45 protein-coding genes (1 of these 45 running past the window's edge) are annotated in these 57,203 nt (G+C 61.0%); 22 read left to right on the top strand and 23 right to left on the bottom strand.

Annotation, left to right across the window (positions count from 1 at the left end; all coding sequences use genetic code 11):
• Both ACP7E3_RS09685 and ACP7E3_RS09690 read left to right on the top strand, forming a co-directional pair.
• Positions 1-149: the end of a glycosyltransferase family 2 protein gene (locus ACP7E3_RS09685; RefSeq protein WP_046384564.1), read on the top strand. The gene continues 826 nt to the left of window position 1, outside the view; the window shows 149 of its 975 coding nt (coding positions 827-975); the start codon falls outside the window, past its left edge; it ends in the stop codon at positions 147-149.
• Complete coding sequence (locus tag ACP7E3_RS09690) at positions 146-1,717, top strand: glycosyltransferase family 39 protein (protein ID WP_426122968.1); 1,572 nt, start codon at positions 146-148, stop codon at positions 1,715-1,717. Before ACP7E3_RS09685 ends, ACP7E3_RS09690 begins: the two co-directional genes overlap by 4 nt.
• Before the next feature lie 78 nt (positions 1,718-1,795).
• Here ACP7E3_RS09690 and ACP7E3_RS09695 read toward each other — a convergent pair whose 3' ends face one another.
• On the bottom strand, positions 1,796-3,415 hold the full coding sequence (locus tag ACP7E3_RS09695; RefSeq protein ID WP_046384562.1) for an FMN-binding glutamate synthase family protein: 1,620 nt from the start codon (positions 3,413-3,415) through the stop codon (positions 1,796-1,798).
• Between the two features lie 303 nt (positions 3,416-3,718).
• Between ACP7E3_RS09695 and ACP7E3_RS09700 the strand changes: the two genes are divergently transcribed.
• Together ACP7E3_RS09700 and ACP7E3_RS09705 are read left to right on the top strand one after the other, a co-directional pair.
• Positions 3,719-3,997 carry a type II toxin-antitoxin system RelE/ParE family toxin gene (locus ACP7E3_RS09700; RefSeq protein ID WP_082107797.1) on the top strand — a complete coding sequence of 93 codons (279 nt, stop codon included), beginning with the start codon at positions 3,719-3,721 and terminating at the stop codon, positions 3,995-3,997.
• Between the two features lie 8 nt (positions 3,998-4,005).
• Positions 4,006-4,311: a HigA family addiction module antitoxin gene (locus ACP7E3_RS09705; protein ID WP_017844583.1), complete on the top strand. Its 306-nt coding sequence runs from the start codon at positions 4,006-4,008 to the stop codon at positions 4,309-4,311.
• An 80-nt stretch (positions 4,312-4,391) separates the two neighbouring features.
• On the opposite strand, the gene ACP7E3_RS09710 is transcribed toward ACP7E3_RS09705, so the two are convergent.
• The 4 genes from ACP7E3_RS09710 to ACP7E3_RS09725 are packed head-to-tail and all read right to left on the bottom strand — an operon-like array spanning position 4,392 to position 10,489.
• Positions 4,392-5,783, bottom strand: a complete 1,392-nt coding sequence (locus tag ACP7E3_RS09710) for an ATP-binding protein (RefSeq protein ID WP_046384561.1) — start codon at positions 5,781-5,783, stop codon at positions 4,392-4,394.
• Complete coding sequence (locus ACP7E3_RS09715; protein WP_046384560.1) at positions 5,780-7,594, bottom strand: DAHL domain-containing protein; 1,815 nt, start codon at positions 7,592-7,594, stop codon at positions 5,780-5,782. The genes ACP7E3_RS09710 and ACP7E3_RS09715 overlap by 4 nt, the downstream gene beginning before the upstream one ends.
• A gap of 10 nt (positions 7,595-7,604) precedes the next feature.
• Positions 7,605-8,591, bottom strand: coding sequence for a cytochrome-c peroxidase (locus tag ACP7E3_RS09720; protein WP_108525880.1), 987 nt, complete (start codon positions 8,589-8,591; stop codon positions 7,605-7,607).
• A 23-nt stretch (positions 8,592-8,614) separates the two neighbouring features.
• Complete coding sequence (locus tag ACP7E3_RS09725; RefSeq protein ID WP_079442940.1) at positions 8,615-10,489, bottom strand: putative bifunctional diguanylate cyclase/phosphodiesterase; 1,875 nt, start codon at positions 10,487-10,489, stop codon at positions 8,615-8,617.
• Positions 10,490-10,746: 257 nt separating this feature from the next.
• Between ACP7E3_RS09725 and ACP7E3_RS09730 the strand changes: the two genes are divergently transcribed.
• Together ACP7E3_RS09730 and ACP7E3_RS09735 are read left to right on the top strand one after the other, a co-directional pair.
• On the top strand, positions 10,747-12,093 hold the full coding sequence (locus tag ACP7E3_RS09730; protein WP_079442941.1) for an HD domain-containing phosphohydrolase: 1,347 nt from the start codon (positions 10,747-10,749) through the stop codon (positions 12,091-12,093).
• 48 nt (positions 12,094-12,141) lie between these two features.
• Positions 12,142-12,555, top strand: a complete 414-nt coding sequence (locus ACP7E3_RS09735) for an NUDIX hydrolase (protein WP_057004335.1) — start codon at positions 12,142-12,144, stop codon at positions 12,553-12,555.
• Between the two features lie 31 nt (positions 12,556-12,586).
• On the opposite strand, the gene metR is transcribed toward ACP7E3_RS09735, so the two are convergent.
• Positions 12,587-13,504: a transcriptional regulator MetR gene (gene metR, locus ACP7E3_RS09740; RefSeq protein WP_017844590.1), complete on the bottom strand. Its 918-nt coding sequence runs from the start codon at positions 13,502-13,504 to the stop codon at positions 12,587-12,589.
• Positions 13,505-13,793: 289 nt separating this feature from the next.
• On the opposite strand from metR, the gene ACP7E3_RS09745 reads away from it, so the two are divergent.
• Positions 13,794-18,728, top strand: a complete 4,935-nt coding sequence (locus tag ACP7E3_RS09745) for a dermonecrotic toxin domain-containing protein (protein ID WP_426122973.1) — start codon at positions 13,794-13,796, stop codon at positions 18,726-18,728.
• Between the two features lie 36 nt (positions 18,729-18,764).
• On the opposite strand, the gene ACP7E3_RS09750 is transcribed toward ACP7E3_RS09745, so the two are convergent.
• A complete protein-coding gene (locus ACP7E3_RS09750) occupies positions 18,765-24,416 on the bottom strand; it encodes a dermonecrotic toxin domain-containing protein (RefSeq protein WP_426122975.1) in 5,652 nt (1,883 codons plus the stop codon).
• Between the two features lie 207 nt (positions 24,417-24,623).
• Between ACP7E3_RS09750 and ACP7E3_RS09755 the strand changes: the two genes are divergently transcribed.
• From ACP7E3_RS09755 to ACP7E3_RS09775, 5 genes are all read left to right on the top strand, one after another.
• On the top strand, positions 24,624-25,643 hold the full coding sequence (locus ACP7E3_RS09755; protein WP_079442944.1) for an alpha/beta fold hydrolase: 1,020 nt from the start codon (positions 24,624-24,626) through the stop codon (positions 25,641-25,643).
• 55 nt (positions 25,644-25,698) lie between these two features.
• Entirely contained in the window at positions 25,699-26,352 is a 654-nt protein-coding gene (locus ACP7E3_RS09760) for a DsbA family oxidoreductase (RefSeq protein ID WP_426122978.1), read from the top strand.
• Positions 26,353-26,475: 123 nt separating this feature from the next.
• The gene (locus ACP7E3_RS09765) at positions 26,476-27,396 is read left to right on the top strand and encodes an arginase (protein ID WP_017844595.1); all 921 of its coding nucleotides are present in this window, start codon (positions 26,476-26,478) and stop codon (positions 27,394-27,396) included.
• Complete coding sequence (locus ACP7E3_RS09770; protein ID WP_017844596.1) at positions 27,393-27,773, top strand: transporter; 381 nt, start codon at positions 27,393-27,395, stop codon at positions 27,771-27,773. Before ACP7E3_RS09765 ends, ACP7E3_RS09770 begins: the two co-directional genes overlap by 4 nt.
• The gene (locus ACP7E3_RS09775; RefSeq protein WP_017844597.1) at positions 27,770-28,174 is read left to right on the top strand and encodes an EamA family transporter; all 405 of its coding nucleotides are present in this window, start codon (positions 27,770-27,772) and stop codon (positions 28,172-28,174) included. The genes ACP7E3_RS09770 and ACP7E3_RS09775 overlap by 4 nt, the downstream gene beginning before the upstream one ends.
• Positions 28,175-28,306: 132 nt before the next feature.
• Here ACP7E3_RS09775 and ACP7E3_RS09780 read toward each other — a convergent pair whose 3' ends face one another.
• Positions 28,307-29,077: a MipA/OmpV family protein gene (locus ACP7E3_RS09780; protein WP_128191541.1), complete on the bottom strand. Its 771-nt coding sequence runs from the start codon at positions 29,075-29,077 to the stop codon at positions 28,307-28,309.
• 229 nt (positions 29,078-29,306) lie between these two features.
• Here ACP7E3_RS09780 and ACP7E3_RS09785 point away from each other — a divergent pair, with 229 nt between their 5' ends.
• From ACP7E3_RS09785 to ACP7E3_RS09810, 6 genes are all read left to right on the top strand, one after another.
• The gene (locus ACP7E3_RS09785; protein ID WP_426122981.1) at positions 29,307-30,020 is read left to right on the top strand and encodes an MtnX-like HAD-IB family phosphatase; all 714 of its coding nucleotides are present in this window, start codon (positions 29,307-29,309) and stop codon (positions 30,018-30,020) included.
• Positions 30,013-31,407: an aspartate aminotransferase family protein gene (locus ACP7E3_RS09790; RefSeq protein WP_017844600.1), complete on the top strand. Its 1,395-nt coding sequence runs from the start codon at positions 30,013-30,015 to the stop codon at positions 31,405-31,407. Before ACP7E3_RS09785 ends, ACP7E3_RS09790 begins: the two co-directional genes overlap by 8 nt.
• The gene (locus ACP7E3_RS09795) at positions 31,404-32,315 is read left to right on the top strand and encodes an alpha/beta hydrolase (RefSeq protein WP_126587626.1); all 912 of its coding nucleotides are present in this window, start codon (positions 31,404-31,406) and stop codon (positions 32,313-32,315) included. Before ACP7E3_RS09790 ends, ACP7E3_RS09795 begins: the two co-directional genes overlap by 4 nt.
• Before the next feature lie 78 nt (positions 32,316-32,393).
• Positions 32,394-33,518, top strand: coding sequence for a GNAT family N-acetyltransferase (locus tag ACP7E3_RS09800; protein WP_017844602.1), 1,125 nt, complete (start codon positions 32,394-32,396; stop codon positions 33,516-33,518).
• Positions 33,518-35,287: a HAMP domain-containing sensor histidine kinase gene (locus tag ACP7E3_RS09805; protein WP_057004343.1), complete on the top strand. Its 1,770-nt coding sequence runs from the start codon at positions 33,518-33,520 to the stop codon at positions 35,285-35,287. The genes ACP7E3_RS09800 and ACP7E3_RS09805 overlap by 1 nt, the downstream gene beginning before the upstream one ends.
• On the top strand, positions 35,277-36,674 hold the full coding sequence (locus ACP7E3_RS09810; RefSeq protein WP_057004344.1) for a sigma-54-dependent transcriptional regulator: 1,398 nt from the start codon (positions 35,277-35,279) through the stop codon (positions 36,672-36,674). The genes ACP7E3_RS09805 and ACP7E3_RS09810 overlap by 11 nt, the downstream gene beginning before the upstream one ends.
• 131 nt (positions 36,675-36,805) lie before the next feature.
• On the opposite strand, the gene ACP7E3_RS09815 is transcribed toward ACP7E3_RS09810, so the two are convergent.
• From ACP7E3_RS09815 to ACP7E3_RS09865, 11 genes are all read right to left on the bottom strand, one after another.
• A complete protein-coding gene (locus tag ACP7E3_RS09815; protein ID WP_162231505.1) occupies positions 36,806-37,135 on the bottom strand; it encodes a GlpM family protein in 330 nt (109 codons plus the stop codon).
• A gap of 19 nt (positions 37,136-37,154) precedes the next feature.
• Complete coding sequence (locus tag ACP7E3_RS09820) at positions 37,155-38,495, bottom strand: sigma-54-dependent transcriptional regulator (protein ID WP_017844606.1); 1,341 nt, start codon at positions 38,493-38,495, stop codon at positions 37,155-37,157.
• On the bottom strand, positions 38,492-40,393 hold the full coding sequence (locus tag ACP7E3_RS09825) for a sensor histidine kinase (RefSeq protein ID WP_057004345.1): 1,902 nt from the start codon (positions 40,391-40,393) through the stop codon (positions 38,492-38,494). Before ACP7E3_RS09825 ends, ACP7E3_RS09820 begins: the two co-directional genes overlap by 4 nt.
• Before the next feature lie 159 nt (positions 40,394-40,552).
• Positions 40,553-41,287, bottom strand: a complete 735-nt coding sequence (locus tag ACP7E3_RS09830; RefSeq protein ID WP_017844608.1) for an amino acid ABC transporter ATP-binding protein — start codon at positions 41,285-41,287, stop codon at positions 40,553-40,555.
• A complete protein-coding gene (locus ACP7E3_RS09835) occupies positions 41,284-41,955 on the bottom strand; it encodes an amino acid ABC transporter permease (protein WP_046384547.1) in 672 nt (223 codons plus the stop codon). The genes ACP7E3_RS09830 and ACP7E3_RS09835 overlap by 4 nt, the downstream gene beginning before the upstream one ends.
• Complete coding sequence (locus ACP7E3_RS09840) at positions 41,955-42,701, bottom strand: amino acid ABC transporter permease (protein ID WP_017844610.1); 747 nt, start codon at positions 42,699-42,701, stop codon at positions 41,955-41,957. The genes ACP7E3_RS09835 and ACP7E3_RS09840 overlap by 1 nt, the downstream gene beginning before the upstream one ends.
• A 194-nt stretch (positions 42,702-42,895) precedes the next feature.
• Positions 42,896-43,822, bottom strand: a complete 927-nt coding sequence (locus ACP7E3_RS09845) for a glutamate/aspartate ABC transporter substrate-binding protein (RefSeq protein WP_017844611.1) — start codon at positions 43,820-43,822, stop codon at positions 42,896-42,898.
• 315 nt (positions 43,823-44,137) lie between these two features.
• Positions 44,138-45,676, bottom strand: coding sequence for a glycerol-3-phosphate dehydrogenase (gene glpD / locus ACP7E3_RS09850; protein ID WP_057004346.1), 1,539 nt, complete (start codon positions 45,674-45,676; stop codon positions 44,138-44,140).
• Between the two features lie 275 nt (positions 45,677-45,951).
• Positions 45,952-46,707, bottom strand: a complete 756-nt coding sequence (locus tag ACP7E3_RS09855; protein WP_017844613.1) for a DeoR/GlpR family transcriptional regulator — start codon at positions 46,705-46,707, stop codon at positions 45,952-45,954.
• A gap of 95 nt (positions 46,708-46,802) precedes the next feature.
• Positions 46,803-48,308: a glycerol kinase GlpK gene (glpK, locus tag ACP7E3_RS09860; protein WP_017844614.1), complete on the bottom strand. Its 1,506-nt coding sequence runs from the start codon at positions 48,306-48,308 to the stop codon at positions 46,803-46,805.
• A 79-nt stretch (positions 48,309-48,387) separates the two neighbouring features.
• Positions 48,388-49,242: an MIP/aquaporin family protein gene (locus ACP7E3_RS09865; RefSeq protein ID WP_426122988.1), complete on the bottom strand. Its 855-nt coding sequence runs from the start codon at positions 49,240-49,242 to the stop codon at positions 48,388-48,390.
• A gap of 327 nt (positions 49,243-49,569) precedes the next feature.
• Between ACP7E3_RS09865 and ybaK the strand changes: the two genes are divergently transcribed.
• Positions 49,570-50,040: a Cys-tRNA(Pro) deacylase gene (ybaK, locus tag ACP7E3_RS09870; RefSeq protein ID WP_017844616.1), complete on the top strand. Its 471-nt coding sequence runs from the start codon at positions 49,570-49,572 to the stop codon at positions 50,038-50,040.
• A 24-nt stretch (positions 50,041-50,064) separates the two neighbouring features.
• Here the strand turns inward: ybaK and ACP7E3_RS09875 are convergent, their stop codons facing one another.
• Positions 50,065-51,174 (bottom strand): ABC transporter ATP-binding protein, encoded by a 1,110-nt coding sequence (locus ACP7E3_RS09875; protein WP_046384545.1) that lies wholly within the window; start codon positions 51,172-51,174, stop codon positions 50,065-50,067.
• Positions 51,171-52,091 carry an ornithine carbamoyltransferase gene (argF, locus tag ACP7E3_RS09880; protein ID WP_026139754.1) on the bottom strand — a complete coding sequence of 307 codons (921 nt, stop codon included), beginning with the start codon at positions 52,089-52,091 and terminating at the stop codon, positions 51,171-51,173. The genes ACP7E3_RS09875 and argF overlap by 4 nt, the downstream gene beginning before the upstream one ends.
• A gap of 433 nt (positions 52,092-52,524) precedes the next feature.
• Between argF and ACP7E3_RS09885 the strand changes: the two genes are divergently transcribed.
• Positions 52,525-54,633 carry a molybdopterin oxidoreductase family protein gene (locus ACP7E3_RS09885; protein WP_426122991.1) on the top strand — a complete coding sequence of 703 codons (2,109 nt, stop codon included), beginning with the start codon at positions 52,525-52,527 and terminating at the stop codon, positions 54,631-54,633.
• Between the two features lie 86 nt (positions 54,634-54,719).
• On the top strand, positions 54,720-55,058 hold the full coding sequence (gene grxD, locus ACP7E3_RS09890) for a Grx4 family monothiol glutaredoxin (RefSeq protein ID WP_046384543.1): 339 nt from the start codon (positions 54,720-54,722) through the stop codon (positions 55,056-55,058).
• 171 nt (positions 55,059-55,229) lie between these two features.
• Here the strand turns inward: grxD and bfr are convergent, their stop codons facing one another.
• Together bfr and ACP7E3_RS09900 are read right to left on the bottom strand one after the other, a co-directional pair.
• Complete coding sequence (gene bfr / locus ACP7E3_RS09895) at positions 55,230-55,700, bottom strand: bacterioferritin (RefSeq protein ID WP_017844621.1); 471 nt, start codon at positions 55,698-55,700, stop codon at positions 55,230-55,232.
• A 201-nt stretch (positions 55,701-55,901) separates the two neighbouring features.
• A complete protein-coding gene (locus ACP7E3_RS09900; protein ID WP_026139755.1) occupies positions 55,902-56,120 on the bottom strand; it encodes a bacterioferritin-associated ferredoxin in 219 nt (72 codons plus the stop codon).
• A 245-nt stretch (positions 56,121-56,365) separates the two neighbouring features.
• Between ACP7E3_RS09900 and ACP7E3_RS09905 the strand changes: the two genes are divergently transcribed.
• Positions 56,366-56,968, top strand: a complete 603-nt coding sequence (locus ACP7E3_RS09905) for a peroxiredoxin (protein WP_017844622.1) — start codon at positions 56,366-56,368, stop codon at positions 56,966-56,968.
• Positions 56,969-57,203 lie beyond the last annotated feature (235 nt).

The raw sequence follows: 57,203 nt of genomic DNA on the forward strand, positions 1-57,203 counted from the left end.
TGATCGGGATCGGGATATTGGGCGAGTATGTGGGGCGGATTTATATGGAGGCCAAGCATCGGCCGAGGTATGTGGTGAAGGATGTGTTGAATAGTTCAGGTAAATGTCAATTTCAAAGGCCGGATAATGAATCGGAGATGAGTAAGTGAACCTAAAAAATACGTTGGCTTCAATTGGGTTTACGCGTGATTTGCCTTTTTTTTTAATGATTGTCGGGCTTGCTGTAGCACTCCGATTCTATAACTTAACGGGTGCGTCTATCTGGTCTGATGAGGCATTTAGTCTGTTGTTTGTCACGTATTCGTACTCTGATATATGGGTGTTGAGCACTGTGGATGTTCACCCGCCTCTTTATTATTTTATACTGCGGGCCGTGATGCAGGGGGCGGGCAGCGATAGCTTAATCTGGATGAGGGGGTTCAGTGCAGTCGTAGGCGTCCTGAATGTAATTTTGGGTATGGTATTAGCCAGGCTGATCTCTACGCGCCGGGCATCCTTGATAGCCGGGTTATTTCTTGCCTTGTTGCCTATTGCAGTGCGCTATAGCCAGGATGTACGCATGTATGCGCTGATGGGGTTGTTACTAACGGCTGCCACAATCGCACTGGTGTGTTGGGTCAGGGATTCTGCCAGAACAGGCTACTTGGTGATCTATGTGTTACTGATGGGGGCGGGGTTTTATACTCATTATTTTGCAGTGTTTTGTGCGATTTCACACTGGCTGTACATTGTGTTTCTGCAGTTTCGCAAGCCTGGAGTGAATAGCTATATATCAGCTCCGGCTTGGTGGTTGGCAAATATTGCGATCGCTCTGCTATTTGCCCCCTGGTTACCGAGCTTTATTAATCAGACTCATAACACTTGGGCGATAGGGTGGATTTCAGAGGTAACGTGGTACAGCTTGCCTTCCGCAATATGGCGATTTCTTATATTAGAGGATGCTAAGGATTATCAGAGCGTGGTTTATTGGATGTTGCCCGTGGTGTGTTGGATAAGTGGTTTGGCAGTTCTTTTCAATGACAAAAGCAAATGGTCTTCTCAGGTGTTAATTGCTGTGTGTTTTTTTGTTCCTGTGCTAGGGGGTTTTCTCATCTCTTTGGTAAAACCTTTGTTTGTAGAGCGATATTTGTTTTTTTCGGCAGTAATGCTTGCTGTTGTTATGGCTGTGGCCGTTGATAAAATTAAAAATGCGGTGTTGTTTGTAGTCTCGGCTATGGTATTTTTAAGTGTTGAAATTTTTGGATTGATGAATTTTTATTGGGGTGAAACCACAATGAATAATCCAAGTAGGGTTCAGGTTGATAAAATGAATGAGCTGATGCTTGAGTATGAGCAAGGGCGTAGGCCGGGCGATGCAATAATTGTATATGACCCCTATATATTTTACGCTGCAATTTATTACGATAAAGGCAGAAGCAGGGTTTTATTATATACGCCGCCTACTTTGGATGGGCGATCAGGCCGACCCAATGGCAAAGGTTTTTCTATGCCGATGGATAAATATCCAGAGAGCACTTATGTCGATAGCTTTGAAGGGCTTATCCCGCCAACTCGTCGCGTATGGTGGATCGCAAATTTTGAGCAGGCGCAGCGGTCCGCCATTCGATTTCCCCATAACTGGCGCTCTGTACATCAAGAGCGTAAAGGTGATCAGATTCTTGAACTTTATGTTATATGCGAAGCGAATCCGATAACTGATGTTGAGGTATGCGAGTAAGCCGCTGATGATGAATGTCGGCGGCTGCCCCTGTCTTTTTCCTGTAGGTGTTCGTATGGGGAGGAGGCAGGATTGTGCTCAAGCCACTTTTACTTCACTGGGCTCAAAACTATCCGCCCGCGCCATCTGCCACATGCGCGAATAAAACTCGCCGTTCACTTCCCCGGTCAGCAATTCCCCAGGCTTGAGGAACACATGCAGCTGTGAGAACAGCTTGATCTCGGTCGCCGACATGCGTCGCACCAAATGCTTGGCCGACAATTGCGACGGGTGTTCCAGGCCCGCTGCCGCGAGCATTTCGGCCAGGGCCTTGAGGGTGTTGCGGTGGAAGTTGAACACGCGCTGGGCCTTGTCCGGCACGACCAGGGCGCGTTGGCGCAGTGGGTCCTGGGTGGCGACGCCGGTCGGGCATTTGTTGGTGTGACAGCTTTGCGACTGGATGCAGCCGATGGCGAACATGAAGCCGCGCGCCGAGTTGGCCCAGTCGGCGCCGATGGCCAGGACGCTGGCGATGTCGAAGGCGCTGACGATCTTGCCGCTGGCACCGAGTTTGATCTTGTCGCGTAGGTTCAAGCCCACCAGGGTGTTGTGGACGAACAGCAGGCCGTCGCGCAGCGGCACGCCGATGTGGTCGGTGAACTCCACGGGCGCGGCGCCGGTGCCGCCCTCCTTGCCGTCGACCACGATAAAGTCGGGGAGGATGCCGGTTTCGAGCATGGCCTTGGCGATGCCCATGAATTCCCACGGATGACCGAGGCAGAACTTGAAGCCCACCGGCTTGCCGCCGGACAACTCACGCAATTGGGCGATGAAGTGCATCAACTCGATAGGCGTGGAAAACGCGCTGTGGCGCGACGGCGAGACGCAATCTTCGCCCATCAGGATGCCGCGTGTCTCGGCGATTTCCTGGGTGACTTTGTGCTTGGGCAGAATCCCGCCATGGCCAGGCTTGGCGCCCTGGCTCATCTTGATTTCAATCATGCGTACTTGCGGGTTCTGGGCCTGCACCGCGAAGCGTTCCGGGTCGAAATGGCCGTCGCGGGTACGGCAGCCGAAGTAGCCGCTGCCCAGTTCCCAGGTCAGGTCGCCGCCGTTTTCGCGGTGGTAGGGGCTGATGCTGCCTTCGCCGGTGTCGTGGGCGAAGTTACCCAGCTTGGCGCCCTGGTTGAGCGCGCGGATCGCGTTGGCGCTCAGAGAGCCGAAGCTCATGGCCGAGATATTGAATACCGAGGCCGAGTACGGCCGCTTGCATTGCGGGCCGCCGACCATCACGCGAAACGAGCTCGGGTCAGTCAACGGCGCGGGGCGCATGGAGTGGCTGATGAACTCGAAGCCCGACTGGTACACGTCGATCAAGGTACCGAAGGGTTTGTCGGCGGTTTCGTTCTTGGCGCGCGAGTAGACCAATGAGCGTTGCGCCCGGGAAAAGGGCAGGGCGTCGCTGTCGGACTCCAGCAGGTACTGGCGGATCTCCGGGCGAATGCCCTCGACCAGGTAACGGATATTGCCCAGGATCGGGTAGTTGCGGCGTATCGCGTGGCGGCTTTGCAGCAGGTCGAAGAGGCCGAGCAGGCTGAGGACGCCGGTGACCAGGGTCATGGGCCATAACCATTCATGTTCGACAAAGGGCAGGCTGGCGAGGGTGAACATCACGCATACGGCAAACACCGCGTAGCGGCTTAGCAAGGACAGGCTCATACGGTTACCTTGGGATCGGACTCTTCTGGTCGGTGCGGCATTCTGCGCCAGTAAGGAAACCCTGAACAACCTGTAGGTGCATTCGCTTGGGTCGCATAGACACGGCGGACTGGCCCGATATAGACAGTTGGCGTGAGGCGTTCCGGCCTTACCTCTAAGGCCGTTCCAGTGTCTGGAGCGGCTTTTTTTGACGGCGGCACTGACCGCTCGTCGCCCTCCCTCAGCGCCTATTCAACTGTCGGTTGAATATATCGACAATCCATGTAGAGTTGCTCGTTAACGAATAACGTTAAGCATTAAGCGATGATCAGAAGCTTTAAATGCGCCGAAACCCAAAAACTGTTTGAAACCGGTCGAACCCGACGTTGGTCCGCTGTCGTTTCCGTGGTGGAACGAAAGCTGAGCATGCTGGATGCGGCGGTTGAACTCGCTGACTTGCGCTCACCGCCCGGGAATAGGCTGGAACCGTTATACGGTGACAGAGAGGGGCAACACAGTATCCGAATCAATGGTCAATTCCGGGTCTGTTTCATTTGGGGGCCTCACGGCCCTGAAAATGTTGAAATTGTGGATTACCACTGAGGTGAATGATGTTTAAGAATGGCATGCGACCTGTACATCCTGGGGAAATACTCAAGGAAGAGTACCTGGAACCGCTGGGCCTGACCGCAGCCGCTCTCGCAAGGGCGCTGCATGTTTCCGCCCCTACGGTGAATGACATTGTATTGATGCGTCGGAGCATCAGTGCGGACGTTGCATTACGCCTGGCAGTCGCGTTGGAGACATCTGCACAGTTCTGGCTGAACCTGCAGACCGCCTATGATCTGCGCACTGCGGAAATTGCCAAAGGCGCCCAGATTTACAAAGAAGTCGAGAGAGTTGCGCATTGCGCATGAGCTCGTATCGGGTCCTATTCGAACTCGATGGAAAGTTCGGGCGTTGATCCAACCGTTGCGTGATGCTTTTTCGAACGGGCCTACACCGCTGTTTGGCGAATGGGCAGCACTACCCGGAACGTGGTGCCTTTGCCCAGTTCGCTGCTGACGGAGATTTCGCCATGGTGTTTCTTGACGATGCCGTAGGAAAGTGACAGCCCCAACCCCGTGCCTTCGCCCACCGGCTTGGTGGTGAAGAACGGATCGAAGATTTTCAGCTGGGCGTCCGGGGCAATCCCGCAGCCGTTGTCCGCGATTTCCAGCCAGATGTTCTCGCCGTCCACGCCGTTGCTGATGGTTATGGTGCCGCGCTCCGGCCCGATGGCTTGCGCTGCGTTGATCACCAGGTTCATCACCACTTGGTTGAGCTGCGAGGCCAGGCATTCGATTTCCGGCAAGGGCGCATAGTGCTTGATGACGTCGGCTTTGTACTTGAGCTCGCTGGCGACGATGTTCAGGGTCGAATCGATGCCTTGTTGCAGGTTGGCCCACTGCCAGGTCTGGTCGGTGTCCACTCGGGAAAAGTCTTTCAAGTCCTTGACGATCTGCGCCACACGGCCAATGCCTTCCTTGGATTCGTGAATCAGCGTCGGAATATCTTCCCTGAGAAAGTCCAGGTCCAGGCGTTGGCGCAGGGCTTGGAGCTGATCATCGCCGATCGCGGCTTCGGCCTGGCGGTAGGCATCGAGCATCTGCTGCAGCTGTTTGAAATAGCCTTCGAGGGTGCCGAGGTTGGAGGAAATGAACCCTACCGGGTTGTTGATCTCGTGCGCCACGCCCGCGGCCAGTTGCCCCAGGGACGCCAGTTTTTCCGATTGCACCAACTGGCTTTCGAGCTGTTTGCGTTCGTCGATCTCCTGTTGCAGGGCCTGGCTGGCCTGGGTCAGCGCTTGGGTACGCTGTTCCACCAACAGCTCCAGGTGGCTGGTTTGCAAGGACGCGCGGCGGGCCATGTCCCATTTGGCGGTCAGGGTGTTGGCCATTTGCTGGACTTCGATATTGTCGAACGGCTTTTTCAGGATCAGCAGCCGGTCATGGGCACGCAGGCGAAACAGCAGCTCTTCCCAGGAATAATCCGAGTACGCCGTACACACCACCACCTGCAGGTTCGGGTCGACCTTCCACAGTTCTTCGATGGTTTGCGCGCCGTCCCAGCCCTGGGGCATACGCATGTCGACGAAGGCCAGGGCGTAGGGCAGTTGCGCCGCCATGGCCGCCTCGAGCAGTTGTAAACCTTCCTGCCCACCGTAGGCGGAGTCCAGCTCGAACAGCGGGCTTTGCGGCTGTTTGTCGCTGGTGCCGAACAGCGCGGCTTCCATCGCGTCCAGGGCCTGGTTCTGTTCCAGGGGCGGCTTGAGGATCTTGCGGAAATCTTCGTGAATCGAGGGCGTGTCGTCGATCAGCAGAATGCGCCGGTTCGGTGGTTGGTTCATGCGGGGCCTGCAGCATCGTTGAGGGGGATTTGCAAGGTGAACAGCGCGCCTTTGCCCGGACCATCGCTATAGGCGGTAAGCCGGCCATTCATTTCAATCGCCGCCAGGGCGCAGCTGTGCAGACCGAAGCCATGACCTTCCTTGCGAGTGGTGAAGCCGTGGGTGAAGATCCGCGTCATGTTTTCGGCGGGGATGCCTTCACCTTCGTCTTTGACGCTGATTTGCAGGATGTTGTCCTCTACCGTCTGGATCGACAACGTAATCTGCCGAGGCCGGTCGGTCAGGTTGGACATGGCGTACTTGGCGTTGCTGATCAGGTTGACCATGATCAGCAGCAGCCGGTGTTTGTCGGCCATGATCTGCGGTACGTCGGCGTATTCCTTGACCACCGTCACATGATGGCGATTCAGCGCGCCGGAATTCATGCGCAGCGCGTCGTCCATCAGGGCGCTGACCTGCAAGGGCTCCAGCACGCTGGAAACGCCGGCGTAGGATTGCTGGGTGGAGACGATGTCCTTGATGTGGTCGACGCTTTTGCTCAATTGCGCCAGCTCGTCGGTCAGGCCCTGTTGCTCGACGGCAATGGCTTCCACCAATTGGTTGAGGTAGCCCGGCAGCAGTTTGCCTTTTTCGTCTTCGCGCAGGTAAGTGCCCAGGTCATCGGGGTGTTCGTTGATCAACTGCATGGCCTTGCCCAACCCCAGTGCTTTGCTGGTGCGCAGCTTACGCGCGACCAGGTCGGCGGAGATGTTCACGCTGTTGAGTACGTTGCCCACGTTGTGCAGCACATTGGTTGCGATTTCCGCCATGCCGGCCTGGCGGGCGCTGTCGAGCAGTTCGCTTTGCGCATCCCTGAGCTGGCGCGTGCGTTTTTCCACGCGCTGTTCCAGGCTGGCATTGGCGGTGTGCAGGGCGCGGTTGACGCGGTTGATCACGGTGAAACTGCGCAACAGCCTGATGGCCAGGTACAGCAGCAATGCCACCAGCAGGGTGGAGAACACCAGCAAGTAGTTGTGATACTTCTGGTCGATCAGGTCGGCGGCCTGCTGATCCTGGTTGAGGTGGGTGGTCAGTTCGTCCAGGCGTTCGGCCACGGGAACCGCGGCGATGCGTTCCAACAAGGTGTTGACCAGCGGCTGTTCGCGCAGGATCAGCGCGACGTGGTTGCTGAGAATCTCCACCGGCAGGTGGAAGTCGGCCGGCAAGCGTTCTTTGTTCACCGCCAGCAGGTTCAGGCCCAACAGAATCTCGGCCGCGCGGTCGTCGCTGGCAACCTGGGCGAATTCCATGCTGCTGAGCAGCAGGTCATAGGTGTCGGTGGCCACGCTTTGCAGCGGCAGCCGCTGTTCGTCGTCGAGCCGTGTGAACGCGGCCTGGATATCGTTTTCAGCGGTCGGCAGGAACGCCAGGGAGTTGCGCAGCACGGCGTTATGGGACTTGAACTGGTCGACCAGCCGCGCTTTGTCCTGGATCGCCGCCTGACCGGCATCCAGGCTGGCTTGCCAGCCGGGCAGGTCTTTGGGCGCGTGATACGACTCGTGCTGGCGCAGTTCCTCCCAGATTCTTGTGATCTGCGTCAGCGGCGTCACCAGGGGGTCGTAATTGTGGGTCAGGGCGATTCTGGCCTTGAGCACCTCACTGTCCCACTGGGCGTTGAGCTGCTGCATCTGGCGGATCAGGTCGCGGGATTCGGTGTAACGGCTGGTCTGGTCAGTACTTGATTTGATGTACAGGAACACCAGTATCGATGCCAGCAGCAGGGTCGCGGTGCCCAGTAGTAGTTGGATGACGTAGTGGCGGGAGAGTCTCATGACCGTCTGCTCATAAAGGTTTGCCCGCCCATTGGCCGGTCAGGGTCTTGAGAAACTTGATGATCTGGTCCTTGTCTTCCGCGGAGGGCACGCGCCCCAGTTGGAATCTGAACATCACATCCACGGCTTCTTCGAGGGTCTTGGCCGAGGCGTTGTGAAAATACGGCGCGGTGACGGCGACATTGCGCAGGCTGGGCACCTTGAACACGTTACGGTCTTCTTCGTCGTGGGTCACCAGATAGCGGCCCAGGTCGGTCTCGGCGGGCGTGCGGCCCTTGAAATAATCATCCATCACGCCGAACTTCTGGAACATGTTGCCGCCGATATTCATGCCTTGATGGCAGGCGATGCAGCCATATTCCTTGAAGCGTTGGTAGCCGTATTTTTCTTCGATCGTGAGGATATCGGTATTGCCCAGCAGGTATTGGTCGAAGCGGGAGTTGGGCGTGAGCAGTGTGCGTTCATACGTCGCCAGGGCATTTTGCACGTTGGCCGCCGTCACGCCGTCGGGGTACACCTGACTGAAGGCGGCCTGGTACTGCGGCATGGCGGTGAGGTTGTCGACCACGGTTTTCCAGTCGCTGCCCATTTCCACCGGGCTGATGACCACTTGTTCGATCTGGGCCTCGAGGGTATCCACCCGACCGTCCCAGAACTGCTTGAAATTCAGGCTGGCGTTGAACACCGTGGGTGTGTTGAGTTTGACCGGCTTGCCATCAAAGCCCAAGGAAAACGGCTTGTCATCGCCCCCGCCCGTTGCCAGCTGGTGGCAACTGGCACAGGACAGGCTGTCATTGACCGACAGGCGTTTCTCGTTGAACAACTGGCGGCCCAGCTCAACTGTTGCCACATCCAGCAGCGGCACCGGCGGCAGTGGTTTGAGCGGCTCATCCAGTGGCGCGGCCGCCGCGGGCAGGGCGGCGCCAACCCCGAGGGCGACGGCAAGGCCGAGTGCCCAGGGTGACGGGCGAGGAGAGCGGGTGAGGGGACGGATCAAGCGTTCGTTCCTTGAATAGACAGTCACTGGGGGGGCATCAGGCTGCGTTGCCCGGCTTGCATCAATTGGGCGAATTCAGCGGCCGCCACGGCTTTGCTGAACAGGAAACCCTGGCCCTCCTCACAACGGTGGGCTCTGAGGAACGCCAATTGCTCAAGCGTTTCGACGCCTTCAGCAATGATGTCCAAGTCCAGGCTCTTGCCCAGGCTGATGATGGCACTGATCAGTTGTGCGTCCTGGCTGTTTTCGCCCAGGCCGCGCACGAAGGATTGATCGATCTTCAACACATCGATGGGAAACCGGCGCAAGTAACTGAGGCTGGAATAGCCGGTGCCGAAATCGTCGATCGACAGCCGCACGCCCAAGGCTTTGATGTCTTGCAGGGTGACGAGCGTGTCTTCGACGTTTTGCATCAGTACGCTCTCGGTGATTTCCAGTTCAAGCAAACTGGGCGTCAGGCCGGTGCGTTGCAGAATGGCCGCCAGGTTGGCGACAAAATTGCGCTGGCGAAAATCAATCGCCGAAATATTCACCGAGATACACAGTGCAGGCAGGCCGGCGGCGCGCCAGGCTTGTGCTTGCTCGCAAGCTTGGCGCAACACCCATTGGCTCAAGGGCACGATCAGGCCGCTGTCTTCGGCCACGGGAATGAAGGCTGACGGGTAGATCCAGCCGTGATCGGGCTGGTGCCAGCGAATCAGGGCTTCGGCGCCGACGATCCGCCCGCTGCTCAAATCCAGTTTCGGTTGGTAGTGCAAAATGAACTCATCGCGCTGCAAGCCCTGCCGGATCGCGCTTTCCAGGCTCTGCTGGGCCTGGGCGCGCAGGTTCATCTCGTTGACGAAGAAACTGAAGTCGTTGGGGCCATGGGCTTTGCTGGTGTGCATGGCGGTTTCGGCGTTCTTGATCAGCTCCACCGCGCTGAAACTGTCGTTGGGGTAAATGCTGATGCCCAGGCTTGCGGTGACACTCAAGTCATGCCCAGCCACATAGTGTGTCGTGCTGATGGCGCCGAGCAGTTTTTCGGCAATGTACTGGGTTTGCTGGGGATGCTTGATGTCGTTGAGGATCAGCACGAACTGGTCGGAGCCGTAGCGAAACACCGAATCCGACGCGCGCACCGTGGCCACCAGGCTTTGGCTGACCTGCTTGAGCATTTCATCGCCGACTGGATAGCCCAGGGCATTGTTGATGCGCTTGAAGCGGTCCAGGCCGATAAACATCACGGCCAACTGGGTGTCATGGCGCCTGCAGACGGCAATGGCCTGCGTCAGCCGGTCGCCCAGCAGGGTGCTGTTGGGCAGTTCGGTCAGGGCATCGTATTGCAGCAGGTGTGAGACCTTCAGCAGTTCCTGCACGCGTTCTTCGACCGTGCGCTCCAACCCCATCAGTTTGAGCGCGGCATCCTGGGCCAGCTGCCATTTCCAGGTCAGCGCGCTGGCCATCTGGCGGATTTCCAGGTTGTCGAACGGCTTTTTCAGGATCAGCAACTGGTCGCTGTATTGGATGCGCGCTTCGATGGCTTCGAAGGAATAGTCCGAGTAGGCCGTACACAGGGCGATCTGCAGGTTCGGGTCGACGTTCCACAGTTGTTCGATGGTTTCCAGGCCGTCCCAGCCCGGCGGCATACGCATATCGATGAACACCAGGGCGTAGGGCGCGTTGTCGGCCACGGCCTGGTTGACCAGGGCGAGGGCTTCCTGGCCCTGATAGGCAGAGTCCAGCACAAAAGTCTGGCGCACGGTGGGGGCGGTGCCGAACAGGGTTTCTTCGATGCTGTCCAGGGACTGGCCGCCTGTGGTATCGGCGCACAGGATCTTGCGGAAATCCTCGTGGATGGAGGCCGCGTCATCGACGATCAGCACCCGTCGATTGGCCCTTCCTGAGCACGGATTCATGGCTGACACCGGGACGCAGGCAACTGAAGATTCTTACGCATCGGGCTTCCTTACCTTGAATGCTTCAATAAACAGGGAACAGTCATGGCTTCATGCTACTAGCATAGCCGGGTCCCTTGAATAAGTACGCCAGTTGGCGTCAAATCACCCTCAGTTACCCCAGCGTGCATCTAGCGCTCATTGCTTATGCAAGTACAGCGATCGATCACGCCAGGGCGCAATGAAGCAACCGAGTACCATCGCCAGGAGGTGTCGCCATGGATGAACAAACTGCTACGACGTCCCCTTACAGACCTACTATTTTGCTGGTCGACGATGAAGAATCGATCCTCAACAGCCTGCGCCGCCTGCTGCGGGGCCAGCCTTATGATGTGCTGCTGGCCAGCAGTGGTGCCCAGGCCCTGGAAATCATGGCTGCCGAGCCCGTCGACCTGCTCATGACCGACGCGCGCATGCCCGCGATGGACGGGGCGATGCTGCTGGCCGAGACCCACCGCCTGTACCCGGCCACCACGCGCATCCTGCTGACCGGCTATGCCGACATGACCATGATGATCAAGGCGATCAACGAAGGTCAGATCCACCGCTATATCAGCAAGCCCTGGAACGACGAGGAAATGCTCCTGACGTTGCGCCAGTCCCTCGAACACCAGCATTCCGAACGCGAGCGCGTGCGTCTTGAGCAGTTGACCCGCGATCAGAACGAGCAGTTGAAGGCCCTCAACGCCACCCTGGAAAAGCGCGTCGAAGCGCGCACCAGCGAGCTGCAGCAAACCGCCGACATGCTCGACCTGGCCTACGACGAGCTCAAGCGCAGCTATGTGACCGGCACCGAAGTGTTTTCGCTGCTGGCCAACCTGCGCCTGCCCAAGCAGAAGCAGACCAACCGCCAGTTGATCGAGCTGATCCGCGTGTACTGCAAAGCCCAGGCGCTGGACGAAGCCAGCGCCCGTGACCTGACCATGGCCGCCGCGCTCTACAACATCGGCAAATTGAGCTGGAGCGACGGCATGATGGCCGTCCCGTCGGAACTGCTGCACAGCAACGACCGCGAACGCTATCGCGCATACCCGGCGCAGAGCGAGTCGTTGCTGATGACGCTCGAGCCGATGAAGGACGCCGCACGGCTGATCCGCCACCACCAGGAACGGTGGGACGGCACCGGGTTTCCCGATCACCTCAAGGGTGAAACGATTCCCTTAGGCGCGCGCTTGCTCAAACTGGCGGTGGACTTCATCGAACTGCAGAAGGGCCTGATCCTGGAACGGCAGATGAACAGCGATGAAGCGCTGTTGTACATCCGCAAGTACGCGGGGCGGCTCTATGATCCGGACATGGTCGAAGACTTCGTCCTGGCCTGTGCCACATTCCTCAACGACGTGACCCTGGGCGACCCGAGTGTCAAAGTGCTGAGCACCCGCGAACTGGCCGACGGCATGATCCTGGCGCGCAACCTCAACGCCGATAACGGCATGTTGCTGCTCAATGCCGGCAAAGTGCTCAACTTGCCGCTGGTGGACAAGCTGATCGCGTTTGAAGCCATGGAGGGCGCCAAGTACAGCGTGTTTATCCGCGAACCGGAAGAGCCGCATCTTTTGAGCTGAGGCGCTTCATGGGATCATTGTGTCTTTGCATTCAAGGTGATTTTGTCCATGCCAACCACTATCCGTATCGCCGCCGCGCTCCTGATCGGCGGCGACGGCCAGACGTTGCTGGTGCGCAAGCGCGGCACCCAGGCATTCATGCAACCGGGCGGCAAGATCGATGCCGGCGAACAACCGGTCGAAGCGCTGGCCCGTGAGCTGCACGAAGAGCTGAACTTGCACATCGAGCCGAGCCAGGCGGTCTACCTCGGCCGTTTCTCGGCCCCGGCCGCCAACGAGCCAGGTTTTACGGTGCAAGCCGAACTGTTCCAGGTACGGATCGACGTGCCGGTGACCCCGGCCGCCGAGATCGAAGAAGTGCGCTGGATCGACCCGGCCGGAGACGGCGGCCTGCACCTGGCGCCCTTGACGCGTGAGCTGATCCTGCCGTTTTATCGCAAATCGCTGACCACCACCGCCTGATTGGCGGGTTCCAAGGACTGAGCCGTGCCCCTCAACGCACGGCGCTGACCCCATCCAGTGTGGAAAACGACGTGTCCTTGGCCGTCAGCAGGAAGTCGCGCATGTACGGCGCGTCCAGCATGTCTGCACGAATCCCCGCATACAGCGTTGCAAACAGGCCTTTCTCACCCAGGCGCTTGGCCTTGACGTAACCGCGCGAGCTGTATTCATGCAGCGCCCAATGCGGCATGCCGCAAACGCCACGACCGCTGGCGACCAGTTGCATCATCATCACCGTCAGCTCCGAGGTGCGTACCTGGGCCGGTTCGACATCGGCGGGTTCGAGGAAACGGGTGAAAATATCCAGGCGGTCGCGCTCCACCGGGTAGGTGATCAGGGTTTCGCTGAGCAGGTCTTGCGGCACGATGTACGACTTGTTCGCCAGGGGGTGCTGGTTGGCCACGGCCAGCATGGCTTCGTAGGTGAACAGCGGCACATACGTGATGCCCGGCAGCTCCAGCGGGTCGGAAGTGACCACCAGATCCAGGTCGCCACGGGCCAGGGCCGGCAGCGGGGCGAAGGCGAAACCGGACGCCAGGTCCAGCTCGACCTCGGGCCAGGCATCGCGGAACTGGTCGATGGTCGGCATCAGCCACTGGAAGCAGCTGTGGCATTCGATAGCCATGTGCAGGCGCCCGGCGGTGCCACCGGCCAGGCGCGCAATGTCACGCTCGGCGCCGCGCAGCAGGGGCAGGGTGGCGTCTGCCAGTTGCAGCAGGCGCAGGCCGGCGCTGGTGAAACGCACCGGTTTGGTCTTGCGCACGAACAACGGCATGCCCAACCGCTCCTCCAGTTCTTTGAACTGGTGGGACAGGGCGGATTGGGTCAAGTGCAGGCGTTCGGCGGCTTCGACCAGGCTGTCGGCCTCGCGCAAGGCGTGCAGGGTTTTCAGGTGGCGGATTTCCAGCACCGTGGCCTCCATGAGCAATATTGATGAGCAATTCGAATAGGGTGAGTTTGTCTCATGTTGCGCGGGCTGTCGACCTGCCAGCCGGCGCACGAGGTTCATATCCCGCCATACATTGCGAAACGGCGCTGGCCCGGAGCCCCGGCGGGCCCCGCGTGTGTGGACATAGTCAATTACGCATTTCTTGTTTCACCGTAGGGATGAGTGGGTATTTTTGCCGCGACATTCGTCCCGAAGAGCGCTCCATGCGTCGTTGGGACGACACCGTATTGCCCCGCCAAGGATGTGCCCCATGACCGCTAGCACCGCTGCAATGCCCTTCATCCCTCGTCTGTACCCCGCTGTACCGCCGGCCAATCCAACCCCTTCGCCCCCTGCACCCGCGTCCACCTCCCTGAGCCGTGCCGGCGCCATCGCCGAGGTGCAACCCCGGCCCCGCGCCAGCCACCTCGCCGCCCACGCCGTCAGCAGCCAGTTCGCGACGCGGCCCGACGTGCGCTCGGTTGTCAGGGACATGCTCGGCGAGGCGATCAACAGCCTGTATCCAGCGCTGGAATTCGACGTGGCGCGGACCTCGGTGGCAGAACCGATCGCGGAAAACCCGGTTCAATACCGCTTGACCCCGCTGCTGGATGTCGCGCTCAACCACCTGGCCGCCGGGGCCGATATCGATTTCACCGACAAACATTCATGGCCGCAGAAACTGGTCAAACAGGGAACCGGCACCACCCTCAGAGTCCCCGACGCTTCAGGCAACCGGCGCGAAGACATCGACATGTCGGCCATCGAACTGGCGATCCGCAGCCTTCGGCCCAGCCTCAAAGACGCGTTTGCGCGAGCCTTGACCCGTTACTGGGGACAAAATGCTGTCGGGGCGGACAACCGCTGGTTGTGGCTCAGCGGCACGCTCAGCGACAACCTGCGCAGTGCGGCGCTGAAACAGCCCGGCCTTACCAATGCGCAACGCGCCACCCTTGACCAGGTGGTCACCTGGCCCGAGCGTGCGCAACGCGTGAGTGCCAACGGCGACGACGCGGCGCGGGTCTTCGTGCTCGACACCAGCGTCCGCTACGGTGGCGGTGCCTCCACCCAGCTCAGCCCGGATCTTTTGATCACCCGTCAGATCGGCGCCAGCACCCAGGTTCTGCATGCCGCGGCCAACGGCCAGATTACCCCTTACGACTCGCTGGAAGCCTTCGGCAAGGCCTGGGGCGAGACGCTGGAAAACGACTTCGTCTTCGACCACTTGACCTGGAAACGCCAGGAGCCGGACGCGAATATCTTCGATGCGCAAGCGGGCATCATTCTGAACAACCAGTTGCAGGCGATAGACAGCATCGAACTCCCGCCAGCCGGCAGCCTTCAGGCTCTGGAGCAGCGCTTCAGCGTGCTCAGCGATCCGAGCCCGTGGTTTGTCGGCGCCTATGCCGCAGATTCCGCGGAACTGGCACGGCTGCAGGAAAAACTGCCGCAGTGGATGCGCAACGCCGACCCGGCCGATCGCCTTGCCTACCATCGCCACGCCCTCGAACTGGCCAGCGATGTCCAACGCAACCAGGGGCGTAATTTTTTTTCGGACATCCCCGATATTCGCACCTATACCCAGCAACAGCTGCAAGCGCAGTTGCAGAACACCGGGCTGCTCGCGGACCACCTCGACGTCACCTTCAAGGTACCGGTCGGCACGTTGGGCAGCGGCTACATCGAGCGCGTCACGATGAGCCTGACCGACATGGCCTTGCGCAATCTGGCCGGGCTGCCCAAGGGCGAAATCGAAGTGCGCCACTTCGGTCAACCGATCAGCGACCCGGCAATGCCGCAGCGCTTGAAAGACATCGTCAGTCAGGTGGACATCGGCAAACACTATCCTGCGTTGCTGCAAACCCACCTGCTGGGTGACAGCGATGAGTCACGTCGGCGCAGCGCCTTGTTCGCCCAACAAGTCCCGCGCCAACTGGCGATGCAGGCGCTGGAACTCAAGCTCAAGGGCGAAGCGGGCATCACCGCGCACGGTTACCGGTATGTGGAGGCGCTGCTGACGCCCGGCGCTGGAGCGAAACAGGTCGACGGGCAAGACATCGTCATGCGGCCCCTGGCGTTTATCCGCAAGCCCGGCGCGACACCCGATGTGGTCCAGAACATGTTCGTCATCGAGCCAGCGAATGCGGCTGTCGGCCCGCACCTTCTCTACCGGCCGCTGTTGTCCCCGGTATTGCAGGAATTTGCCACGCGCCAAGCGCTGCTGGAGGCGGTGCAACAGCCCGGCCCCTTGCAGCAAAGCGTGCTGGCCTGGTTGCCCGACGACAGGACGCGCGCGGTGTACGGCAACGGCGGCTTCAAGATTCCCAACATTGCCCGCTACAGCGTCTTCAACGAGTTCGACGCGCCCGCCCAACCGGCACCGACGACACTCGCCGTGGACGGCTATGACGCCGCCAGCACATTACGCCAGGACCTGGAGCAAGGGCGCCTGATGCAGCACCTGTACCAGAGCAACACCCACAGCCTGGTGAACCTGGCCCAGGGGCAATCTGTATCGGACGCGCAGAGCCGCTGGGCTTCCTTCAAGGAACTGGGCGGGTTGTTGTTCAACACCCTGTTACCCGTGTTGCGTGGGCCTGGGGCGATGGCGGGGTGGTTGTTGCAGTTGGCCGGCAGCGAGGACGATATCCGCAGACTGTCCAACCCCGCCGCCCAGGGCGACAGCACGGCCAGCGTGGTGGACCTGTTGCTCAATATGGGCATGGTCTTGACCCATTCCGCGCCCGCCGACGCCGCGCAGCCGCCGCTGACGCTCGACGCTCTCAAAGCCATCGCGCCAAACGATGGCCCGCTGCGCCGCGCCCCGGGCCAGACGCCGGGCGTCCATCGCGCGAGCATCCGCCAAGGCAGTGTGGAGCCTTCTGCCAGCGTCGTCGGCGGTCATGCGAGCATGCTGGATTTTGCGTTCTCCAGCCCGCGCCGCCTGAGCCCCGGCCAGCTCGCGCAGATCGAGTCATTCCGGGTAGCCGCGCCGGTCGATGTCGGTGCGGCGATTGCCGAGGGGCCAAAACAGGGCCTGTACCTGAGCCAGGGCGGGCTGTACGCCAACATCGACAAGCAGTGGTTCCGGGTGGCCAACGACCTCGACGGGGTGTTCATCATCGACGCGAACAACCGCGCGCGTACCGGCCCGCCGATCAGGCGTGACGCACAGGGGCGCTGGAGTTTCGACAGTCGCCCCCGGCTGCGCGGTGGCATGCCGCGCAAGAGCGGCGTCGCCGAGCGGGTCAAACAAAACAGGCAGGCACAACAGGCGCGAGGGGAAGCGTTCAGTCAGGCCGTCGAGGCTGCACTTGTATTGGATGGACCGAGGGCAGACTCGCGTAATCAAGTGATTGCGAGCATTACCGACTACTACAACGGCCGTAAAAAACTGCGCACGCTGTGGGGGCTGTCCACCACCGGGGAGCATCAACAGCGCTTTATCGCACCTTACCTGGCGCAGTTGGAACTCACGAAGAACCTCAGGCAGACCATCGACCAGCAACTCGTGCAACTCAAGCAACGCACTGAGGTACACAGTGCGGCGGCTCAGACCGCCATTGACCATCTGGTGCCGAAAAAACTCGGCGCAGTGGATGATCTTTCCGAAGAAAAACAGGCGCGCTCCAATCTCTATGAGACGGTGCTCGACAACTACCGTGAAATCGAACAGTTCTACACCACGCTGGCCGAAGACAGCAATCAACACGTCCCCAGCGGACGCTCGATGGCGGAGGTGGTGAGCGAGGCAAGGACCGGCTCCAAAAGCACGTATATCGAGCTGATGGACAACTTCGCCAGGGTTTACCGCGACTTGGAAAGCGTGCGGGAAGCCGCCCTGGCCTCCGCCGCCGAGCTGGAGAAATGGACGGACGATTCGTCGTTCGGCAAAACCAAGGCCGCGCACTTCCTCAAGCAGCAAGAGCGACAGCCACCTGCGATTACGGCCCTGCGCATGAAGCTGACCAGCCTGACCAACCTCAAAGAACTGAGCCTCGATCGCTATGCGCGAACGAGCGACCCAGTGGAGTCGTTTTACCTGCAGCGCTTGAGTTCAACCAACCTGATCCCCGTCTACAACGCTCACCTGGACCTGCGGCAGTACACCGGTTACAGCTTGAGCGAACGCAAGGCGACGCTGGAAACCGTCATCGGCACCTACCAGCGCGTGCTCAGCGACAGCCTGGCGATACAGGACACGAATCCCGGCCTTCAGCGAGCCGAGTATCAGCAGCTGTTTGCCGAACGCCTGCGCGATGTGATCAACGATGCCCAAACCGACCTGGCCGAAGTGATGCGCGAGGAACAAGCGCTGGTGCCTGCCGCTGTCGTGCGTATCGATCAACGGCAAAAACCGGCGGGCCAGCGCACGTTCAAGACCCGCGACAAGGAAACCCTGATCGGCACCGCGCGCCCCCAGGCGGCAGGCTCCGGCGTGATCATCGATGTGCTGGACCCGCAATCCGGCCGGTCGGTCGCCAGTTACAGCGAACACGCGAGCGAGGGCGAGTGGGTGAAGATCGTTCCCGCGCAACCCGCACGGCCCGCGTCATCGCCAAAGTCGCTGTCAACGCTCAAGTCCGACGCCAGGAAACTGCTCGAAGAAAGCGCCGGCATTGAACGCACGATCGCGTTCCAGAAACGCAAACTCAACGACCCGCAACGCCGGGAGGGCATCAACCCGCTGGACTGGAACGACATGCTGCAAGCCCAGGCCGAGCGGCTTCAGGCGACCGCCTTGCTGGCCGAAACCCGTCACGGCAGCAATCCCGAAACCGAACAATGGGTCAAACAGTGGCGCACGGCGGCGGACGAACTGCTTGCCAAGGCCCGCCAACATTGCGCCGATGGCTACAAGCTCCTACCCCCCAAACCGGAAAACATCGACTACCTGTGGAAGCACGGGTTCGTCGACATCAACCTGGTCCAGCGAGACATCGCGACCAAAAGCGGCGATGTCTTCACCGAGTACGCCGTGCGTGAAAAAGGCAAGGTCGACGTCTTGTGGTATGCCCATTTCCACTACCCGGCCAAAGGTTCGCCGCGCAATCTCTACACGGCGGCGCACCTGAAGATCCCGTCGCAGCGCACCAAGACCCAGAAAGACCTGGTGGCCGAGGCGGGCAATAACCGCGTGGTGGAACAGATCGTCAGGGCGCGGATCGGCCCGCCGCTGGATGAAAAACTGTTTCTGACGCTGTGACCGAAGCGCTCCGCTGACAGCCGCAGGCCGGCGCGGTTATTGGGCAACCCATAGCGGCCGGATATGCGGCAATGCAGCGGACTGCCTGCCGATGTCCGAGAACGGCAGCGACGGGTCGTCGGCATGGGTCAAGTAACGATGCTCCGGCAGTTTCAGGTGGGCCTTTTCGAACTCGTCGAAGATCGCCGTGCGGCGGTTGTAATGAAAGTGCGCGTACCACAACGGGCGCGGCGGGGTGGCGGTCAGGTCCCAGACTTCATATTCCTGCATGAAGTCGCGATGTCCGTTGGCACGCCTCGCCAGTTCGCTCATCGACGCGGTGCGACGCACCTCGACCACGTGATGCCTGACCAGGTCATCGAGCATGCCGTCGGTGGGTTTGCGGCTGGCCAACGATTGTCGGGTGCGCAAGGCGCGGCCGGCGGCGGTCAGTTCGCTGGCGGTCGTGCGCAATGGCTGGAGGCTCGGCTCCTCGGGGTCAAGGCGCGCGATGCGGTTTGCGCGCAAGGTGAGTTCGGCGGCTTCGCTGACCAGCATGTGTTCAAGGTCCACCGGCAACATGCCCTGGCGGGCATAGGCGTCGACTTTGGCCTGGTACGCCGGTACGGCGCGCAGGCGGTTCTGGGCTTCGCTCACCATCACCGACTTCACGTTCGCCTCCGCCGGGAACTCCACGGGCGGCGCCGGTTGGCGCTGGGCCCGACCGTCCGGGCGTTGCTCCCAGGTCTCGGTGTGGCCGCTGAGGTTGTCGATGGTGTAGCGCGTGGTGTTGGTGCGAGGGTCGGTGCTTTTTATGCCGATCAGCAGCCGGTTCTCTTCGCTTTCAAACACCGTCCCTTGGGGGGCATCGGGCTGCGGGCGCCGCAGGCGAGGTGTTGTGCCGATACGGTGGCGGGCCAGTTGAATCATGCGCTCGAGGTTGTTCAGCAAGGCGTCCAGGTTATCCAGGTCAAAATGTTGCGGGTAGCCTGCGCTCAAGGTTTTAACGCTGAGGCTGAACCGCGCGTAGGCATCGATACATTCGTTGAGGATCCGCGTGCGCTGGCTGACGGTGGTGGGCGTCTTGGTCAGTGCGAAATGCGTGTTCAGGGCCAGGTGAGCGTCGAGATAGACGCGATTGACCTCACTTTGCAAATACAACCAGGAAGGATCGCTGACGTGATCGTAGCGGTTGAACGTATCGATGCTGTGGACGGTGCGCAGGTGCGTGCGAAACCCTTCATCGTAGAGCTCGTTCCAGCGCGCCGCGTCATCGCGAGCCTCGCCCACCAGCGTGCGCGTATTTTGCAGGTCCGCGTCGATCTGTTGCGCGGTCCTGCGCGTGCTTCTGCCTTGGAGGCGCATATCGGCCTCCAGCGCTGCCAGGTTGATCTGGCTGCTCCATTCGTTCATGACCAGGAAGACGCGGTCGATCCGGTCGAGTTCCTGCACGATTTTCTGGCTGAGACCTTTGCGGGTTTGCAGAAACTGCAGAATGGCGGCGGGGCGTGCTGGCGGCACCTGGATATCAGCGAATTGCCCGGTCAATTCCTGCAGCGCGGCCGCGGCGACTTTCAGGCGCTCCACGGCTCTGCTGGTGACAATCAAGGCAGCGCGGCTTTGCAAGCCTTGGAGGGCCAGGTGCTCTCTGTTGGGGGTGAAGGCGATCACGTCCTGAATGGCGTTGGCCTGCTGAATCGCCAGCTCGATGTCCTGGGTGTAGGCCTGATCAAGGGTTGGCTGCAATGTCTTGCGGGTGGCGAAGTCGCTTTGGTTGGACAGGTGTTGCAGGTTGCTGGTCGCGGCCAGTTGAGCGTCGAGCCGACTGCTCAGCGTATTGAGCGCATTGCTGAGCGCCAGTTGGCGGCGCAGGACATGATCGGTCCACCAGATCGGCAGCCGTTGTCGAATCGCCATCGGCCAGAGCGGCTCGAGGGTGTCCGCCAGGTGCCCGAGCACGCCGCCGCCGCCCGCCAGGCCCGCCGGTTGCGCGGTGCCGTAGACGCCGAAGTGGGTGTCCCATTGGCCGGCGTCATCCAGGGCAATCGGTTGTTTGTAGGTTTTCAGCGCGTTGCCGCTCAAGCGCCAATGGCCGTTCTGCAGTTCGACCTGATAGACGTTGCCCTGCCGCACGATGAAGTGGCCGTCGGCATGGCGGTAGATGTTGCGATAAATACCGTGGCTAGCCGGGGTCAGATGGGCCAGGGCGATCTCCTTGTCGTACTCATACCCGCTGAAGCGCTCGGCGATGCGGCGCGCCTTGCGGCTCATGGGCGGTTGCAGGTAGCGGCCGCCCTTGAAGGCATTGCGCAACTGGCGCCCAAGCGTGCGCGTGCGCGCTGCATTGGGCGTGATCAGCACCCCGCCGGCCACATCCACGCCGGCGTCGATCATTGATTGCAGGACCTGGGTGATGTCGTGCATGCCTTGGGCATGATCGCCGCGTCGAAATGCATCTACCGCGTCATTGGCGCTGACCCAGCCGTCGTAAAGGCCGATCACCGTACCCACCACGGGGACCACGCCGAGCGCCATCTTGATATAGCTGAAGGCCTGCACGCCTTTGATGGCATAGCGTTCCAGGTACAGGTCGCTGTTGGAACGGGAACTGGCGCGGTGGGCCTCCTTGACGCGGCCCATTTGCGCGTTGAGCAAATGGCCGGCCAGCGACGTGGTGACGGGCCAGGGGCGGCCGACGCCGATCAGCGCGTCGAAATGCCGGAGCACCGCTTGATTGATCCGGCTGACGTGGTTGGCCACGTTGCCCAGCAAGGCGCGGCCGGCCAGGTAATTGACCATCGTGCTGCTCAGGCACAGGCGGTACAGCGCCAGCCGCGCGGCTTCAAGGTTGGCGTAGCTGCGCAGGTAGTGGCCGTCCGGGCTCTCGGGCAGATAGAGCAGGGTGAGCCCGGAGTTTTTCTGACGGATGAAGGTGACGCCGGACAACGTGCTTGAGCCGTCCTGGGTGTCTGGCCCGCCGACACTGAGGTGGGCGGGGAGCAACTCAATGTCATTGCCATCGGCGCGCCAGGCTTCGGCCGTGCTGGCATTCACGGCGATGTTGAAGGTGTTCAGTTCGGTGGCCGTGATGTGCTTTTGCAGGAACGCCAGGCGCCCCTGGAGCGTAAGCATCAGGCGCTGAGGTTCGAGCAAGCATTCGAGGCGATAGTCACGGCTGAAGTCCGTTTCGCGATCCGAGCCTTGGTAAGCCTCGACGATCAGGTCTTCATACGCTTGGGCCAGGTCCAGTTCCGGCACCAGCTTGCGCAGGTAGTTGGCGCTGAGCCCGGCGGTGAGTGCCTGGCCTTCCGTGGCGTCCTGGCTGCTGACCTCGACCTTCATGAACGTCAAGCGCTCGGCGATCGGCGTATCGATGTTGCTCAGCGCCAGCTCATCCAGGCTCATTTTGACCCGGGTGGCGCTGGGGACCTGCACCGTCTTGGTCGGAGTGCCCGGCGCGCCGGGGGCTCCGACGAAATGCTGTTGATGCGTGACCGATTCGGGAACGTCGAGCTGAACGCTGAACGGTTGTTTGAGCGAGAAGTCCCGGGACAGCCTTGCGTGCAGGCGTTTTGTGCAAAAACTGCTGATCAGCGGCAGCTTCAGGTTCAATACTTCATCGGCGCGTTGCAACGCCACGATGTAGCGCTCCAGCAGGGCCTTGAGTTCGGCCCTGTCGGCCGCTGAAACCTGGCCGAGCCAGACCGGCAGTTGCGCCGCCAGTGCGCCGCTCTGCTGCTGCTCCAGAAGCTGCGCATAGGCCAGTTCGCGCGCGGTGTTGGTCGATACGCCCAGTTCCTGGATCGCTTGCACGCGCATGGGTTGCAGCTCCCGGGCTTGGCGCTCGGTGTCGTCCGGGGCGCGGCGAAGCATCGCTTCGATCTGGGCGACCCAGTCGTCGAGTTGCACGGTGAGGCTGTACTCGAACGGGGTCTGATTGAGCAGGGCCAGTTCCAGCGACGCCGCGTCCGAGGGCGTTACGCCGAGCCACTGTTCAAGCGCCTGGCGCGAAGCGAAGTGCTGCAGCCCGCCCTGGCTGCCCGGCCAGTACAACAACAGGTCCTGAGGCGTTGACGCATCGAGCAGCGCCGCTTCCAGGGTGATCAGCAGCACGCCGTCCAGTTCTTTGCGCTGGGTGTTGATTGCGTCGTTGCTGCGCTCGCGGATCGACAGCGTCAAGGTCGCCACCGACACTTTGAGTTCGGGGTCTGGCGCGTTGAGCGGGTCAAGCGCGGCCAGGAGCATGGCGTACCCGGCCGGGCTGATCTGGTTGAGTTGGCGCTGCAGGCTGGCTTCGGCAAGCAGCCCTTTCAGCCGTGCCTGGAGCAAGCGGTGGTAGTCGGGGTTGGCCTGTTGGGACAGCTCCAATAGCTGGTTCTGGGGTTGATTCCATAGCGCGCTGGCCGCTTCGTGGGCTTGCTGTTGCGCCTCGTGCAAGCGGTTGAGTTGGCTGCGCAACGTGGCCTGTTGCTCATCGCTCGGCGGCGGCAATATGGCAGGCGCCTGCACGGTACCGAAGAGCGGCTGTTGTTGCCGCGACAGCGCGTGGCGGCGCTGGGTCAGGGGCAGGTCGGCGGTCAGTCCGGCGAAGACTATGGGCGCGCTGTCGAGGGGCGCGTCGTCCTCAGCGGGAGCGAGCGCGGATGCCGGCGGCAAGGCGAAAACCCCCTGGCTGCGCTGTTGCCGGTCCACCTGATCGGCTGCTTCCAGCGCTCTGTGTCCATGTTCGGCGAGGTCGCGGCCGTGGGGGTATTTCAAGCTGGCCTGCTTTTCTTTGAGGCGATGTTCCAACAGGTGCGTCACGCCGGCTTGCAAGGGCTCGTCGACCTCGCGGTAGTCGATCAGGTTGTCTCGCGTGATGGCCGTCACGCCGGGGAACAGCGTGGGGTGATCGAGCAACCACTGCTCCATGCCGACGCGGCTGTTGAACAGGTTCAGCGCCGGTTCTTCAGAGGGCAGGTACAACAGCTGGAGGACGACCTCGGCATCCAGGGTAATGACCAGCGCACCGGGTATCTCGGCATCGGCCAACCCGGTGCGTTTGAGCAGCAGTTGCTCGGCGTAGATCTTCTGACCGTCGAGCTGCAACGCGCCGCTTGGCGGGTCGAGGACCGTGAGCAACGGTTTCAATTGATCGGCCGTGATCGCCCCCGAGGCGCAGGCCAACTGCGCGGCGGCTTGGAGATGGCTGCTGTACTGCGCAACCGCGTGATCGCGACGCGAGACCGCAGTGCCAGGCGCGCGCGTGAACCACCAGTAGCGGACCCACGCGGTTCGCAGGGCCTGTTCCACGTTGAGCTGGGTAAAGGGTTTAACCAGCTCGAACGGCTGCGCTGCGTACTGGGTTTTGCCTTCCGGCAGGCCGACCACCCGGCAATGCTGGTAAAGCGCGGCGTAGGCGGGAAATTGATGAACGAAGGCACTGGCCTGGGTCAGTGTGATGGAGCGCGCCGGTCTTTCATCGGAGGCGGCAAAGTGCAACTGCACGCTGTCGCCGTCCAGGTCCAGTTGCTCGTTGATGAACGCGTTGAGCGAGGCGTGGACACTGGGCGCATCGGTGCTGAGCCGGAGCATCTGTTCGCGGCTGGCGTGCCAGCGGGTCGTGGCTTCCAGCAACAGGCTTTCGTTCACGGGGCGAACCTGCGCGTGGGAAAACGGCGGGAAATCGCGCACGGCAAGGGGGGAGAGCGGGTTGGATGTATCGGTCATGTGACGGCACTCGAAAAATAGGGGCAGAACGGTGCTTTACCGGTCGGAGCCCTATTTAAAGGTGGAGAACGAGGCGCGCAGGGATAGATAGTTAGTGAGCCGACCGTTGAGCGACATTCATTAAACTGTCACGCAACTGTGGCAGCGCGCTTGAACAAACTTCATCAGACTCGCGCTCTACTGGGGTTCTGTGTTTCGGTGTTTTTCATGCGCGTGTTGCTGTTACTGGCCGCTCTACTGTTCGGCCTGCCGTCTTTTGCGGCGTCTCGATGTGATGTCAATGTCCCGACCCAAACGGTCGATCTGGCTCAGGTGAGCATCGCCTACCAGAGCATCGGCCGTGCGTCCGATCCGGCCTTGTTGCTGGTGATGGGCCTGGGCGGGCAACTGATCCACTGGCCTGACGAGGTTGTCGTCGCCCTGTGCCAGCAAGGTTTTCGGGTGATCCGCTACGACAATCGCGATGTCGGCCTGTCCACCTGGCGCCAGGCTCCGGCCAGCGCCAACCTGACGTTTGAAGTGTTGCGCTACAAACTCGGCCTGCCCGTGGCGGCACCGTACACGCTGACCGACATGGCCGATGACGCCCTGGGCTTGATGGATGCGTTGCAGGTCCGGCAATTCCATGTCCTCGGGGCGAGCATGGGCGGCATGATTGCCCAGCACCTGGCCGCGATGGCACCGCAGCGGGTGGAAAGCCTGACGCTGATCATGACCAGCTCCGGCGCCGAAGGCCTGCCGGCGCCGAATGCGGCGCTGGTGCAATTGTTGTCGCGGCGCAGCGCACCCAATCGCGCAGTGGCCCTGGAGCAACAGGCCGATCTGCTGGCCGCGCTGGGCAGCCCGTATGTCAAGGATGACCGCCAGGTGTTGCTGCATCAGGCCGCGCTGTCCTACGACCGTGCGTTCAACCCCGAGGGCGTGAAGCGCCAGATCATGGCGATCCTCGCCGAACCGAGCCGCGTGCCGTTGCTCAACCAATTGCGCGTGCCGACCCTGGTGGTGCATGGCACCGCCGACCCGTTGTTGCCGGTGATGCACGGCGTACACCTGGCCGCGCATATCCAGGGGAGTCAGTTGAAGCTGATTCCGGGCCTGGCCCATCGTTTCCAGGAAGCGTTCAAGGCGCCGTTGCTGGCGGCGGTGTTGCCGTACCTGCAAGCCCATCGCGAAGACGCCACCCATTGGGCGCAGATCGAGCCGCCGGTCTCGGCGAAGGTGTTGTGACATTGGTGTATCGTGCAGCTTTTGCGGCGCATTAATGCCAGCGAGGTTGCCTACCATGAGTACTGCCCTGAAAATCGATTTCGTCAGCGATGTGTCCTGCCCCTGGTGTGTCATCGGCCTGCGCGGCCTGACCGAAGCCCTCGACCAGCTCGGCAGCGAGGTGCAGGCCGAGATCCACTTCCAGCCGTTCGAACTGAACCCTGGCATACCCGCCGAGGGCCAGAACATCGTCGAGCACATCACCGAGAAATACGGCTCCAGCGCCGAAGAGTCCCAGGCCACCCGTGCGCGCATCCGCGACATGGGCGCCGAGTTGGGCTTTGCGTTCCGCACCGACGGCCAGAGCCGCATCTACAACACCTTCGATGCCCATCGCCTGCTGCATTGGGCCGGGTTGGAAGGCTTGCAGTACAACCTCAAGGAAGCGCTGTTCAAAGCCTATTTCAGCGATGGCCAGGACCCGTCCGATCACGCGACGTTGGTGCGTATCGCCGAGAGCGTCGGCCTGGACCCGCAACGCGCCGCGGCGATTCTCGCGAGCGATGAATACGTCGCCGAGGTGCGCGAGCAGGAACAACTGTGGGTGTCCCGTGGCGTGACGTCGGTGCCGACCATCGTGTTCAACGGGCAGTACGCGGTCAGCGGTGGCCAGTCGGTCGAAACGTTTGTCGGGGCGATTCGCCAGATCATCCGCGAATCCCGATCCTGACGCTGGTCCCATGTGGGAGGGGCTCATTGTCCTCAAGAGAGTCCCTGGCCCGTCCCTTGCATTGACCCCCTAAAGCCCATCCGCAATCCGGTTGGGCGCTGCCATTGGGGGTGAAACATTACCTTGAATATTCTTGACCTCGACCACAGCCTTACGGGCCAGGCGCCGATTGCCCGGCGTTTGGCCAGTGGTCATGCCACCCGTCTCGACTTGCTGGACCTGGGCCCGAAACTGCGTCTGTGGTCCACCGAAAAAACCTGGAAGCGCTTCACCGAACGCCTGGCGGCACGGCCCCGGCCCACGGACGCGCGGCCGGAAATCCTGTTTGTCGGCTCCGGCGATTATCACCACCTGACGCCGGCATTTCTGGCCGACCTGAAAGAACCGATCAGCCTGATCCACTTCGACAACCACCCCGACTGGGTCCGCTTTGCACCCAAGCGCCACTGCGGGTCGTGGGTCAACCGCGCGCTGAAGATGCCGGCGATCAAGCGCATCGTCACCCTCGGCCCGTGCAGCGATGACCTGCATAACCCGCAGCTGCGCGGCGGCAACCTCGGCGCCCTCACGCGCGGGCAATTGCAGCTGTTTCCATGGCAGCACCCGCCGTCGAAAGTCTGGGGGCGGGTCGGCGATGGCGCCGGCCACCAGCAGCAGGAAAACTACCTGTACTGGCGCAACCTGGCGGAGCTGGACTGGGCCGCATTCCTTGAGCAAATGATCAGCAGCCTGCCCACCGAAGCCATCTGGATCACCATCGACAAAGACGTGCTGGCCAGCGAAGACGCGGCCACCAACTGGGACCAGGGCGGCATGCGCCTGAGCCATCTGCTCCAGGCCCTGCGGGCCCTGGCGGCGCGCAAACGGATCATCGGCATCGATGTGTGCGGCGAGTTCGCCAAGCCCGTGTTCAGTAACGCCTTCAAGCGTTGGGAGGCCAAGTCCGACCAGCCGCCGGCCGAGCGCTGGAGCGCCGAGGACCTGCAGCGCAATGCCGCGACCAACGAAGCCCTGATCAACCTGTTTGAGGAGCTGTTCCCGTGACTTTGACCGTGGTGTTGCTGGTGGCCTTTTCCATCGTGCTCGATGTGGTCGGCCAGTTGTTTTTCAAGATGGGCCTGGACCGTTTGCCGGAGTTGGAGGGCGGCTTTCGCCTGAACGCGTTCTGGGGCCAGGTGTTCAATGCGCCGTTGTTGTGGGCGGGGCTCGGGGCCTACGCCATCGAGTTTTTCGTCTGGCTTGAAGCCTTGTCCCGCGCGCCGTTGAGCCTGTTGTTTCCGGCGGCGGCGCTGGCTTACTGCGGGGTGGTGCTGGCGGGCAAGCTGGTGCTGGGGGAAACCGTCAGCCGCCGGCGCTGGATGGGCACGCTGGTGATTACCTTCGGCGTGATGTTGGTCGCGATTGCAGGGGGTCAGGCATGAGTACGCAAAATATCGATCAGGGCTGGTTGCACGAACGCCTTGGCACCGTGGTGCTGTGGGCGTTGCTGATTTGCACCGAGAGCGCCGGGCAGCTGTTTACCAAGGTCGCCGGGGACCAACTGGGGCAGATGGATTTCAACTGGCAGTGGTTGTCCGAAGTGGCGCGCAACCCAGGGATTCTGGCGGCGATCGCCAGTTACATCGGCGCGTTTTTCGTGTGGATGCTGATCCTGCGGCGCAGCAGCCTGTCGCTGGCGTTTCCGCTGAGTTCGCTGGTGTTTGTGGTGGTGTTGCTCGGTTCGTGGCTGGGGCTGGGGGAACATATCAGCCTGCTGCACTGGGTGGGCGTTGGGGTGATTATTGTCGGGATCGGGTTGTTGGCCGAAGGCGAGGAAAACTGAAAGTATCGCGATGAAATACTGGCTCCATGTGGGAGGGGGCTTGCCCCCGATAGCGGTAGATCAGTCCCGTATGTATTGGCTGACCCTGCGCTATCGGGGGCAAGCCCCCTCCCACATTTTTATCGATGTGCATCAGTTGAACTTGTAGCTGATCGCCGTCTGCACCTGGCTCTGGTTCACTTCGCCGGCCTGCTTGACGATGCTGCTGTTCGCCGCCGAACCCACCAGGCGGACCCAGCTGGCACTGGTCAACAGCGACCATTTCGTCGCCAGGGGAAACTCGAAGCTCTGGGTGAACGTCACGTTCTGGAAGCCGCCGCTGGCGTTGTAGGGACGGAAACCCGAGGCGGCGGCTTCGCTATCGCTCACGCCGAAAAACGTGTTGGTCTGGCGTCGGTCGGCAAAATGCGCCATCAGGTCGCTGCTGCCGATGATCCCGCCGGCCAGCGGATAGCCCAGCTCGCCGCCGACCTTGCCGAGCACGCCGCCCTGACCCTGGGCGCCGCCCACGGCGCGACCCAGTTGGGCGTAGACGCGCCAGAAGTCGGCCGGCGCGTATTCCACGAACCCACCGACTTCGGCCATGCTCGACACTTCGCGCAGCCCCGACAACGCGCCGTTGGACGTGCGGCGCGACAGGTAGTTGATGTAGGGGCCGGCGCTGAAACCGTTGGTTTTCAAGGCGCTCCAGGACAGGCCGTCATCGGTGCTCAGGCTGACGTCGCCCCAGTCCAGGTCGAGGTATGGAACGGCCGCGGTTTCATAGCGGGTGCCGGTGGGTTCCTTGGGCTGGTAGCTGATACCCGCGCCTGCTTCACCGGTGATGCCGTCGGCCTGCGCGGCTTGTGAAACGCTCCACAGCCCCAGAAATCCGGCGAATACAGCGGAGGTGATCCTGAACATGGTCACTGTTCCTTGATTGAATATGCGCGCATGAACGCGCAAAGCGCAGCCTTGGCGCAAGCACTCATCTTGTTTGTAGCAAGCTACAAAAATTGTAGCTCCTTCGACACAAAACCGTCTGATATCCGCGCAAACCCCCAGCGCCATTGGGTGCTGGCCAGTTGGCACAGTCCCTGCTCTACACCTTCTGCAAGCGCACAGAGCGCGCTCCTCCTCAAGGTAAACGCAGATGATCCACTGGCATATCGTGTGTGACTTCGACGGGACCATTACCCCCACCGATGTCATCGACAACGTCCTCCAACGCTTCGCCGGCCCCGAGTGGGAAACCATCGAGCAGGAATGGTTGGATGGGCATATCGGTTCCCGCGAATGCCTGAGCCGCCAACTCGCGCTGATCAAGGCCACCCCAAGTGAGCTGCTGGCGTATTTCGACAGCGTCGAGATCGACCCGGACTTCCCCGATTTCGTCGATCACGTCATCGGCCTGGGGGCCTCCATCGAAGTGGTCAGCGACGGCATCGAGCAAGGCATCGCGCGGATTCTGTCGCGCAACTACGTGAGCTTGCTGCCGATCCTCGCCAACCGCCTGCGCCAGGTCGACCAGAACAGCTGGCGCATCGACTTCCCGTATGCCAGCGATGCCTGCCGCGCCGCTTCCGGCAACTGCAAGTGCAAATCCACCCCGCGCAACAAGCGCGTGCTGGTGATCGGTGACGGCAAGTCCGACATGTGCGTGGCCTCCACCGCCGACTTCGTTTTCGCCAAGGGCAGCCTTGCCCGGTACTGCGAGGCCAACAACATTCCCCATGCGCGCTTCGACACCTTCGCCGAAGTGAGCTCATTGCTGGCCAAGCTGCCACAGGGCATCGCCGCCAACGCCACGACCTTTGCCCCTACTGACCTCTCTATTGAAAATCAGGAACTCTTCCACCATGTCTGATATCCGCATCGCGAGCGCCGAAGACCAGATTCTTCTGGATAAAGAAGCCAAATACTGCTCTTACGGCGACACCGTTCACTACATCGAGCCACCGCGCATTTTCAGCCGTTGCGAAGGTTCCTACGTGTGGGACACCGAAGATCAGGCCTACCTCGACCTGCAAATGTGGTACTCGGCGGTCAACTTCGGCTATGCCAACCCGCGCTTGAACAATGCGCTGAAACAGCAGATCGACACCCTGCCGCAAATCGCCAGCCAGTACCTGCACAAAGGCAAGATCGAGCTGTCGGAAATGATCGCGGTCGACGCCAAGAAGAAGTTCGGCCTCGACGGTCGCGTCCACTTCAACGTCGGCGGTTCGCAGTCCATCGAAGACTCCCTGAAAGTGGTGCGTAACGCTACCAACGGCAAGAGCCTGATGTTCGCCTTCGAAGGCGGCTACCACGGCCGCACCCTCGGCGCGTCGTCGATCACCTCCAGCTACCGCTACCGTCGTCGCTACGGCCACTTCGGCGAGCGTGCGCAGTTCATCCCGTTCCCGTACCACTTCCGCGGCCCTAAAGGCATGACCAAGGAAGAATACGGCAGCCACTGCGTGCAGCAATTCGCCCGCCTGTTCGAGACCGAATACAACGGCGTGTGGGACCCGAAAGTCGGCCAGAGTGAATACGCCGCGTTCTACGTCGAGCCGATCCAGGGCACCGGCGGCTACGTGATCCCGCCGATGAACTTCTACCGCGAGCTCAAGCAGGTGCTGGACCAGCACGGCATCCTGATGGTGTCCGACGAAATCCAGATGGGCTTCTACCGCACCGGCAAGTTGTGGTCGATCGAACACTTCGACGTACAACCGGACGTGATCGTGTTCGGCAAGGCGCTGACCAACGGCCTCAACCCGCTGGGCGGCATCTGGGCCCGTGAAGAGCTGATCAACCCGAAGATCTTCCCGCCAGGTTCGACCCACTCCACCTTCGCCTCCAACCCGTTGGGCACGGCGGTAGGCCTGGAAATGTTCAAGATGACCAACGAAGTCGACTACGGCGCGATGGTCATGGCCAAGGGCAAGTTCTTCCTGGAAGGCTTGCAGGACTTGCAGAAACGCTTCCCGATCATCGGCGACGTCGACGGCCTGGGCTTGGCCCTGCGCTGCGAAATCTGCGGCCCGGATGGTTTCACGCCGGACAAGGCGACCCTGGACTACATGGTCGAAGAAGGCATGAAAGGCGACATGGTGGTGGACGGACGCAAACTCGGCCTGATCCTCGACGTGGGCGGCTACTACAAGAACGTGATCACCCTGGCACCGTCCCTGGAAATCAGCTACCCGGAAATCGAACTGGGCCTGAAGCTGCTCGAGCAACTGCTGGTGCGAGCGACTAAACGGTGAGCAACGTCGGGATCGACCTCGGTGAGGGTGATGCCGGCTTCGTTCTCGGTGAAGGGCCGGTCGGCATCCTGTTGATCCACGGCCTGACAGGCACGCCGACGGAACTGCGCCAGGTCGCCAAGGGCCTGGCCAAGGTGGGTAATTGCACGGTGTACGTGCCCACCCTGGCCGGGCACTGCGGCGACAACAGCGACCTGCAGGCCACCGGCTGGTTGGACTGGTACGAAGGGGTGCGTCGAACCTTCGCCCAGGTCCGCCAGCGCCATGAACAGGTGTTTGTCGGCGGTCTGTCGATGGGCGCGGTGATGTCGATGTACCTGGCCTCGGAGCATCCGGGCCAGGTCGCCGGGCTGCTGATGTATTCGACCACCTTGAAGTACGACGGCTGGAGCATCAACAAGCTGGCGTTCCTTACGCCGTTGCTGATGAAAATTCCGTTCGGCGTGCATATCTGTCGCTTCGAAGAGAAGCCGCCCTACGGCATCAAGAACGAACGCCTGCGGGCGATCGTCGAGCGGCAGATGAAGGAAGGGGAGAGCAGCGAGGCTGGCCTGCTGACCATGGAGGGCATCACGGTGCGCGAGTTGCACCGGATGAACGCCGTGGTCAAGAAGCGCATGCCTCAGGTCAAGGTGCCGGCCCTGGTGCTGCATTCGATCGAGGATGACATCACCAGCCGCTGGAACGCCGATTACGTGGAACGTCACCTCGGCGGGCCGGTGACCAAGATCCTGCTGGACAACTGCTACCACATGATCACCGTCGACCTGCAATACCGCCGGGTGATCGAGTTGAGTGCGGAGTTTGTCGAGCTGCACACCGCTTCCGTGGACGCCGGTGCGTTGTGGCGAGGGCGCTTGCCCGCGTCAGGCAGCGAAGCGAGCCTGGAACCTGCCACCTCGTTCTAGTTGTAAGGAGCGCGTGTCATTGAGGGGGCTGCTGCGCAGTCCAGCGGGAGTACGCTCCCTCGCTACAAAGGATTCGATGTGATAACCACCCAAGCCTTCCCGACCATCCGGGCCATCCGGCGCAGTGCCTGGAACGACTGTTTTCCCGGTGCGCTGGAGGACTGGGACTACTACGTTGCCGTGGAAAACGCCGCGATCGACGATTTTCAATGGCGCTACCTGGCGGTATTTGAAGACGGCGCGCTGGTGGCCGTGGCGGCCGCGTTCATCACCCATTACCGCCTCGATACCACGGTGTCGGGCGTCGGCAAGCGCTTGACCTCGCGGCTGGAGCGGCTGTGGCCGGGTGTTTTGCAAGTGGGGCTGTACGCCATCGGTTCGCCGGTGGCCGAGCGTTGTGACGCCGGGTTTGCCAGTGGCGTGCCTGAGGTTCGGCGCGCGCTGTTACTCAAGCACCTGCTGCTGGCGGCGCGCCAGGACGCCGATGAGTTCGGCATCGGCCTGGTGGCGGTCAAGGATGCCCCGACGCAGGACCCGCACTGGGCCGACAGTTGCCGCGCGGCCGGCTTTCAAAGCATGCCGAGCTTGCCCACGGGCTTATTGCCGCTGCCTTACGGCTCGGTGGACGCTTACCTGGGCTCGCTGGGCAAATCCACGCGCAAGGACTTGCGGCGCAAACTGCGCGCGCCAGGCCCGCGGGTGGAGTGGCGGCGCAACATCGACGATGTGCTGCCCGAGGTCATGCGCCTGTACGAAGCCACGCTGACCCGTGCCGAGCTGCAGTTCGAACGCTTGCCCGCGAGTTATTTCACCGGCGTGCTCGAACGCCTTGAACAACGCGCGGTCTGTGTTCTTTACTGGGTCGACGAGCACTTGGTGGCGTTCAACCTGATGCTGGTGGACGAGCATCGGCTGGTCGACAAGTTCTTCGGGCACGACGTGGAGTTTACCCGTGACTACAACCTCTACTTCCGTAGTTGGTTGACCAATGTCGACTACTGTATCCAACACAATATTGCGTTGTATGAGTGTGGCCAGGCCGGATATGCCAGTAAGCTGCGGCTGGGGTGCGAGTTCCAGGGCAACAGCCTGTTCTTCCGCCACCGTAACCGGCTGGTCAACGGCCTGCTCAGACTCGTGAAAATGTTTCTTCGACCGGATCGTTCCGACCCTGCCATGGCTGCTGCGATAAGCGAAACCTGATGATCACCAAGACCCGCCAGAAAGCCCGCCCCTTTGCCATTTCGCGCTGGAGCGTCCAGCGCAAGTTGGTGCTGGCGTTCTGGCTGGTCAGTGTGATTCCGACCATGATCGCGGCCGAGTTGGCCGCCACCACGCTGTCGCAGATTTTCGACAGCAACGTGCGGATCTGGCTGCAGGAATCGACCAAGATCGTCAAGGACGAGATCGGCGACATCCTGCATGACAACGCGCGCATGGCGAAATTGTTCCTGCGCTACGCCAGCCCGCCCTCCAACCGGCAGGCGGCCAAGCACGACAGGCTCGCCGCCGATATCGCCGAAGCCACGGACATCGACGTGGTGGCCCTGATTCGCAGCAGTGACCACCGGGTGGTGTTCAGCACCGCGCCCGATGACATCGTCAAGCAGATCAACCTGACCAGCAACGCCGCATTGCAGACCGTGCAAGTGGCGGGGGTGAATACCGGCATCGTGGTCTCGACGTTCGAGACCAGCCAGGACGGCGTTGACTACGTGCTGCTGGTGGCCACCTACCTGGACAGCAGTTTCCTCACCAGCGTAGCCGACGTGCATTCCCTCGACCTGCGCCTGTACCTGGCCAACCCCGGCGGTTTCTCGGAAATTTTCTCGACCCAGCGCTTCATGGATCACCCCTCGCACATCCCGAAAGGCGTCGAAGCCGAGATGCGCAGCAGCAAGCAACCCAGCGAACAGTTCACCAACAAATACAGCGGTTTGTACTGGCCGATCTTCAACGATGCCGGCGAGCTGCAAGGCGTGATCTTCAGCGGCCTGCTGCGCCATACCAGCCTGGTCGGGCTGGTGAACCAGAGCAACCTGTTCGTGCTGATTTTCCTGCTCAGCTCGGCACTGTCCCTGGCGGCGGGGCTGCTGGTGTCGCGGCGCTTGACCCAACCGTTGCGCGATCTGTCCCAGGGCGTGAGCGCCGTGATCTCGGGCAATTATGCCCACCGTGTGGTGGTCAGCGGCGGCGATGAGCTGGCGCAATTGAGCAGCACCTTCAACCATATGACCGAACGGCTGGGGGAGTTGCATCACCTCGAAGCCCAACTGCGCCGGCGCGACCGCCTGCATGCCCTGGGTGAAGTCGCCATGGGCCTGGCCCACGAAATCCGTAACCCGCTGGGGATCATCAAGACTGCCACCCAACTGCTGCACCGTCGCGCCGACTTGCCGGAAGCCGACAAGCGCCACCTGGAATATGTGATCAGCGAAGTCAGCCGGATCAACGACCTGATCACCGAGTTTCTCGATTTCGCCAAACCCAACGCGCCGCTGCGCGTATTGCAACCGGCGCGCGCGCTGGTGGAGGAGATACTCGGCTTCTGCAGCCCGGAACTGGCCAGCCACAAAATCGACGCCCACATCGACGACCAGGCGCCTGGCGCGACCATCTATGCCGACGCCAAGCAGCTCAAACAGGCCTGCCTCAACCTGATTCTCAACGCTATCGATGCAATGCCCGAAGGTGGCCGCCTGACCCTGGGCATTCGTTCGATGGGCGACAACACAGTCATCAGCGTCGCCGACACCGGCCAGGGTATCCCGGCGGATATGATCGAGCGCATCTTCACCCCGTTCGTCACCACCAAGGCCTCCGGCACCGGCCTGGGCCTGGCCAAAGTCTATTCGATCATGGAAAGTCACGACGGCAGCATCGAATGCATCAGCGAGAATGATGCCGGCGCTACGTTCAGCCTGTACATTCCGGCAATCGGCGAAGACGACGAGGACACTCATGACGCATAACATATTGGTGGTCGACGACGAGCCCAAGCTCTGTGACCTGTTGTCGTCGGCCCTCAGCCAGAATGGCGTACAGGTGTTCACGGCGGGTAACGGCCTGCACGCGCTCAAAGTGCTGGAGCAGGAAGACATCGACCTGGTGATCAGCGACTGGCGCATGCCGGGCATGGACGGTCCGGCGCTGCTGGCCGAGATCAAGGCGCGCTATTCCCAGGTGCCGGTGATCGTGATGACCGCCTACAGCACGGTGAAAAACGCCGTACAGTCGATGCGCAACGGTGCGTATGACTACATTGCCAAGCCGTTCGATATCGACGAGTTGGACATCACCGTGGCCAAGGCCCTGCAGTTTCGCGACATCATGCGCGACAACGCCCGCATGCGCGCCGAGCTGGACGAGCAGGCGCAGTTCGACAGCCTGGTGGGCGACAGCCCGGCGTTTCGCAAGGTGTTGCAGGCAGTGGATTCGGTGCGCGACAGCAGCGCAACGATCCTGCTGACCGGCGAAAGCGGCACCGGCAAGGAAATGGTCGCCCGCGCCATCCACAAGCACGGCAGCCGGGCCGACAAGCCGTTCGTCGCGGTCAATTGCGCGGCGATTCCCGAAGGGCTGCTGGAAAGCGAAATGTTCGGCCATCGCAAGGGCGCCTTCACCGGTGCCGTGGCCGACCGGGTCGGGCGTTTTATGCAGGCCGACAAGGGCACGCTGTTTCTCGACGAAGTGGGCGACATGCCGCTGGCGCTGCAGGCCAAGATTCTGCGCGCCTTGCAGGAGCGGGTGATCGAGCCGGTGGGCGACCCCCGCGAGCGCAAGGTGGACGTGCGCGTGATCGCCGCCACCAACAAGAACCTGTTGGAGGCGGTGGCCAACAAGGAGTTTCGCGAGGACTTGTATTACCGCCTCAACGTGTTCCCGATCCCGCTGCCGCCCTTGCGCGAGCGCGTGGAAGACATCGCGCCCCTGGCTCGGCACTTCGCCCAGACCTTGAGCGTCACCGCGGGTAAACGCATCACCGGTTTCAGCCCCGAGGCCTTGCAGGCTATGACGGCGTATCACTGGCCGGGCAATATCCGCGAGCTGCAGAACTGCGTGGAACGCGCGACGATCGTGGCGTCATCGCCGGTGATTGAAGATATCGACTTGCCGGGTTATCTGTTCGCATCCAAGCCCAGCGAGGGCGGCGTGACGGCGATCCTCAGCGACGGACCGGGCATTCCCCAGGACCTGGATGCGGCGCTGGCGGAGGTGGAGAAAGCCTACATCCAGGCGGCATTGCACGAGAGCAATGGCGTACAGGCGGCGGCAGCGGCGAAGATCGGGATTTCCGAGCGCAGCTTCTGGTATCGCCTGAAGAAGCTGGGGATTCAGATCGACAAAATAGTCCGCTGAGTTGCCTGGCACAGCACTGTTCTAAATGTGGGAGGGGGCTTGCCCCCGATAGCAGTGGGTCAGACAGCCTATGTGTATCTGATCCACCGCCATCGGGGGCAAGCCCCCTCCCACATTTGGATTGTGGTGTGTCAGGTCTGCAGGCGTACCCAGACGCTGACCAGAACAGTCGCTGCCATCAACCACGCTAGCGCTGCTACGGCTAAAGAGGCTTCCAGGCGCAGGCGATCGACCAGCACGTAGAGCGTCGCCAGGTACACAAAGTACGGAATGATCGACCACATCCCGAACAGGATGGTGGTCTTCAAATCGTCCACCGAACGGCCTTTGCCGACGATGTAATGGGCGATCAGCGCAAAGGTCGGGAACAGCGGCACCAACCCGGCGATGTAGTAATTCCGGGTCTTGGCCAACGCGGCCAGTATCAGCACCACCGCCGCGCCCAGCGCGGCCTTCAATATCAGATCCACGCGCGGTTCCTCAGTGGCTCAAACCGTATTTCTTGACCTTGTCGAACAGGGTGGTCTTGGCCATTCCCAGTTCCTGGCTGGCCTGGGTCAGGTTGCCGCCGCTGCGTTGCAGCGCGTCGTTGAGCAGGTTGCGTTCGAAGGCTTCCACCGCTTCGGTGAAGGCCAGGCCCTGGCTGCCGCTGCTGGCGCCGCTTTTCTTGAAGGCGGGCAGGCCCAGGGCGAAGCGCTCGGCGACGTTGCGCAGTTCACGCACGTTGCCCGGCCAGTCGTGGCTCATCAGGTTGGACAGGGTCTGGTTGTCGAGGTCCGGCACGCTGCGGTCGAAGCGCAGGGATGATTGCTGCAGGAAGTGTTCGAACAGTTGCAGGATGTCTTCGCGGCGTTCGCGCAAAGGCGGCAGTTCCAGGGTCACGACGTTGAGGCGGTAGTACAGGTCGCTACGGAACTGGCTGGCGCGGCTCAATTCGTCGAGGTCGGATTTGGTGGCGGCGATCACTCGGCAATCCACCGCCACGCTCTGGTTCGAACCCAGGCGTTCGAGGGTGCGTTCCTGCAACACGCGCAGCAGCTTGATCTGCAGGTTGATCGGCATGCTTTCCACTTCATCGAGAAACAGCGTGCCTTCGTGGGCGTGCTCGATCTTGCCGATCCGACGTTTGCCGGCGCCGGTAAAGGCGTTGGCTTCGTGGCCAAAAATCTCGCTTTCGAACAGGTTCTCCGGCAGGCCGCCGCAGTTCAGCGCGACGAACGGGTGAGCGTGGCGTCGGCTGAAATCATGCAGGCACCGCGCGACCAGTTCCTTGCCGGTGCCGGTCTCGCCTTCGATCAGCACGTTGGCCGACGTATCCGCGACGTTGGCGATCAATTCGCGCAGGTTCTGCATCGCCGGCGAGCGGCCGATGATGCGTCCTTCCAGGGAGTCGCGCTCGGCCAACTGGCGGCGCAGCGCCCAGACTTCCCGCGCCAGCCCGCGCTGTTCCAGGGCGCGGCGCGCGACGTCGACCAGGCGTTCGGGAGAGAAGGGTTTTTCCATGAAGTCATAGGCGCCGTTGCGCATGGCGCCGACCGCCATGGAAATATCGCCGTGCCCGGTAATCAATACCACCGGCAGGCTTTTATCCAGGGCCTTGAGGCGGGTGAGCAGTTCCAGGCCGTCGATACCCGGCAGGCGGATATCGCTGATGACGATGCCAGCAAAGTTCTCGCCGATGCGCTTGAGCGCCTCTTCGGCACTGCCCACGCCGACGCTGGGGATGTCTTCCAGTGCCAGGGCTTGCTGGCAGCCGAGCAGCACGTGGGGGTCGTCTTCGACGATCAGGACGGTGAGGTCAGGGTTTTTTTCTACGTTCATGACGACTCGGCTGTTTGAGCGCCCACCAGCGGCAGGCTCAGGACAAAGGCAGTACCACCACCGACGGGATGCTCCACGGCGAGGTTGCCGCCGGTGGCCGCGGCCAGGCTGGCGGACAACGTAAGGCCAAGGCCCAGGCCTTGCTCGCCGGGTTTGGTGGTGAAGAACGGTTCGAACAGATGCTTGCGCGCCTCGGGGTCGATGCCATGGCCGTTATCGCGCACCTGCAGGCGGTATTTGCCGTCGGCTTCGTGGCCTTCCAGCCACAGTTCCGGCGCCGGTTGTGCTTGCATGGCATCGAGGGCGTTGCCGATCAGATTGACCAGGATCTGCTCCAGGCGCGTCTGGTCGATCTGCAATTGGGCCGGGGCAAAGTCGCGGTGCAGCGTCAGAGGCAGGCTGTCGAGGCGTGCGCCGAGCACCTGGAACGCGGCATCCACGGCCTTGCCCAGGCTGGCTTCGCCCTGGTCGTCGCCGCGCCGCGCGAAGGAGCGCAGGCTGGCGGTGATGCGGCCCATGCGGTCGATCAATTCGTTGATGGTCTTGAGGTTGGCGCTGGCGGTATCCAGCGCTCCGCGTTCGAGGAAGCGCACGGTATTGCCGGACAACGTGCGCAACGCGGCGAGGGGCTGGTTCAATTCGTGGGCGATGCTGGTGGACATCTGGCCGATGGCCGCCAGTTTGCCCGCCTGCACCAGCTCATCCTGGGCGCGGCGCAGGGTTTCCTCGGCCTGGCGGCGCTCGCGAATCTGCCCCTTGAGGCGCTCGTTGCTCGCGCGCAGGTCGGCGGTGCGTTCGGCAATCCGGCGTTCCAGCTGGCTGTTGGCTTCCTGCAAGGCTTCCCGGGCGGCGAGGCGGGTGGCGATGACTTTGCGTCGTTCATTCCAGGCAATCAGCAGGAGCGCCACCAGGCCAAAGGCGACGGCCACCAGGATGCCCTGGTTGATCGCCGCACGGCGCAGGTCGTTGAGCGGGGTGAGCAGGGTGAAATTCCACGGCGTGTCGCTCAGCGGCCGGGTCTGGGCCAGGTAGCTGACTTCGTGCTCATCGGCCACCACTTCACTGTTGGCCGGAAAGGTCAGTTTTTCTGTGCCTTCGTTGAGGCGCTCGCGGGCCAGGGGCTCCAGCTCGTTCAGCGTCGCCCAGTAATATTGCAGGCTGTGCGCCAGGCGGTCCTTAGTCTCATCGCTCAGGGGGCGCACGGCCTTGAGGCGGCGGGCCGGGTCGCTGGAAAGGATGATGATACCGTTCTCGTCGCTGACAAACGCTTCGAGACGCGCGCGTTTCCAGCGTTCCTCCAGGGCTTCGAGGCGGACCTTGACCACGGCGACGCCGATGATCTTGCCGTGCTCTTCCAGGCCGTGGGCCAGGTAGTAGCCGGGTTCGCCATTGGTGCTGCCGATGCCATAGAAACGCCCGGGCTGGCCGCGCACGGCGTTCTGGAAATAGGCGCGGAAGGACAGGTCTTCACCCTGGTAGCTGTCGGCATCGCGCCAGTTGCTGGTGGCCAGTACGCGGCCGGTGGTGTCCATCACATAGATGGCCCGACTGCGGCTGCGCCGGTTCAGGCCTTCGAGGTAGTCGTTGACGGTCTTGCGGGTGTCCTGGTTCGGCTCGGCCAGCAGCGTGGACACGCTGGATTCCAGTTCCAGGAGGCTGGGCAGGTACGTGTATTTGCTCAGTTCGCTTTCGACGGTGCGGGCATGCAGCTCCAACTGGCGTTCGCCGGTATCGCTGAGGGTGCGGATGCCATAGTACTCGCTGATCCAGAAGCCGATATAACCCAGGCCGATCATCAGGGCGATGATCAACGGCGGCAGGAACAGTTGGCGGATCAGACGAGGCTTCACGGCAAGTGATGGCGGCGCGGCGCGATAGAGGTTGGGGTCGCATTTCATCACAGATGCCTTGGGTCAGCTACCGCTCACCCCTTCCTGTAGGAGCGAGCTTGCTCGCGAAAAAACCAAGGGCACCGCGTTCATCCAGGATGTGCGCTTCATCGTTGCCGTTTTTCGCGAGCAAGCTCGCTCCTACAGGAGGAGCAAGCTGTGGCTTTTTTAGTGCTGCAGGATTTTCTCGAGGAAGTGCTGCGCGCGTTCGGAGCGGGCGCTGATGTCGCCGAAGAACTCTTCTTTCGGGCAGTCTTCGATGATCTTGCCGGCGTCCATGAAGATCACGCGGTCGGCCACTTTGCGGGCGAAGCCCATTTCGTGGGTCACGCACATCATGGTCATGCCTTCCTGGGCCAGTTGCACCATCACGTCCAGCACTTCGTTGACCATTTCCGGGTCGAGGGCCGAGGTCGGTTCGTCGAACAGCATGACGATCGGGTCCATGGCGAGGGCGCGGGCAATCGCCACACGTTGCTGCTGGCCACCGGAAAGCTGGCCAGGGTGCTTGTGGGCGTGCGCCGACAGGCCGACGCGATCAAGCAGTTGCAGGCCCTTCTTGGTGGCTTCTTCCTTGCTGCGGCCGAGCACCTTGATCTGCGCGATGGTCAGGTTTTCGGTGATGGTCAGGTGCGGGAACAGCTCGAAGTGCTGGAACACCATGCCGACGCGCGAGCGCAGTTTCGGCAGGTTGGTCTTCGGGTCGGCGATGGACGTGCCGTCGACGATCACGTCGCCTTTCTGGAACGGTTCCAGCGCGTTGACGCACTTGATCAGGGTGGATTTACCCGAGCCGGACGGCCCGCACACCACGATCACTTCGCCTTTTTTAACCTCGGTGCTGCAATCGGTCAGCACCTGGAAGTCGCCATACCACTTGTTGACGTTTTTGATAGAGATCATACGGCAAACCTTTTTTGCAGACGCTTGACCAGCAGCGAGGCGGAAAAGCTGATGATGAAGTAGACGACACCGGCGAAGATCAGGAACTCATTGGAGCGGCCGATGATGTCGCCGTTGGAACGGGCGGAGTTGAGGAAATCCACCAGGCCCACGGTGTAGACCAGCGAGGTGTCTTGGAACAGGATGATGCTCTGTTGCAGCAGCAACGGGGTCATCTTGCGGAACGCCTGGGGCAGGATGATCAGGCGCATGGTCTGACCGTAAGTCATGCCCATGGCCTGCGCGGCCGCCATCTGGCCCTTGGGGATCGACTGCACGCCGGCCCGCACGATTTCACAGAAGTACGCGGCCTCGAACATCATGAAGGCCACGACGCAGGAGGTGAACGCACCGATCGGCGTGTCTTCGCCGGTGATCCAGCGCAGCACGAAGGGCACCGCCAGGTAGAACCAGGTGATGACCAGCAGCAACGGGATCGAGCGGAAATAGTTCACGTAGGCGCCGGCCAGGCGTGACAGCAACTTGCTGGACGACAGGCGCATCAACGCCAGGATCGTGCCGAGGACAATACCGCCGACCACGCCCATGACCATCAACTGCAAGGTCATGACCATGCCGTTCCACAGGCCGGGGATCGCGGGGATGATGCCGCTGAAATCGAATTCCATTATTTACCCCCCACGGAGATCAGGCCGGGCACGGCGACTTTCTTCTCGACCAGGCGCATCAGCAACATCAGGCTCATGTTCAGGGTGAAGTAGATCAGCGTGGCCAGGGTGAAGGCTTCAAACAGGTTGGCCGAGAATTCGGCGGTCTGCTTGGTTTGCGCCAGCAATTCCATCAGGCCGATCAAGGACGCCACGGAGGAGTTCTTGAACACGTTGAGGAATTCCGAGGTGAGCGGCGGAATGATGATCCGGTAAGCCTGCGGCAGCAGCACGTTCCAGTAGATCTGCGGCAGCTTGAAACCCATGGCGCGGGCGGCGGCTTCCTGGCCACGCGGCAGCGCCTGGATGCCGGTGCGTACCTGCTCGCAGACACGGGCGGCGGTGAACAGGCCCAGGCACACCACAACGCTCAGGTAGGCCGAGGTGGTCGGGTTCAGGTCTTGCTTGTACCAGTCCTGCAGGTTTTGCGGCAGCAGGTCGGGTATCAGGAAGTACCAGATGAACAGCTGCACCAGCAGCGGCACGTTGCGGAACAGTTCCACGTAGCAGGTGGCGATGCCCGATACGATACGGTTTGGCACGGTACGCATGACCCCCAGCATGGAGCCCAGCAGCAAGGCGATGATCCATGCCACGACGGCGATGGCAATGGTCCAGCCCAGGCCGGCGATGTACCAGTCGAGATAAGTCTCGCTGCCAACGCCAGTGGACTTGAAGAACACGCCCCAGTCCCAGTTGTAATTCATTAGGGTCTCCCCTCGAGATCGATCGATGTACAAGCACCCGCTTGGGGAAAATCCGTTCCCGCCTGACGGTGAACGCCAGGCACACACGATCGGCTCGAAAACCGCCCGGTCGAGTGTTCCAAAATATAGCCAGCAGGTAGTAACAGACGCCTGAGGGAGGAGTGGCTCCCTCAGGAGATAAGGTTAGCCAGAAATCAGATTTTTACGTCAGGCGCAGGCTTATCGCTCGGATTGGCGATCAGTTCCTTGACCTTGTCGCTCATCGGGAAGTTCAGGTTCAGGCCTTTTGGTGGGATCGGGCTTTCGAACCACTTGCTATAAATCTTGTTGATTTCGCCGGATTTGTAGAGCGCGACGATGGCGTCATCCACGGCTTTCTTGAACGCAGGATCTTCTTTGCGAACCATGCAGGCATAGGCTTCGAAGGACTGCGGAGTACCAGTGATAACCCAGTCATTCGGCTTCTTGGCCTTGGCTTCTTCACCGGCCAGCAGGGCGTCGTCCATCATGAAGGCAACGGCGCGGCCGCTTTCCAGCATCTGGAAGGACTCGCCGTGGTCTTTGGCGGAGATGACGTTCATGCCCATCTGCTTGTCGGCGTTCATCGCCTTGATGATGCGCTCGGACGTGGTGCCGGCGGTGGTCACGACGTTTTTGCCTTTGAGGTCGGCGAAGTCGCTATAGGACGGCTTGCCATCCTTGTCTTTCTTGACCAGCAGGCGGGTGCCGATTTCGAAGATATTGGTGGTGAACGCGACTTGCTGAGCGCGTTCGGCGTTGTTGGTGGTGGAACCGCACTCGATGTCCACGGTGCCGTTCTGCACCAGCGGGATACGGGTCTGGGAAGTGACCAGGTTGTACTTGGCCTGCAGCTGGGGCTTGTTCAGGTCTTTTTTCAGGGCTTCGACGATAGCCAGCTGAATGTCGTGGGAGTAGCCCACCGGTTTACCCGAACCATCCGCGATGTAGGAAAACGGAATGGAGCTGTCGCGGTGCCCGAGGGTGATGGTGCCCGAGTCGTTGATTTTTTTCAGCGTGCCGGTGAGTTCGGCGGCGAAAACTGGAGTGCTGATCAGAGCGGCAGCGATAGCTGCGCCCAAAATATGGGGAACGATGCGCATCAATACTTCCTCGACATTTGTTTTTTTTATGAAGCCGGTTAAGCGGCTCTCTTATACAGCGAATGCCCGTGACGGCTCCTGAGGCATCTCAGGCAATCGTCCTGAAGTGTAGAGCATGAGTCGTGCCAGTCCACGAGTAAAAGGTTAACTGTATGATTTATATAGCAATTAAGTTTTTATGAGCGAGAATTTATAACGGCCAGGTCCGGCAAACCGAATCGCGCAGGGGAATGCTGTTCGGAAAACCGAATGGCTGAACCGATATGAAAAAGCCCCTGGGCCTTACGGCGCAGGGGCTTTTGTACGAGCAGTCTGTCAGGCCGCCTGGATCTTGCTGCGGTTATGCTCCACCTTGGACAGATAACGCCGCACATTGGCCTGTTCTTCCGGGGTGGTGAACAGGCCAAGCTTGGTGCGGCGCCACAGCACGTCCTCGGGTTGGGTCGCCCATTCTTCGGCGCACAGGTAGTCGACTTCGCGGGTGTACAGGCCGCCACCGAGGTGGTCGCCGAGGTCGGCCAGCGATTGCACGCCTTCGAGCAGGCGCCAGGTGCGGCTGCCGTAGGTGGTGGACCAGCGCCGCGCGATTTCGCTTGGCACCCAGTCGAACTGGGTACGGATGGCCGCAGCGAGGGCTTGCGGCGTGCTCATGTCTTCGCCGCCCGGCAGGCTGGCGGTGGCGGTCCAGCTTGGGCGCATCTGTGTGAAATAGGGCGCCAGGTGGGCCATCGCCGACTCGGCGAGCTTGCGGTAGGTGGTCAGTTTGCCGCCGAACACCGACAGGATCGGCGCCTCGCCAGCGCCGCCGGAGAGCGACAGGGTGTAGTCGCGGGTGATGGCCGACGGGTTGTCCGACTCGTCGTTGCACAGCGGGCGCACGCCGGAGTAGGTGTGGACGATGTCGTCGCGGCTCAGTTGTTTCTTGAAGTGAGCGTTGACCACCTTGAGCAAGTAGTCGGTTTCACCTTCGGTAATCGCCACTTTCGCCGGATCGCCGGTGTATTCGCGGTCGGTGGTGCCGATGATGGTCAGGTGGTCCAGGTATGGAATCGTGAACACGATGCGCTGGTCTTCGTTCTGCAGGATGTGCGCGTGGGCGCCTTCGTACAGTTTCGGCACGATCAGGTGGCTGCCCTGGATCAGACGGATGCCGTAGGGCGAATCCAGCTTCAAGTCTTCCTTGATGAATTTGGCGACCCACGGCCCGGCGGCGTTCACCAGCGCCTTGGCGCGGATCGAGAACAGGCTGCCGTCGGTGCGTTCCATGTTCATTTCCCACAGGCCCTTGCTGCGGTACGCGCTGACGCAACGGGTTTGGGTGTGGATGTGTGCGCCTTTTTCACGCGCGGCCATGGCGTTGAGCACCACCAGGCGGGCGTCATCGACCCAGCAGTCGGAATATTCGAAGCCTTTGGTGATTTCGCTTTTCAGCGGGCTGTCGGGGCCGAACTTGAGGCTTTTCGAACCGGCGAGCTTTTCGCGCTTGCCCAGATGGTCATACAGGAACAGGCCGGCGCGGATCATCCACGCCGGACGCAGGTGCGGGCGGTGCGGCAACACAAAGCGCATCTGCTTGACGATGTGCGGGGCCTTGGCCAGCAGGACTTCGCGTTCGGCCAGGGCTTCGCGCACCAGGCGGAATTCGTAATGTTCGAGGTAACGCAGGCCACCGTGGATCAGCTTGCTGCTGGCGGAAGACGTGTGGCTGGCCAGGTCGTCCTTTTCGCAAAGGAATACCGACAACCCGCGCCCGGCTGCGTCTGCTGCAATGCCGACGCCATTGATCCCGCCACCGATTACGGCAACGTCATAGACTTCGGCAAGCGGTGGAGCAGGCAAGGTGGAAGGGTTCATCGGCTGGCCTCGCGATCTTTTCGTATTGGAAATCGAACATTAATGTTCATTTCCGAAAATGGTAGCTGATAAACGCGCCCACAGCCACCCGACTTCGATTGAAAAAACTCATCGAAGGGCGAGAAAAGGAAAATTTGTGAACATGTGCCTGGGGAAGGCTCAAGGAAATGGGGGCTGGATCAATCGCTATCGGGGGCAAGCCCCTCCCACATTTGAATGGGTTCACACATCAAAGTGTGGGAGGGGGCTTGCCTCCGATAGCATCAGTGCAGGCGCTAGACGACTTCCAGCCGAACCTTATGCTGGTTCAACAACTGCACCAGCGCCGGCACCGGCTGCTGGTCAGTCACCAGGCAGTCCACCAGGCTGATCGGGCCCAGGCGAATCATGGCATTGCGCCCGAATTTGCTCGAGTCAGCCGCCAGGATCACCTTGCGCGCATTGGCGATGATCGCCTGGGAAACCCGCACTTCCTGGTAGTCGAAGTCGAGCAGGCTACCGTCTTCATCGATACCGCTGATGCCGACCAGGGCGAAATCGACCTTGAACTGGTTGATAAAGTCGACGCTGGCCTGGCCCACCACGCCGCCGTCACGTCGCACACTCCCGCCAGTCAGCAGCACGTCGAAGTCGTCCTTGGCGCTGAGCATGGTGGCGACGTTGAGGTTGTTGGTGATGATTTTCAGGTGATTGTGGTTGAGCAACGCACGGGCGATGGATTCGGTGGTGGTGCCGATGTTGATGAACAGCGAGGCATGGTCGGGGATTTGTGCGGCGATCGCTTCGCCGATGCGCTGTTTCTCGTCGCGCATCTGGTCGGCCCGCATGGCGTATGCGGTGTTTTCGACGCTGGAATCATAGGCTGCGCCGCCGTGGTAGCGGCGCAACAGGTTGGCGTCCGCCAGCTGGTTGATATCGCGGCGGATGGTTTGCGGGGTGACAACGAACAACTGCGCCATTTCCTCGATACTGACGTAGCCGCGTTCGCGGACCAGTTCGAGGATTTGTTGCTGGCGGGGAGGCAGATTCATTGGGCGTCCTTTGGGCTGCCATACAAAAGTGGCCCATGATGACGCAGGAATCTGCTCCCTGCCAGTTACAACCCTAAGTGGTTCCGGCGAAGGGCTTATTCAGCGCCTTCGTGCGGTTCCCAATCACGGGTGCGGCTCACCGCTTTTTGCCAGCCGGCGTAGAGTTTCTCCTTGGCCGCTTCTTCGAGCTGGGGTTCGAATTCGCGCTCGATCACCGCTTTGCCGCGCAATTCCTCCAGGCTGCCCCAGAAGCCGCAGGCCAGGCCCGCCAGGTAGGCGGCACCGAGTGCTGTGGTTTCGCGCATTTGCGGGCGTTCGACCTGGGTGCCGAGGATATCGGCCTGGAACTGCATCAGGAAGTTGTTGGCCACCGCGCCGCCGTCCACGCGCAGGGATTTAAGGCGTTCGCCGGAGTCCTGCTGCATCGCGTCCAATACGTCGCGGGTCTGGTAGGCAATCGACTCCAGAGCTGCGCGAATAATGTGATCCACGCGCACGCCACGGGTCAGGCCGAACAACGCGCCACGGGCATACGGGTCCCAATACGGCGCGCCCAGGCCGGTGAACGCGGGCACCAGGTACACGCCGTTGCTGTCCTTGACCTTGCCGGCGAAGTATTCGGTGTCGTGGGCGTCGTTGATGATTTTCAGCTCGTCGCGCAGCCACTGTACGGTGGAACCACCGTTGAACACGGCGCCTTCCAGGGCGTAGGCCACTTCGCCACGCGGGCCGCAGGCGATGGTGGTGAGCATGCCGTGCTTGGATTTCACCGCTTTGTCGCCGGTGTTCATCAGCAGGAAGCAACCGGTGCCATAGGTGTTCTTGGCTTGGCCCGGTTCCACGCACATCTGGCCGAACAGCGCGGCCTGCTGGTCACCGGCGATGCCGCCGATGGCAATGCCACTCTTGGTGCGGCCGTAGATTTCCGACGACGATTTCACTTCCGGCAGCATTTCCCGCGGCACATCGAGGATGTCCAGCATCTTCGCGTCCCACTCCAGGGTGTGGATGTTGAAGAGCATGGTGCGCGAGGCGTTGGTGTAGTCGGTGACGTGGGTCTTGCCGCCGGTGAATTTCCAGATCAGCCAGCTGTCGATGGTGCCGAACAGCAGCTCGCCGTTGCGCGCACGTTCGCGGCTGCCTTCGACGTTATCGAGAATCCACTTGAGCTTGGTGCCGGAGAAGTACGGGTCGGTGACCAGGCCGGTGGTATCGCTGATGTATTGCTCGTGGCCATCACGCTTGAGCTGCTGGCAGATCTCGGTGCTGCGGCGGCACTGCCAAACGATGGCGTTGTAGATCGGGCGGCCGGTGACTTTGTCCCAGACCACGGTGGTTTCGCGCTGGTTGGTGATACCGATGGCGGCGACCTGGTCATGGTGCAGGCCGGCCTGGGCCAGGGCTTCGACCATCACCGCGCTCTGGGTCGCGAAGATTTCCATCGGGTCATGTTCGACCCAGCCCGCTTGCGGGTAATGCTGGGCGAACTCACGTTGGGCGGTGCAGACCACGTTGGCGTCACGATCGAAGATGATCGCCCGGGAACTGGTGGTGCCCTGATCGAGGGCAATGATGTAGTTCTTATTCTGAATGTCGGTCATGTCGATTGCCTTGGACGAGAAATAAGGAAGTGGGTAAACCGCCTGGGCCACGAAGGGGCAGGGTGGACCAGGCTGGCTATCAGGAAATGCGGGTGTTGCCGTTGACGGCGCTGTCTTCGGTTTCGGTGACAGCGGGTGCGGCGCTTGGCAGGTGACGGGCAATCAGCCCGCGATACGCTGCAGCCCCCAGGCATGCACCGACAATCGGTGCGAAAATCGGCACCAGGAAGTAGGGAATATCACGCCCGCCAGTAAAGGCCATTTCACCCCAACCGGCGAAAAAGGTCATCAGCTTGGGCCCGAAATCCCGTGCCGGGTTCATCGCAAAGCCGGTCAGCGGGCCCATCGCGCTGCCAATCACCGCGATCAGCAAGCCGATCAGCAGCGGTGCCAACGGGCCGCGTGGCAGGCCGTTGTTATCGTCGGTCAGGGCCATGATCACGCCCATCAGGATCGCGGTGATGACCATTTCCACCAGGAAGGCCTGGGCCGTGCTCAGCAGTGCATGGGGATAAGTCGAGAATACCGAGGCCAGCTCCAGGCTGGCCTGGGTGCCGCGCACCAGATGGTGGGTTTGTTCGTAATCGAAAAACAGGTTGCTGTAGAGCGTGTACACCAGGGCCGCGGAGCAGAAGGCGCCGGCGACTTGGGCGAGGATATAGAAGGGCAGTTTGCGCTTGTCGAAATCGGCAAAGAGACACAGGGCGATGCTGACCGCCGGGTTCAGATGTGCCCCGGAGATGCCCGCGCTCAGGTAGATCGCCATGCTCACGCCGATCCCCCAGATGATACTGATTTCCCATAAGCCAAAGCTGGCACCCGCGACCTTGAGCGCAGCGACACAACCGGTACCGAAGAAGATCAGAAGCGCAGTCCCCAGGAATTCGGCCATGCATTGGCTCGAAAGTGAAGGCTGTTGAAGTGCAGTTGTCATGGAAAACCTCAATTTGTTGTTCTTGTCTGGCGTCTGGCCTCAACGGGCCTTGCGCGATTTTCACCGTGTCGAGGATCCCCATCCCGGGCACGGCTTACTGCTGGAATGCTGCGGATGTATTCCTACAGTATTCGGAAACGAAAAAATATAGACAAGAATGACTGCTGTCAAAGGTCGAAAGTGAACTATCAGTCATTTTCGAACTATAGGTTTGATGAATGATCACGCTCGCCACAGTAAGTATTGCCATGAGTGAGGGGCGTACTAGAGCGTTTTGTGTGGGCTTGGCCTAGAATTGGCCATCCGTTTGCCACGCCTGGAGCGTCCATGACCCCTGCATTGGATTTGTTGAAAAAAGTTCGCGCCGAACATCGCATTCACAGTTATGAACACGATCCCAAAGCTGCCTCGTATGGCCTGGAGGCCGCGGAAAAGTTGGGTCTGGACCCGGCGCAGGTGTTCAAGACCTTGCTGGCGAGCAGCGAGAAGGGCGAATTATTGGTGGCGGTGGTGCCGGTCGTCGGAAGTCTGGACTTGAAAGCCCTGGCGCACGCCGCCGGGGTGAAAAAAGTCGAGATGGCCGACCCGGCGGCGGCGCAGCGTTCCACTGGCTATCTGCTGGGGGGGATCAGCCCGCTGGGACAGAAAAAGCGTTTGCGCACCTTTATTGATATTACCGCGCAGCCGTTCCCGACGATTTTTGTCAGCGCCGGGAGACGGGGGTTGGAAGTGGAGTTGTCCGCAGCGGTTCTGGCCGAGCATACCCAGGCCACGTTCGCGCCGATCGGCCGGGCCTGAGTTCGAAGGCTGGAGCGGGTTTCTTCAGTTGGCGGGGCTGTAGCGCCGCACACCCGAATCGGTGTGCGGAATCTGCGCCGCCGTGCTGCCGGAGGCCCGGAACAGCACCAGGTGTTCGACGGCGACGCGGATCCCCACGTCTGCACCGACCTGATGGTCGGCGTGGCTGGGGAAGATCGACTCCAACTGGGCGCCCGTCGGCAGTTGCAGGCGGTACAAGGTCGAGGCGCCGAGGAACGTCTTGCCGACGATCCGCGCTTTCAATGCGCTGTCCGGTGCGTAGACGATGTCGTCCGGGCGCAGCAATACATCCACGGCGCCACCTGCCGGCCAGCTATACGCGCGGTTGCCGCGCAGGTCGCCGAGCTCGGTGCTGACCGATTCCGGCGTACACAATTGGCCACGGATGAAATAGCCCTGGCCGACAAAGCTTGCGACGTAGGGTGTGAGCGGTTCGTGATAGAGGTTGTAGGGCGTATCCCACTGCTCCAGGCGACCTTCCTTGAACACGCCGACGTGGTCACTCACGGCAAACGCTTCTTCCTGGTCATGGGTCACCAGGATCGCACTGGTGCCACGTGCCTTGAGAATGTCGCGCACCTCATGGCTGAGCTTGCGTCGCAACTCGCCATCGAGGTTGGAGAAGGGTTCGTCGAGCAGCAACAATTGCGGCTCCGGCGCCAAGGCGCGGGCGAGGGCCACGCGTTGTTGCTGACCACCGGACAGCTCGTGGGGAAAACGCTTGCCCAGGTTCTTCAGGTTGACCAGCTCCAGCAATTCGGCGACCACGCGGTCTTTCTGCGGGTGCTTGCGAATGCCAAAGGCGATGTTGTCGGCCACGCTCAGGTGGGGAAACAGCGCGTAGTCCTGGAACACCATGCCGATGCGACGTTTCTCCGGCGCCAGGGTGAACCCTGCACTGGAGATGACTTCGCCGGCCAGGCTGATTTCGCCTTCGTGTACCGGTTCGAACCCTGCGATCGCACGCAGGGTGGTGGTCTTGCCGCACCCCGAGGAGCCGAGCAGGCAACCGATGTCGCCGGCGTTGAGGTGCAGGTTGAGGTTCTGTACCACCCGCTGATCTTGATAGCCGCATGCCAGATTGCGCAGGTTCAGCAGTAATGGCTTGCTCATGCGTGGTGGTACGCCGGTTCGACCAGAAATTCGAGCAGGGCCTTTTGTGCATGCAGACGGTTTTCTGCCTGGTCCCAGGCGACCGAACGCGGGTCGTCGAGCAGATCGAGGCTGATTTCTTCGCCACGGTGGGCAGGCAGGCAGTGCATGAACAGCACGTCCGGCGCGGCCAGGTCGAGCAGGGCGCGGGTGACCTGGAACGGTGCAAACAGCTTCAGGCGCTTGGCGGTTTCGTCTTCCTGGCCCATGGAGGTCCAGACATCGGTGCTTACCAGGTGCGCGCCGACCACCGCGTCTTTTGGATCACGCAGGATCTGCACGCGACCATCGGCTTTGGCCAGGAATTCGGCGGACGGTTCGAAGCCTTCCGGGCAGGCGATGCGCAGGTGGAAGTCGAACTGGATCGCCGCTTCTATATAACTGTTGCACATGTTGTTGCCGTCGCCGATCCAGGCCACGGTCTTGCCCTGGATCGAGCCACGGTGCTCGAGGAAGGTTTGCATGTCGGCCAGCAACTGGCACGGGTGCAGGTCATCGGACAGGCCGTTGATCACCGGTACCCGGGAGTTCGCGGAAAATTCGGTCAGGGTGCTGTGGGCAAAGGTCCGGATCATCACCGCATCGAGCATGCGCGACATGACAATCGCGCAATCGCTGATTGGCTCGCCACGGCCCAGCTGGGTGTCACGCGGCGACAGGAAGATGGCCTGGCCACCCAACTGGATCATGCCGGCCTCGAAGGACAAGCGGGTGCGGGTCGACGATTTCTCGAAAATCATCCCGAGCACGCGGTTTTTCAAAGGCTCGAACAGTACGCCGCGGTTACGCAGGTCTTTAAGCTCAATGCCTCGACGGATCACGCTGACCAGCTCTTCGGGCGTGCAATCCATCAGGGAGAGAAAGTGCCTTGCGCTCATCATTAACTACCTTTTTGCAACAGACCGCAGATACTCAAAGCCTTGTTTATTGTGAAAACGGGCGAGACCTGCGGCGAAAGCCGCACGGGGCGACGAAATAGGGGAAGGCGCGATCTTATAATTAAATGTCGCGTCTTACCAATAGGGCTACGGTGTTTAGGGGTGTTCAGACAGGCGCGAGAGCGCTTTTGAAGACGATTTCCTGACAGCAGCGGGTCATTTGTACACTGGCCCTGCGACCTTTTGCAATCCGCGAGGGCGGGGCCAGGCCTGGCTGCGTCGGTTTCAGGGGCACTTCGGCAGGTTTTGAAACATTTTCTCACGCTTGCCCATGGCCTGGCCTGATGCCCTTCGATTCACGCGACGAACGTTGCTGGTGCCCGCCGCAGTCGCGGCCCATAGTCAGGCCAAAGCCCTAATAAAGAGACTGGCCATGACCAAGACTCTCCACCACCGTGCCTGCCATCTGTGCGAAGCCATCTGTGGCCTGACCCTGGAAACCACCCAAGCCGAAGACGGCAGCCTGGCGATCACGTCGATCAAGGGCGACCCACTGGACACCTTCAGTCGCGGGCATATCTGCCCCAAGGCAGTGGCGTTGCAGGATATCCAGAATGACCCGGACCGCCTGCACCAACCCATGTTGCGGGTGGGTAGCGAATGGCAACCGATTGCGTGGGAAGACGCCTTCGCGCTGGTGGCCGAAAAACTGGCGGGCATCCAGGCTCGCTACGGACAGAATTCAGTGGCGGTGTACCAGGGCAATCCCAGCGTGCATAACTACGGGCTGATGACCCACAGCAATTACTTCCTTGGCCTGCTCAAGACACGCAACCGGTTTTCCGCGACGTCGGTCGACCAGTTGCCTCATCACCTCAGCAGCCACCTGATGTACGGCCATGGCCTGTTGTTGCCGATTCCGGATATTGACCACACCGACTTCATGCTGATCCTCGGCGGCAACCCGCTGGCGTCCAACGGCAGCATCATGACCGTGCCCGACGTGGAGAAGCGCCTCAAGGCCATCCAGGCCCGGGGCGGCAAAGTGGTGGTGGTCGACCCGCGGCGCAGCGAGACGGCGGCGATTGCCGATCAGCACCTGTTTGTACGGCCCGGTGGCGACGCCGCGTTGCTGTTCGGACTGCTCAACACGTTGTTTGCCGAAAACCTGACCCGTGCCAGTCACTTGCCAGTCGACGGCCTGGACGACGTGCGCCGCGCAATCGCCGGGTTTACCGCTGAGGCCATGAGCCGCCAGTGCGCGCTGCCTGCCGAGCAGATCCGCCAGTTGGCGCGGGATTTTGCCGCGGCGGACAGGGCCGTGTGTTACGGGCGCATGGGCGTTTCGACCCAGGCATTCGGCACGCTGTGCCATTGGCTGGTGCAATTGATCAATCTGGTCACCGGTAACCTGGATCGTCCAGGCGGCGCCTTGTGTACCACGCCAGCGGTGGACCTGGTGGCCTCCACCTCCGGCGGGCATTTCAATCGTTGGCAGAGCCGTGTGTCGGGGCGTCCGGAGTACGGTGGCGAGTTGCCGGTGTCGGCGTTGGCGGAAGAAATGCTCACCGAAGGTGAAGGACAGATCCGCGCCCTGGTCACCGTGGCCGGCAATCCGGTGCTATCGACGCCGAATGGTCGCCAGTTGGAGCAGGCCCTGGATGGGCTGGAATTCATGGTCAGCGTCGATCTCTACATCAACGAGACGACGCGTTATGCCGACCTGATCCTGCCGTCCACCTCGGCGCTGGAAAACGATCACTACGACACCACCTTCAATATGTTCGCGGTGCGCAATGTCAGCCGTTTCAATCGTGCGATCCTGCCCAAGCCTGACGGCGCGCTGCACGACTGGGAGATCTTCGTCGGCCTGGCCAAGGCGTTTGCCGCGCACACCGGGGTTGCGCTCAAGCCGACCCTGTCACCGGCGCAGATGATTGATTTCGGCCTGCGCGCCGGCGTGTATGGCGATGCTTCCAGCCACCAATTGTCGGTGGCAATGCTCGCCGAACACCCCCACGGCGTGGACCTGGGGCCCCTGACGCCCAATCTCGCCGCGCGCCTGAAAACCGCGAATGGCCGGGTACAGGCCGCGCCGGCCGTGATTCTGGCGGACCTCGCGCGCTTCGCGGCGCAACCGCTGCCACCGGCCGACGAATTGCTGTTGATCGGCCGCCGCCATGTGCGCAGCAACAATTCCTGGATGCATAACTATCACCGCCTGGTGAAGGGCAAGCCCCGGCACCAACTGCTCATGCATCCGGAGGATCTGGCCCGCCGCCAATTGAGCGACGGGCAGCGGGTGAAGGTCAGTTCGCGCATCGGCATGATCGAGGTCGAGGTCGCGGCCAGCCTGGACATGATGCCTGGCGTGGTCAGCCTGCCGCATGGTTGGGGCCACGGGCGTCCGGGCGTGCAGATGACGATCGCCAGCCGTCAACCGGGTGCCAGCGCGAACGACCTGACCGACGAGCGGCAGTTGGATGAGTTGTCGGGCAATGCCGCGCTGAACGGCGTGCCGGTCCACGTAGCTGCGGCATAAGGTCTCCGAGCACCACGCTGGGATTTTGCGTTACAATGCGCCACCGTGCCGACCTGTGAGTCGCAAAGTTCCAGCCGAGGTGTTCCATGGATATCATCGAAACGATCAAAGAGCAGATTGCCAACAACACCATTCTGCTTTACATGAAGGGCTCTCCCAATGCCCCGCAGTGCGGCTTCTCCGCGAAAGCGTCCCAAGCCATCATGAAATGTGGCGAGAAATTCGCTTATGTGGATATCCTGCAAAACCCGGAAATTCGCGCGAACCTGCCCAAGTACGCTAACTGGCCGACTTTCCCGCAACTGTGGGTAGCCGGTGAGCTGGTCGGCGGCAGCGACATCATCAGTGAAATGTTCGAGAACGGTGAGTTGCAGACGTTGGTCAAAGACGCAGCGGCAAAAGCGGCAGCCCAGACTGAAGCTTGATTGGCCTGCAACAAAAAGCCCCGCTTCTCATACGAGAGCGGGGCTTTTTTGTGCTTCATCTGTAGGAGCGAGCTTGCTCGCGAAGAACGTCAACGATAACGCGGGCCCCCTGATGGAATGCGGGGCCCTTGAGTTTTTCGCGAGCAAACTCGCGCCTACCGTGAATAAGGGTTATTCACCCATCTGCGATTGCAGGTAGTTCTCCAGGCTGACCTTGTCGATCAGGCCCAGTTGGGTTTCCAGCCAGTCGATATGTTCTTCCTGGTCTTCCAGGATATCTTCCAGCAGTTCGCGGCTGCCGAAGTCCTTGGTCACTTCGCAGTGAGCGATGGCGGCCTTGAGCTCGCTGTGGCTCTTGCGTTCGAAGCCCAGGTCGCTGCTGATCATTTCGTGGGTATGCTCGCCGATGTTCAGCTTGCCCAGGTCCTGTACGTTCGGCAGGCCTTCCAGGAACAGGATGCGCTTGATCAGGGCATCGGCGTCCTTCATGGCTTTGATCGATTCCTTGTACTCACGCTTGCCCAGCTTTTCCAGGCCCCAATCGTCATACATGCGCGCATGCAGAAAGTACTGATTGATCGCGACCAGTTCATTGCCAAGGATTTTGTTGAGTTGCTGGATGACTGAGATGTCGCCTTTCATGATTGGGGTCCTGCCCTTTATTCGCGGTATATAAGCAGGAGTCTGCGTGGCGAGCCCCTGAGTGTCAAACCTAAGTTATTGAATAATAAATGAAAATTAATCTGAATAAGAATGTTTATGTTCCGCGTCTTGGCCCTAACTAATTGAATTGCGGGCATAAAAAAGCCGGACACTAAGTCCGGCTCTTTAAAATACGTTGATTCAGGCGTGTGTAAATTCTGCTGAATAGGGCAGCGCGACCTGAGCTGTTTGCAGCTGCGTCAGGGTTTCCCGTACCACTTGCTTGGCGAGGCAAGCACATTTGCCGCATTGGCTGGCAACGCCGGTCGTTTCACGCACTTCCTTGTAGCTGCAGCAACCTTCGTAGATTGCTTCGCGGATTTGTCCGTCGGTGACGCCAGTGCAGAGGCAGACATACATAAGGGAGAACCATCGCGGGTTTAAGGCTTAAGTGCGATGGATCTTAATGTTAACGAGAATGATTGTCAAAGTAGTTTTGCCGTGCTGGGCCGCGACTTTGCCTGTGCGCTGACGAACGGTTTTTTCAGTGTATGATGGTCGGTCTTCACGAAGCGTGACTGCGTCACAGGCTTGTCGCTTATGCGCGGCAGACTCGAGGCCGGTCCTTTTACTTCAATCGTCACCCCTGCATCAGGAGATATCCAATGAGCGTACTCGTCGGCAAACAAGCCCCGGATTTCGACGTACCTGCCGTTCTCGGCACTGGCGAAATCGTTGACAGCTTCAAGCTGTCTGAAGCCATCAAAGGCAAATACGGCCTGGTGTTCTTCTACCCGCTGGACTTCACTTTCGTCTGCCCTTCGGAGCTGATCGCTCTGGACCACCGCATGGACGATTTCAAGGCGCGTAACGTTGAAGTGGTCGCGGTTTCCATCGACTCCCATTTCACCCACAACGCCTGGCGCAACACTGCCATCAACGATGGCGGCATCGGCAAAGTCAAATACACCATGGCTGCCGACATGAAGCACGACATCGCCAAGGCCTACGACGTTGAGTCCGAAGGCGGCGTGGCGTTCCGTGGCGCGTTCCTGATCGATGACAAGGGCGTTGTGCGCTCGCAGATCATCAACGACCTGCCGCTGGGCCGTAACATGGAAGAGCTGATCCGTCTGGTCGACGCGCTGCAATTCCACGAAGAGCACGGCGAAGTCTGCCCTGCCAACTGGAAAAAAGGCGACAAAGGCATGAACGCTTCGCCAGAAGGCGTTGCAGCCTACCTGACCGAGAACGCCGGCAAGCTGTAAGCCTCGTTTGCGGTAAAAAAATCTATGGTCACCCCCATTTTTGCAATACTGATTAACGGGTGGTGTGGTTGGTTTGCTTAAATCTATCCGGCGTCTGTTTGGGGCATGCCCCAGCGCCACGATGAGAGTCGCGCCTGACGATCCTTAAAAACCCGTCGGCTTCTGAAGCCGATTTTTATGTCAGGATCTTCGCCAGGCCGGTGTGCCGTTCACATCATCTGTTGTTCAGCTATCG

The organism is Pseudomonas sp. PSPC2-3 (genome assembly GCF_049898265.1).
Taxonomy (GTDB): Bacteria; Pseudomonadota; Gammaproteobacteria; order Pseudomonadales; family Pseudomonadaceae; genus Aquipseudomonas; species Aquipseudomonas veronii.

Bases quoted from the DNA above. Each gene is read 5' to 3' on its own strand.
- ACP7E3_RS09775 (WP_017844597.1), top strand. From the start codon at position 27,770: ATGAGTACGCAAAATATCGATCAGGGCTGGTTGCACGAACGCCTTGGC.
- ACP7E3_RS09840 (WP_017844610.1), bottom strand. From the start codon at position 42,701: ATGAATTACAACTGGGACTGGGGCGTGTTCTTCAAGTCCACTGGCGTT.
- ACP7E3_RS09715 (WP_046384560.1), bottom strand. From the start codon at position 7,594: ATGAGACTCTCCCGCCACTACGTCATCCAACTACTACTGGGCACCGCG.
- ACP7E3_RS09875 (WP_046384545.1), bottom strand. From the start codon at position 51,174: ATGAGCAAGCCATTACTGCTGAACCTGCGCAATCTGGCATGCGGCTAT.
- ACP7E3_RS09785 (WP_426122981.1), top strand. From the start codon at position 29,307: ATGATCCACTGGCATATCGTGTGTGACTTCGACGGGACCATTACCCCC.
- ACP7E3_RS09730 (WP_079442941.1), top strand. From the start codon at position 10,747: ATGGATGAACAAACTGCTACGACGTCCCCTTACAGACCTACTATTTTG.
- ACP7E3_RS09855 (WP_017844613.1), bottom strand. From the start codon at position 46,707: ATGAATCTGCCTCCCCGCCAGCAACAAATCCTCGAACTGGTCCGCGAA.
- ACP7E3_RS09780 (WP_128191541.1), bottom strand. From the start codon at position 29,077: ATGTTCAGGATCACCTCCGCTGTATTCGCCGGATTTCTGGGGCTGTGG.
- glpD (WP_057004346.1), bottom strand. From the start codon at position 45,676: ATGAACCCTTCCACCTTGCCTGCTCCACCGCTTGCCGAAGTCTATGAC.
- glpK (WP_017844614.1), bottom strand. From the start codon at position 48,308: ATGACCGACATTCAGAATAAGAACTACATCATTGCCCTCGATCAGGGC.
- argF (WP_026139754.1), bottom strand. From the start codon at position 52,091: ATGAGCGCAAGGCACTTTCTCTCCCTGATGGATTGCACGCCCGAAGAG.
- ACP7E3_RS09905 (WP_017844622.1), top strand. From the start codon at position 56,366: ATGAGCGTACTCGTCGGCAAACAAGCCCCGGATTTCGACGTACCTGCC.
- ACP7E3_RS09735 (WP_057004335.1), top strand. From the start codon at position 12,142: ATGCCAACCACTATCCGTATCGCCGCCGCGCTCCTGATCGGCGGCGAC.
- ACP7E3_RS09885 (WP_426122991.1), top strand. From the start codon at position 52,525: ATGACCAAGACTCTCCACCACCGTGCCTGCCATCTGTGCGAAGCCATC.
- ACP7E3_RS09755 (WP_079442944.1), top strand. From the start codon at position 24,624: ATGCGCGTGTTGCTGTTACTGGCCGCTCTACTGTTCGGCCTGCCGTCT.
- ACP7E3_RS09745 (WP_426122973.1), top strand. From the start codon at position 13,794: ATGACCGCTAGCACCGCTGCAATGCCCTTCATCCCTCGTCTGTACCCC.
- ACP7E3_RS09705 (WP_017844583.1), top strand. From the start codon at position 4,006: ATGTTTAAGAATGGCATGCGACCTGTACATCCTGGGGAAATACTCAAG.
- ACP7E3_RS09750 (WP_426122975.1), bottom strand. From the start codon at position 24,416: ATGACCGATACATCCAACCCGCTCTCCCCCCTTGCCGTGCGCGATTTC.
- ACP7E3_RS09760 (WP_426122978.1), top strand. From the start codon at position 25,699: ATGAGTACTGCCCTGAAAATCGATTTCGTCAGCGATGTGTCCTGCCCC.
- ACP7E3_RS09845 (WP_017844611.1), bottom strand. From the start codon at position 43,822: ATGCGCATCGTTCCCCATATTTTGGGCGCAGCTATCGCTGCCGCTCTG.
- ACP7E3_RS09865 (WP_426122988.1), bottom strand. From the start codon at position 49,242: ATGACAACTGCACTTCAACAGCCTTCACTTTCGAGCCAATGCATGGCC.
- ACP7E3_RS09700 (WP_082107797.1), top strand. From the start codon at position 3,719: ATGATCAGAAGCTTTAAATGCGCCGAAACCCAAAAACTGTTTGAAACC.
- ACP7E3_RS09695 (WP_046384562.1), bottom strand. From the start codon at position 3,415: ATGAGCCTGTCCTTGCTAAGCCGCTACGCGGTGTTTGCCGTATGCGTG.
- ACP7E3_RS09820 (WP_017844606.1), bottom strand. From the start codon at position 38,495: ATGAACGTAGAAAAAAACCCTGACCTCACCGTCCTGATCGTCGAAGAC.
- ACP7E3_RS09835 (WP_046384547.1), bottom strand. From the start codon at position 41,955: ATGGAATTCGATTTCAGCGGCATCATCCCCGCGATCCCCGGCCTGTGG.
- ACP7E3_RS09810 (WP_057004344.1), top strand. From the start codon at position 35,277: ATGACGCATAACATATTGGTGGTCGACGACGAGCCCAAGCTCTGTGAC.
- ACP7E3_RS09825 (WP_057004345.1), bottom strand. From the start codon at position 40,393: ATGAAATGCGACCCCAACCTCTATCGCGCCGCGCCGCCATCACTTGCC.
- ACP7E3_RS09900 (WP_026139755.1), bottom strand. From the start codon at position 56,120: ATGTATGTCTGCCTCTGCACTGGCGTCACCGACGGACAAATCCGCGAA.
- ACP7E3_RS09805 (WP_057004343.1), top strand. From the start codon at position 33,518: ATGATCACCAAGACCCGCCAGAAAGCCCGCCCCTTTGCCATTTCGCGC.
- ACP7E3_RS09710 (WP_046384561.1), bottom strand. From the start codon at position 5,783: ATGAACCAACCACCGAACCGGCGCATTCTGCTGATCGACGACACGCCC.
- ybaK (WP_017844616.1), top strand. From the start codon at position 49,570: ATGACCCCTGCATTGGATTTGTTGAAAAAAGTTCGCGCCGAACATCGC.
- ACP7E3_RS09830 (WP_017844608.1), bottom strand. From the start codon at position 41,287: ATGATCTCTATCAAAAACGTCAACAAGTGGTATGGCGACTTCCAGGTG.
- grxD (WP_046384543.1), top strand. From the start codon at position 54,720: ATGGATATCATCGAAACGATCAAAGAGCAGATTGCCAACAACACCATT.
- ACP7E3_RS09725 (WP_079442940.1), bottom strand. From the start codon at position 10,489: ATGAATCCGTGCTCAGGAAGGGCCAATCGACGGGTGCTGATCGTCGAT.
- bfr (WP_017844621.1), bottom strand. From the start codon at position 55,700: ATGAAAGGCGACATCTCAGTCATCCAGCAACTCAACAAAATCCTTGGC.
- ACP7E3_RS09790 (WP_017844600.1), top strand. From the start codon at position 30,013: ATGTCTGATATCCGCATCGCGAGCGCCGAAGACCAGATTCTTCTGGAT.